General features: G+C 63.8%; 50 protein-coding genes and 1 tRNA gene (2 of these 51 running past the window's edge). 24 read left to right on the forward strand and 27 right to left on the reverse strand.

Annotation, left to right across the window (positions count from 1 at the left end; genetic code table 11):
- Positions 1-304, forward strand: the 3' end of a protein-coding gene (locus tag BUA36_RS19525) for a TonB-dependent receptor plug domain-containing protein (RefSeq protein WP_072786988.1). 2,156 nt of this gene lie to the left of the window's left edge; the window shows 304 of its 2,460 coding nt (coding positions 2,157-2,460); the start codon falls outside the window, past its left edge; the stop codon is at positions 302-304.
- Positions 305-388: 84 nt separating this feature from the next.
- Positions 389-1,288: an alpha/beta hydrolase family protein gene (locus BUA36_RS19530; protein WP_229255759.1), complete on the forward strand. Its 900-nt coding sequence runs from the start codon at positions 389-391 to the stop codon at positions 1,286-1,288.
- A gap of 16 nt (positions 1,289-1,304) precedes the next feature.
- Here the strand turns inward: BUA36_RS19530 and BUA36_RS19535 are convergent, their stop codons facing one another.
- Positions 1,305-1,673: a nucleotide pyrophosphohydrolase gene (locus BUA36_RS19535; protein ID WP_371851463.1), complete on the reverse strand. Its 369-nt coding sequence runs from the start codon at positions 1,671-1,673 to the stop codon at positions 1,305-1,307.
- Positions 1,674-1,762: 89 nt separating this feature from the next.
- Between BUA36_RS19535 and BUA36_RS19540 the strand changes: the two genes are divergently transcribed.
- A complete protein-coding gene (locus BUA36_RS19540) occupies positions 1,763-2,629 on the forward strand; it encodes a head GIN domain-containing protein (RefSeq protein ID WP_072786990.1) in 867 nt (288 codons plus the stop codon).
- Positions 2,630-2,639: 10 nt separating this feature from the next.
- Here the strand turns inward: BUA36_RS19540 and BUA36_RS19545 are convergent, their stop codons facing one another.
- The 3 genes from BUA36_RS19545 to BUA36_RS19555 all read right to left on the reverse strand — a co-directional run bounded on the left by BUA36_RS19545 (position 2,640) and on the right by BUA36_RS19555 (position 7,167).
- A complete protein-coding gene (locus tag BUA36_RS19545; protein WP_072786991.1) occupies positions 2,640-4,139 on the reverse strand; it encodes a methyl-accepting chemotaxis protein in 1,500 nt (499 codons plus the stop codon).
- Between the two features lie 25 nt (positions 4,140-4,164).
- Positions 4,165-6,438 (reverse strand): putative bifunctional diguanylate cyclase/phosphodiesterase, encoded by a 2,274-nt coding sequence (locus BUA36_RS19550; RefSeq protein WP_229255760.1) that lies wholly within the window; start codon positions 6,436-6,438, stop codon positions 4,165-4,167.
- Positions 6,439-6,534: 96 nt separating this feature from the next.
- Positions 6,535-7,167, reverse strand: coding sequence for a GIN domain-containing protein (locus BUA36_RS19555; protein WP_072786993.1), 633 nt, complete (start codon positions 7,165-7,167; stop codon positions 6,535-6,537).
- Positions 7,168-7,336: 169 nt separating this feature from the next.
- Between BUA36_RS19555 and BUA36_RS19560 the strand changes: the two genes are divergently transcribed.
- Positions 7,337-8,611 (forward strand): MFS transporter, encoded by a 1,275-nt coding sequence (locus BUA36_RS19560; RefSeq protein WP_072786994.1) that lies wholly within the window; start codon positions 7,337-7,339, stop codon positions 8,609-8,611.
- Positions 8,612-8,664: 53 nt separating this feature from the next.
- Here the strand turns inward: BUA36_RS19560 and BUA36_RS19565 are convergent, their stop codons facing one another.
- Positions 8,665-8,952 (reverse strand): PsiF family protein, encoded by a 288-nt coding sequence (locus BUA36_RS19565; protein WP_072786995.1) that lies wholly within the window; start codon positions 8,950-8,952, stop codon positions 8,665-8,667.
- 141 nt (positions 8,953-9,093) lie between these two features.
- On the opposite strand from BUA36_RS19565, the gene BUA36_RS19570 reads away from it, so the two are divergent.
- A complete protein-coding gene (locus BUA36_RS19570) occupies positions 9,094-9,624 on the forward strand; it encodes a superoxide dismutase family protein (protein ID WP_072786996.1) in 531 nt (176 codons plus the stop codon).
- A gap of 7 nt (positions 9,625-9,631) precedes the next feature.
- Here the strand turns inward: BUA36_RS19570 and BUA36_RS19575 are convergent, their stop codons facing one another.
- Complete coding sequence (locus BUA36_RS19575; RefSeq protein ID WP_072786997.1) at positions 9,632-10,372, reverse strand: SDR family oxidoreductase; 741 nt, start codon at positions 10,370-10,372, stop codon at positions 9,632-9,634.
- Between the two features lie 105 nt (positions 10,373-10,477).
- Here BUA36_RS19575 and BUA36_RS19580 point away from each other — a divergent pair, with 105 nt between their 5' ends.
- Both BUA36_RS19580 and BUA36_RS19585 read left to right on the forward strand, forming a co-directional pair.
- Positions 10,478-11,371 (forward strand): LysR family transcriptional regulator, encoded by an 894-nt coding sequence (locus tag BUA36_RS19580; protein ID WP_072786998.1) that lies wholly within the window; start codon positions 10,478-10,480, stop codon positions 11,369-11,371.
- Between the two features lie 130 nt (positions 11,372-11,501).
- Positions 11,502-12,041, forward strand: a complete 540-nt coding sequence (locus BUA36_RS19585; RefSeq protein ID WP_072786999.1) for a hypothetical protein — start codon at positions 11,502-11,504, stop codon at positions 12,039-12,041.
- On the opposite strand, the gene BUA36_RS19590 is transcribed toward BUA36_RS19585, so the two are convergent.
- From BUA36_RS19590 to BUA36_RS19610, 5 genes are all read right to left on the reverse strand, one after another.
- Positions 12,038-13,552 (reverse strand): tryptophan halogenase family protein, encoded by a 1,515-nt coding sequence (locus BUA36_RS19590; protein ID WP_072787000.1) that lies wholly within the window; start codon positions 13,550-13,552, stop codon positions 12,038-12,040. The two genes, BUA36_RS19585 and BUA36_RS19590, sit on opposite strands and share 4 nt — an antisense overlap.
- Positions 13,553-13,563: 11 nt before the next feature.
- Positions 13,564-14,568 (reverse strand): cupin-like domain-containing protein, encoded by a 1,005-nt coding sequence (locus BUA36_RS19595; RefSeq protein ID WP_072787001.1) that lies wholly within the window; start codon positions 14,566-14,568, stop codon positions 13,564-13,566.
- Positions 14,561-15,265 (reverse strand): SapC family protein, encoded by a 705-nt coding sequence (locus tag BUA36_RS19600; RefSeq protein WP_072787002.1) that lies wholly within the window; start codon positions 15,263-15,265, stop codon positions 14,561-14,563. The genes BUA36_RS19595 and BUA36_RS19600 overlap by 8 nt, the downstream gene beginning before the upstream one ends.
- Before the next feature lie 13 nt (positions 15,266-15,278).
- Entirely contained in the window at positions 15,279-16,817 is a 1,539-nt protein-coding gene (locus BUA36_RS19605) for a tryptophan halogenase family protein (protein ID WP_072787003.1), read from the reverse strand.
- Between the two features lie 92 nt (positions 16,818-16,909).
- Entirely contained in the window at positions 16,910-19,870 is a 2,961-nt protein-coding gene (locus tag BUA36_RS19610) for a TonB-dependent receptor (protein WP_072787004.1), read from the reverse strand.
- A 263-nt stretch (positions 19,871-20,133) separates the two neighbouring features.
- On the opposite strand from BUA36_RS19610, the gene BUA36_RS19615 reads away from it, so the two are divergent.
- Both BUA36_RS19615 and BUA36_RS19620 read left to right on the forward strand, forming a co-directional pair.
- Positions 20,134-20,940, forward strand: coding sequence for a polysaccharide deacetylase family protein (locus tag BUA36_RS19615; protein WP_072787005.1), 807 nt, complete (start codon positions 20,134-20,136; stop codon positions 20,938-20,940).
- Positions 20,927-21,985, forward strand: coding sequence for a LacI family DNA-binding transcriptional regulator (locus BUA36_RS19620; RefSeq protein ID WP_072787006.1), 1,059 nt, complete (start codon positions 20,927-20,929; stop codon positions 21,983-21,985). The genes BUA36_RS19615 and BUA36_RS19620 overlap by 14 nt, the downstream gene beginning before the upstream one ends.
- Positions 21,986-22,021: 36 nt before the next feature.
- Here BUA36_RS19620 and BUA36_RS19625 read toward each other — a convergent pair whose 3' ends face one another.
- The 3 genes from BUA36_RS19625 to BUA36_RS19635 are packed head-to-tail and all read right to left on the reverse strand — an operon-like array spanning position 22,022 to position 23,133.
- Positions 22,022-22,246, reverse strand: a complete 225-nt coding sequence (locus BUA36_RS19625) for a hypothetical protein (protein WP_072787007.1) — start codon at positions 22,244-22,246, stop codon at positions 22,022-22,024.
- Positions 22,243-22,659, reverse strand: coding sequence for a VOC family protein (locus tag BUA36_RS19630; RefSeq protein WP_072787008.1), 417 nt, complete (start codon positions 22,657-22,659; stop codon positions 22,243-22,245). Before BUA36_RS19630 ends, BUA36_RS19625 begins: the two co-directional genes overlap by 4 nt.
- 21 nt (positions 22,660-22,680) lie before the next feature.
- Entirely contained in the window at positions 22,681-23,133 is a 453-nt protein-coding gene (locus tag BUA36_RS19635; RefSeq protein WP_072787009.1) for a helix-turn-helix transcriptional regulator, read from the reverse strand.
- A 188-nt stretch (positions 23,134-23,321) separates the two neighbouring features.
- Between BUA36_RS19635 and BUA36_RS19640 the strand changes: the two genes are divergently transcribed.
- Complete coding sequence (locus BUA36_RS19640; protein WP_139260640.1) at positions 23,322-23,864, forward strand: hypothetical protein; 543 nt, start codon at positions 23,322-23,324, stop codon at positions 23,862-23,864.
- Positions 23,865-23,987: 123 nt separating this feature from the next.
- Here the strand turns inward: BUA36_RS19640 and BUA36_RS19645 are convergent.
- Positions 23,988-24,063 (reverse strand) — tRNA-Phe (locus BUA36_RS19645).
- A 123-nt stretch (positions 24,064-24,186) separates the two neighbouring features.
- On the opposite strand from BUA36_RS19645, the gene BUA36_RS19650 reads away from it, so the two are divergent.
- The gene (locus tag BUA36_RS19650; protein WP_072787011.1) at positions 24,187-25,590 is read left to right on the forward strand and encodes a M20/M25/M40 family metallo-hydrolase; all 1,404 of its coding nucleotides are present in this window, start codon (positions 24,187-24,189) and stop codon (positions 25,588-25,590) included.
- 96 nt (positions 25,591-25,686) lie between these two features.
- On the opposite strand, the gene BUA36_RS19655 is transcribed toward BUA36_RS19650, so the two are convergent.
- The 3 genes from BUA36_RS19655 to BUA36_RS19665 all read right to left on the reverse strand — a co-directional run bounded on the left by BUA36_RS19655 (position 25,687) and on the right by BUA36_RS19665 (position 30,821).
- Entirely contained in the window at positions 25,687-26,979 is a 1,293-nt protein-coding gene (locus BUA36_RS19655; protein ID WP_072787012.1) for an alpha-amylase family glycosyl hydrolase, read from the reverse strand.
- Positions 26,976-29,348 (reverse strand): S9 family peptidase, encoded by a 2,373-nt coding sequence (locus BUA36_RS19660; RefSeq protein ID WP_072787013.1) that lies wholly within the window; start codon positions 29,346-29,348, stop codon positions 26,976-26,978. Before BUA36_RS19660 ends, BUA36_RS19655 begins: the two co-directional genes overlap by 4 nt.
- A gap of 72 nt (positions 29,349-29,420) precedes the next feature.
- Positions 29,421-30,821 carry an MFS transporter gene (locus tag BUA36_RS19665; protein ID WP_072787014.1) on the reverse strand — a complete coding sequence of 467 codons (1,401 nt, stop codon included), beginning with the start codon at positions 30,819-30,821 and terminating at the stop codon, positions 29,421-29,423.
- A 197-nt stretch (positions 30,822-31,018) separates the two neighbouring features.
- Here BUA36_RS19665 and BUA36_RS19670 point away from each other — a divergent pair, with 197 nt between their 5' ends.
- A complete protein-coding gene (locus BUA36_RS19670; RefSeq protein ID WP_072787015.1) occupies positions 31,019-32,503 on the forward strand; it encodes a M20 family peptidase in 1,485 nt (494 codons plus the stop codon).
- On the opposite strand, the gene BUA36_RS19675 is transcribed toward BUA36_RS19670, so the two are convergent.
- The 3 genes from BUA36_RS19675 to BUA36_RS19685 form a co-directional block, all read right to left on the reverse strand.
- Positions 32,482-33,045, reverse strand: coding sequence for a hypothetical protein (locus BUA36_RS19675; RefSeq protein WP_072787016.1), 564 nt, complete (start codon positions 33,043-33,045; stop codon positions 32,482-32,484). The genes BUA36_RS19670 and BUA36_RS19675 overlap by 22 nt on opposite strands.
- Before the next feature lie 417 nt (positions 33,046-33,462).
- Positions 33,463-34,173, reverse strand: a complete 711-nt coding sequence (locus BUA36_RS19680; RefSeq protein ID WP_072787017.1) for an SDR family oxidoreductase — start codon at positions 34,171-34,173, stop codon at positions 33,463-33,465.
- An 82-nt stretch (positions 34,174-34,255) separates the two neighbouring features.
- Positions 34,256-34,834, reverse strand: coding sequence for a TetR/AcrR family transcriptional regulator (locus BUA36_RS19685; RefSeq protein WP_072787018.1), 579 nt, complete (start codon positions 34,832-34,834; stop codon positions 34,256-34,258).
- A 93-nt stretch (positions 34,835-34,927) separates the two neighbouring features.
- Here BUA36_RS19685 and BUA36_RS19690 point away from each other — a divergent pair, with 93 nt between their 5' ends.
- The 5 genes from BUA36_RS19690 to BUA36_RS31550 all read left to right on the forward strand — a co-directional run bounded on the left by BUA36_RS19690 (position 34,928) and on the right by BUA36_RS31550 (position 44,860).
- Positions 34,928-35,659 (forward strand): substrate-binding periplasmic protein, encoded by a 732-nt coding sequence (locus BUA36_RS19690; protein ID WP_072787019.1) that lies wholly within the window; start codon positions 34,928-34,930, stop codon positions 35,657-35,659.
- A gap of 100 nt (positions 35,660-35,759) precedes the next feature.
- On the forward strand, positions 35,760-37,817 hold the full coding sequence (locus BUA36_RS19695; RefSeq protein ID WP_072787020.1) for a S9 family peptidase: 2,058 nt from the start codon (positions 35,760-35,762) through the stop codon (positions 37,815-37,817).
- A gap of 54 nt (positions 37,818-37,871) precedes the next feature.
- On the forward strand, positions 37,872-40,502 hold the full coding sequence (gene pepN / locus BUA36_RS19700) for an aminopeptidase N (protein ID WP_072787021.1): 2,631 nt from the start codon (positions 37,872-37,874) through the stop codon (positions 40,500-40,502).
- Positions 40,503-40,920: 418 nt separating this feature from the next.
- Positions 40,921-41,685, forward strand: coding sequence for an NF038120 family PEP-CTERM protein (locus BUA36_RS31035; RefSeq protein WP_229255761.1), 765 nt, complete (start codon positions 40,921-40,923; stop codon positions 41,683-41,685).
- Positions 41,686-41,701: 16 nt separating this feature from the next.
- The gene (locus tag BUA36_RS31550; RefSeq protein ID WP_072787022.1) at positions 41,702-44,860 is read left to right on the forward strand and encodes a S8 family serine peptidase; all 3,159 of its coding nucleotides are present in this window, start codon (positions 41,702-41,704) and stop codon (positions 44,858-44,860) included.
- A 52-nt stretch (positions 44,861-44,912) separates the two neighbouring features.
- On the opposite strand, the gene BUA36_RS19715 is transcribed toward BUA36_RS31550, so the two are convergent.
- The 3 genes from BUA36_RS19715 to BUA36_RS19725 all read right to left on the reverse strand — a co-directional run bounded on the left by BUA36_RS19715 (position 44,913) and on the right by BUA36_RS19725 (position 47,555).
- Positions 44,913-45,329 (reverse strand): hypothetical protein, encoded by a 417-nt coding sequence (locus tag BUA36_RS19715; protein WP_072787023.1) that lies wholly within the window; start codon positions 45,327-45,329, stop codon positions 44,913-44,915.
- Positions 45,330-45,358: 29 nt separating this feature from the next.
- Entirely contained in the window at positions 45,359-46,345 is a 987-nt protein-coding gene (locus BUA36_RS19720; protein WP_229255762.1) for a hypothetical protein, read from the reverse strand.
- 61 nt (positions 46,346-46,406) lie between these two features.
- Positions 46,407-47,555, reverse strand: a complete 1,149-nt coding sequence (locus BUA36_RS19725) for a TIGR04552 family protein (protein ID WP_072787024.1) — start codon at positions 47,553-47,555, stop codon at positions 46,407-46,409.
- A 178-nt stretch (positions 47,556-47,733) separates the two neighbouring features.
- Here BUA36_RS19725 and BUA36_RS19730 point away from each other — a divergent pair, with 178 nt between their 5' ends.
- From BUA36_RS19730 to BUA36_RS19760, 7 genes are all read left to right on the forward strand, one after another.
- The gene (locus BUA36_RS19730; protein ID WP_072787025.1) at positions 47,734-48,078 is read left to right on the forward strand and encodes an STAS domain-containing protein; all 345 of its coding nucleotides are present in this window, start codon (positions 47,734-47,736) and stop codon (positions 48,076-48,078) included.
- A complete protein-coding gene (locus BUA36_RS19735) occupies positions 48,075-48,509 on the forward strand; it encodes an ATP-binding protein (protein ID WP_084560246.1) in 435 nt (144 codons plus the stop codon). Before BUA36_RS19730 ends, BUA36_RS19735 begins: the two co-directional genes overlap by 4 nt.
- Positions 48,506-49,798 carry a PP2C family protein-serine/threonine phosphatase gene (locus BUA36_RS19740; RefSeq protein ID WP_072787026.1) on the forward strand — a complete coding sequence of 431 codons (1,293 nt, stop codon included), beginning with the start codon at positions 48,506-48,508 and terminating at the stop codon, positions 49,796-49,798. The genes BUA36_RS19735 and BUA36_RS19740 overlap by 4 nt, the downstream gene beginning before the upstream one ends.
- Positions 49,799-49,863: 65 nt before the next feature.
- The gene (locus tag BUA36_RS19745) at positions 49,864-50,811 is read left to right on the forward strand and encodes a glycosyltransferase (protein ID WP_072787027.1); all 948 of its coding nucleotides are present in this window, start codon (positions 49,864-49,866) and stop codon (positions 50,809-50,811) included.
- A complete protein-coding gene (locus tag BUA36_RS19750) occupies positions 50,804-51,190 on the forward strand; it encodes a GtrA family protein (protein ID WP_072787028.1) in 387 nt (128 codons plus the stop codon). The genes BUA36_RS19745 and BUA36_RS19750 overlap by 8 nt, the downstream gene beginning before the upstream one ends.
- Positions 51,191-51,197: 7 nt before the next feature.
- A complete protein-coding gene (locus BUA36_RS19755; protein WP_072787029.1) occupies positions 51,198-53,006 on the forward strand; it encodes a hypothetical protein in 1,809 nt (602 codons plus the stop codon).
- A 69-nt stretch (positions 53,007-53,075) separates the two neighbouring features.
- A complete protein-coding gene (locus tag BUA36_RS19760) occupies positions 53,076-54,518 on the forward strand; it encodes a GntP family permease (protein ID WP_072787030.1) in 1,443 nt (480 codons plus the stop codon).
- Here the strand turns inward: BUA36_RS19760 and BUA36_RS19765 are convergent.
- The 3 genes from BUA36_RS19765 to BUA36_RS19775 all read right to left on the reverse strand — a co-directional run.
- Complete coding sequence (locus BUA36_RS19765; protein ID WP_072787031.1) at positions 54,460-55,263, reverse strand: DNA-formamidopyrimidine glycosylase family protein; 804 nt, start codon at positions 55,261-55,263, stop codon at positions 54,460-54,462. The two genes, BUA36_RS19760 and BUA36_RS19765, sit on opposite strands and share 59 nt — an antisense overlap.
- A gap of 61 nt (positions 55,264-55,324) precedes the next feature.
- Entirely contained in the window at positions 55,325-56,038 is a 714-nt protein-coding gene (locus BUA36_RS19770) for a site-2 protease family protein (RefSeq protein WP_072787032.1), read from the reverse strand.
- Between the two features lie 4 nt (positions 56,039-56,042).
- A protein-coding gene (locus BUA36_RS19775) for a DUF2167 domain-containing protein (protein WP_072787033.1) crosses the window boundary here: on the reverse strand, positions 56,043-56,656 show its 3' portion. Its footprint extends 307 nt past the window's final position; the window shows 614 of its 921 coding nt (coding positions 308-921); its start codon lies off the right edge, out of view; the stop codon is at positions 56,043-56,045.

Consider the following 56,656-nt stretch of genomic DNA (forward strand, 5'->3'; position numbering starts at 1 on the left):
GCGCGAGGCGATTTATGGCAAGTCGTCGGAGTACGGCAGTGAAGATGGTTCGGTGTACCACAAGACGGAGATTGCGGCCAAGGGCATCACCGACCTGGAAGTGGGCTACAAGATCAGCACGGCGTGGTCGGTGGCGGTGGGCGCGAACAATCTGTTCAACACCTATCCCAACGGTGTGAATCCGGCGCTGCTGGCCGACCAGCGGGCGGCGGGCGACAACGCGGCGGTCAACATCCTGCCATCGTTCTCGCCGTTCGGCATCAACGGCAGCTACTACTACGCGCGCGCCAACTACAAGTTCTAAGCGGGGGTTTAGTTCTTTGGGCCGTCCTCCCGGGCGGCCTTTTTTTTGGTGTAGCATGGCGGCTCGAAAATCAGGAGTACGGACATGCTGGAAAAAATGCGCAGCAGATTGCAGGCGGCGGTGGAGGGCAGTGCCGGCGGCGTGGTGACGACGCCGATGACCTTGGAGGATTATCTGGCGCTCAACGGTCCGGCGCCGGCGCAGCAGGTGGCGTATGGCGCTGCGCCATCGCAGTTTGCGCAGCTGTTCCTGCCGGTGGGCGCGGGGCCGTTTCCGCTGGTGGTGCTGATCCACGGCGGTTGCTGGACCCAGGCGTTTGGCGGCATCACGCAGATGCGCAGCATGGCCGGCAGCCTGGTGGAACAGGGCATCGCGGTGTGGAATGTGGAATACCGCCGCTACGATGAGGAGGGCGGCGGCTACCCGGGCATGTACCAGGATGTGGCGACGGCGCTGGATTTGCTGCGCACCCTCGCGCCGCAGCACCAGCTGGATCTGGCGCGCGTGGTGCTGGTGGGGCATTCGGCGGGCGGGCATCTGGCGCAGTGGGCGGCGTCGCGCGCGCGGCTGCCGCGCAGCAGTCCGCTGTATGTGGCCGATCCGCTGCCGGTGCCGGTGGTGATCAGCCTTGGCGGCCTGGCCGACCTGCGCCACGAGGAGGCGCTGATCAAGACCAGCTGTGAGCGCGACATGGTGCAGCTGGCCGGTGTGGCCAGCGCGGCGCGGCCGGATATTTTCAGCGATACTTCGCCGGCCGAGATGCTGCCGGCCGGTATCCGCACGGTGCTGATCCACGGTGAACTCGATACCGTCTCGCCGCCGCGCGTGGGCCAGGATTATGCGCGCCGCGCGCAGGCGGCCGGCGATGCGGCGCAGCTGCTGGTGCTGCCGGGCGCCAGCCACTATGACGAGGTGGCGGCGACGTCGCCGTCATGGACCATCGTGTCGGCGCAGATCCGCCAGGCGCTGGGGCTGGCGCAGTAAGTGCGCGCCGGCGGCGTCAGAGCTTGCGGCCGACCGGGTACTTGATGGCGTTGAGGACCATCTTGTCGACGGCGGCGGCGTGCAGGTCGACGTCCATCTTGTCGGCCAGCTGCACCAGGTAGAGCAGCACGTCGGCCAGCTCGTGGCGGATCGCGGCGCGCTGGGCGTCGCTGATTTCGTCGGCGGTGCCGGTGGCCAGCCACTGGAAGTGTTCGGCCACTTCGGCCACTTCCACGGAGAGCGCCATGGCCAGGTTTTTGGGCGTGTGGTACGGCGCCCAGTCGCGTTCACGGGCGAACTGGCGGGTACGGTCACGGAGGTCGTTGAGGTCGGAGCGGGCATCGGTCATGGCCAATATGGTAACACCGCCGTTTGTGCGTTTCATCCCCTGTTTTTGACCGTTTGTCGCACGGCCGCCCTTGCGCGCATGGGAATGACTATAGTGGCGACACTATCACTTCAAGGATTTCCACCATGCGCCGTACTATCTTTGCTCTTGCTGCCCTTTCCATCCTCGCCGGCTGCGCCGTGATTGTCGTGCCGGACGGCGACGGCGGCATGCAGTACAAATCCGCGTTTGGCAGCAATGCGGTGGACGGCAATGGCCAGCAGGCGACGGAAAGCCGCGAGGTCAGCACGCTCGATGGCATTGATGTGAATGGCCCGATGCAGGTGGAGATCCGTGTCGGCCAGGCGCCGTCGCTGCAGGTGGAAGGCGACAGCAACATCCTGCCGCTGCTGCGCACCGATGCCAGCAGCGGCACGCTGCGCATCTGGATCGATGGCAGCGTGCGTACCAGCCATCCGCTGCGCATCACCTACACCACGCCGGAGCTGCGCCAGGTCAGCGCCAATGGTTCGGGCAATATGCACATCAGCGGCCTGCATGGCGGTCCGCTGAGCCTGTCCCTGAACGGCTCGCGGGCGGTGCGCCTGGACGGCAATGTGAGCCGGCTGGACGCGCGCCTGAACGGCTCGGGCGGCCTTAATGCGGGCGGCCTGGAAAGCGGCAGCACAGTAGCGCGCCTGAGCGGTTCGGGCCAGCTGGCGCTGGGCCGCGTGAACGGTGAGCTGCTGAACCTGGAGGTGCAGGGTTCGGGCGGCGCCAGCGCCAGCGGCAATGTGCGCAGCATGACGGTGCGCCTGAATGGCTCCGGCAGCGCCGACCTGGCGGGCCTGACCAGCCAGAGCGCGGAGCTCAATACCAATGGCTCGGGCAGCATTTCAGCGGCGGTGACGCAGTCGCTGGTGGCGTCCGCCAATGGCTCGGGCAGCGTGACGGTGTATGGCAATCCGTCGCAGCGCAGCATCAGCGGCAAGCGCGTCAGCGTGGTGCAGTAAGCCCGCGCCGTCAGCGCACCTTGAAGAAGGCCATGGTGCTTTGCAGCTGCTCGGCCTGACCGCTCATTTCTTCGGCGGTGGCGGCCAGTTGCTCGGAGCTGGAGGCGTTCAGCTGGGTGGTCTGGCTCAGCTGGCTCATGGCGGCGTTGATCTGGCTGGCGCCGGTCGACTGTTCTTCCGAGGCGGCCGTGATTTCCTGCACCAGGTCGGAGGTGCGCTTGATGTTGGGCAGCATGGTGTCAAGCAGGGCGCCGGCCTTTTCAGCCAGGTTGACGCTGCCGGAGGCCACCTGTTCGATTTCCTGTGCCGCTACCTGGCTGCGCTCGGCCAGCTTGCGCACTTCGGCCGCCACCACGGCAAAGCCCTTGCCATGTTCGCCGGCGCGCGCCGCTTCGATCGCGGCGTTGAGCGCGAGCAGATTGGTCTGGTAGGCGATGTCGTCGATGATGCCGATTTTGCGGGCGATCTCGCGCATGGCGCTGACGGTGGAGCGCACCGCATCGCCGCCTTCGCCCGCTTCCTGCGCGGCCTTGCCGGCCATGCCGTCGGTGACTTTGGCGTTTTCCGTGTTTTGCGCGATCGAGGCGGACATCTGTTCGATGGCGGCGCTGGATTCTTCGGCGGCCGCCGCCTGTTCGCTGGCGCCCTGCGACAGCGATTGCGCGGTGGCGCTGACTTCTTCGGAGGCGCTGGCCAGCGCCTCGGCGCCGTCGTTGACTTCGGTGACCACGCGCGCCAGGTTGCCCAGCATGGTGTGCATGGCGGCCAGCAGGCTGCTGGTGTCGCCGGGCTTGAGCCGGACCTGCACCGTCAGGTCGCCGCTGGCGATGCGGTTGACGATGTCGGCCGCGTAGTCCGGTTCGCCGCCGAGCTGCCGCAGCAGCACGCGCGTGATGAGGCCGGCGATCAGCGCCACCACCAGCAGCGTAGCGACGGCAATCACGATGGCGTTGCGCACCGCCGTCTTCTTGGCGGCCACCGCGCTGTCGGCGCCTTGCTGGCCCAGTGCGACGTTGTAGTCAAAGTGTTCGTCGATGGCGCCCTGCAGCACCTGGATCGCCGGGCGCGCCTGCTCCAGCAGGACGCGCGCCTTGTCGTTGTGGTTGGCGCGCGATTCCACCAGCACTGCGGCGATCTGCGGCTGCACCTGGGTCCAGGCGTCGCGCTCTTTGGCGAGGATGGCCTTGTCCTTGTCGTCGGAAATCAGCGCCTCGTATTTCTTGAGGTTCTGGTCCACCAGCACGCGCATTTCGTCGATGCCCTTGTCGATCTCGGCGAGTTTTTTGTCGTCGGTATTGAGCACGTGCTGGTTGACGCGGATGCGCAGGCGCAGCACGCTGTCGCGCAGGCGGTCCAGCGTCACCACGCTGGGCACGGTGTTGACGGTGGAGTAGTTGGCGGCCTCGTACACCTGCTCCATCTGGTACTGGCTGACGCTGGCCAGCAGCACGATGCCGGTCAGTGCGCTGGCGGCCAGCAGGCCCATTTTTTGTGCGACGCTCAATCTCATGACAGTGCTCCCCTTGGTGGGTGGCTTATGCGGCGGCCACGGCCGTGTTGCGGTGTAACTGTTCAATCAGCGCGGCCACCGGCATCGGCCGCGCGTACAGATAGCCTTGCATGCAGTTGCAGTCGTGGGCGATCAGGAAGTCGGCCTGGGCCTGCGTCTCGACGCCTTCGGCCACCACGCGCAGCCCGAGGTGGGCGGCCATCGCCAGGATCGATTGCACCAGCGCCTTGCTGCTGGCGTCGTCGGGCGTGTCCATAATGAAGCTGCGGTCGATCTTGAGTTCGTACAGCGGCATTTTTTTGAGGTAGGCCATGCTCGAATAGCCGGTGCCGAAATCGTCGATCGAGAAGCGCAGCCCCAGTGCGGTCAGCTGGTGCATGCGGGCGATGGTGTCGTCCATCTTGTCGATCAGCAGGCCTTCGGTCACTTCCAGTACCAGCAGCTGGGCCGGCGCGCCGCTGTCGGCCAGCGCCTGCTGCACCTGCGCCACAAAGTCGCCCTGGCGGAACTGGGTGGGGCTGACGTTGACCGACAGCGGCATGGCCAGGCCGGCCGCCTGCAGCTGCAGCACGGCGGCGCAGGCCTGGCGCAGCGCCCACGCGCCCAGGTGGATGATGAGCCCGGATTCTTCCGCCACCGGGATGAACACCCCGGGCGGCACCATGCTGCCGTCGGCCAGCGGCCAGCGCATCAGCAGTTCGCCGCCCACTGCGCGGCCGTCGCGGTCGACCTGGGCCTGCACGTGCATCTGCAGTTCGCCGGCGGCCAGCGCGGCCACCAGGTCGCGTTCCAGCGTCAGGCGGCGTTCCACTTCGGCCTGCATCGCGCTTTCAAAGAAGGCGATGCCGTTGCGCCCGTCCGACTTGGCGCGGTACATGGCGGTGTCGGCTTCGCGCAGCAGGTCTTGCGCGCTCTGGCCGCCGGCGCCGCTGCGCGGCAGCATGGTGACGCCGATGCTGGCGGTGGAGTTGTAGGTCTGGCCTTCGATGCTGAAGTCCTGGCCGATGGTGGTGCGGATTTTTTCGGCCACCGTGAGGGCGGCGTGGCTGGCCTCGTGCAGCGTGTGCGACAGGTGGCCCAGCAGCACCACGAATTCGTCGCCGCCGATGCGCGCCACGGTGTCGGCCTTGCGCATCAATTTGCTCAGGCGGTCGGCGGCGTTGCACAGCAGGGCGTCGCCGATCGCGTGGCCGCGGGCGTCGTTGATGGTCTTGAAGCGGTCGAGGTCTATGAACATCACGGCGCTGTAGGTGGCGCCGCGCTCGGAGCTGGCCAGCAGCTTGTCGATGCGGTCCATCAGCAGGCGGCGGTTGGGCAGGCCGGTCAGCACGTCAAAGAAGGCCAGGCGGTGGATGTCGTCCTGCGATTTCTTGCGCTCGGTGATGTCGCGTTCGACGGCCACCCAGTGGGTGTTGACGCCGCCCTCGTCGGCAAACGGCACCAGTTCGGTTTCCACCCAGTAGGGCTCGCCGGCCTTGGTGTAGTTGAGCAGCTCGGCGCGCACGGTTTCGCTGCGCGCCATGGCGCGTTCGATGTCGGCCACCACCGCCTGTTCGGTGGCAGGGCCGCGCAGCATGCGCAGGTTCTGGCCCAGCACCTCGTCGCGCCGGTAGCCGGTGCGGCGCTCGAACGCGGGATTGACAAAGATGATGTGCTGCGACGGCGCGGCCGCGCCGGCCTGCTGGTCGACTTCGGCAATCAGCACCATGTCGTTGAGGCGCGCCAGCGCGGCCGAGGTCAGGCGCAGTTCGGCGTTGAGCGCGGACAGCCGGTCGAACGAGCGTTCCAGGTGCTGCAGCAGCACCGCGCATGACAGCGTCAGTACGGCGGTCATGAACATGAAGTTGATCGAGATGATGGCGGCCTTGAGGAAGCCGTAGTCGGGCAGGCCGGCCAGGTGCAGATTGACGTTATCGTCAAAGCCCAACACCATCACGGCCAGGCCGGCCAGCAGCAGCGTCCACAGCGCCGGGCGCAGGCCCAGCAGCAGCGCCGCCAGCACCGGCACCGCCAGCAGGTAGATCTGGCTGACCGGGCCGACCTTGAGCAGCAGCGCCACGCCGACCACCATGGCCACGGCCAGGAAGTTGACCACGCGCGCGGTGTAGCCGAGCCGGCGCCAGCGCCAGATCACGCCGATCCACACCAGGGCCAGCGTGTCGACGATCGCGATCGACCACATGCCTTCGCTGACGGCCAGCAGCACGCTGGGGATGGCGGTGACCATGCCCAGGATGAACACGACCAGCAGCAGCCTCGCAAAGATTTGCGCGCGCCAGTGCGCTATGTCGTTTGCCACAGCCACAGGGGACACCTCCAGGATGCGTTGCGGTTCTTATGTCACCGATACTACCCGCATTCGCACCGTGTGTCACCGGGGCAATTAGTTGCTGGATTAATCGCCGGCCTTGACGTTGCCGATGCCGGCCACCGACTTGTTGACGGTTTTCGGGTGGCCGTAGTAGGTCAGGCTGCCGATGCCCTTGGCCACCGCATTGAGCGTGTCGGTGGCGTGCACGCGGACGTCGCCGACGCCTTCAAACTGGACGTCGACGCGCTCGGCCAGGACTTGTTTGGCGTCCACTTCGCCCACCCCGCGCGCGAACAGGCGCAGGTATTTGACCTTGCCGCTGGCCGCCAGGTGGCCGGCGCCCTGGTAGCTGATGTCGAGGCGCTCGCTGTTGACGTTGTTGATGATGGCTTCGCCGGCGCCCTCGACCTTGACCCGGCTCAGCGCGGGCAGCGTGATGCTCAGGCGCGGTGCGCCCTTGGCGTTGCTGAGCAGCTTTTCCGGCAGCGAGATTTGCAGTTCGTTGTCGATGACTTCGGTCTTGAGCGCGGCCACGAAGCGCTCTTCGCCGCTGACCACCACCGACTGCGCCTGGCCCACGTCGACGTTCATGGAAAACGCCCCTTTGGCGTTGATGGCAATGAAGGACGGCAGCTTGCGGGTGGACTCGGCCGCCTGCGCGGCGGCGCTCGCGGCAAACAGGGCGGGGATCAGGACGGCAACAGCGGTACGGCGCATGATAATTCCTCGGTAAGGTTGGCAAATTCGACACATTAATTTTACTGAACTTGCCCGGGCCTGCCGAAGAGTTTGCGACGAATGGTGGATTTCCGGCGCTGTGTTGTTGGGCGGCGACTGTTTTCCACTATAGTGGTGGCCATCTGTGGTTTTTTTGCGCGAGGTGTGTATGCCGAAGTCCAGCCAGTTCGCTACCGTGATCCGCGTGGTCAGCGGTAATTTCATGGAGATGTTTGATTTCTTCCTGTTCGGCTTTTATGCCAATGCCATTGCGGCCGCATTCTTCCCGTCCGGCGACGAGCTGGCGTCGCTGATGCTGACCTTCATGACGTTTGGCGCCGGTTTCCTGATGCGCCCGCTGGGCGCCATCCTGCTGGGCGCCTATGTCGACCGCGTGGGCCGCCGCCAGGGGCTGATCGTCACGCTGGCGCTGATGGCCATGGGCACGCTGCTGATCGCCTGTGTGCCGGGCTATGCGACGCTTGGCTATCTGGCGCCGGCGCTGGTGCTGATCGGCCGTCTGCTGCAGGGCTTTTCGGCCGGCGTCGAGCTGGGCGGCGTCTCGGTGTATCTGTCGGAGATGGCGACGCCGGGCCACAAGGGTTTTTATGTAAGCTGGCAGTCGGCCAGCCAGCAGGTGGCGGTGGTGGTGGCGGCCGCGCTGGGCTTTGCGCTGAACCAGTGGCTGGCGCCGGCCGAGATCAGCGCCTGGGGCTGGCGCATCCCGTTCTTCATCGGCTGCCTGATCGTGCCGGTGCTGTTTGTCATCCGCCGCTCGCTGCAGGAGACCGAGGCGTTCATGGCCCGCAAGCACCGGCCGGAAGTGCGCGAGATTTTCCAGTCCATGCTGAACAACTGGGGGCTGGTGATCTGCGGCATGCTGCTGGTGGCCATGACCACCGTGTCGTTCTACCTCATCACCGTGTACACGCCGACCTTTGGCAAGAGCGTGCTGCACCTGAGCAGCGCCGACGCGCTGCTGGTGACGGCCGCGATCGGCGTCTCCAACTTCCTCTGGCTACCGGTCATGGGCGCGCTGTCGGACCGCGTGGGGCGGCGCCCGCTGCTGCTGTGCTTTACGGTGCTGACCATCCTGACCGCGTATCCGGCGCTGCACTGGCTGGTGCAGTCGCCAGGCTTTGCGCGCATGCTGGCCGTGGAGCTGTGGCTGTCCTTCCTGTACGCGAGCTACAACGGCGCGATGGTGGTGGCGCTCACCGAAGTCATGCCGGCCGAGGTCCGCACGGTGGGCTTCTCGCTGGCCTACAGCCTGGCCACGGCGCTGTTTGGCGGCTTTACGCCCGCCATCGCCACCGGCCTCATCGAGTACACCGGCGACAAGAGCGCGCCGGGCTGGTGGATGACAGTAGCTGCCGTGTGCGGCCTGTTTGCCACGCTGATGCTGTACCGGCGCCAGGACCGCCAGCAGCAGCACGCGGCCTAGGCGCAAAAAAAAACGCCATCCGGCGGATGGCGTTGGCCTGGCAGCGGCGGCGCTTACTTGTTGCTCAGGCATTCCTTCATGAAGGTTTTGCGTTCGTCGCCTTTTTTGCCGGTGGCATCGGCATTACATTTCTTCATTTTGTCCTGCTGCGTCAGCTTGGGCGCTTCGGCGGCCGGCTTGGCGCTCAGGCACTCCTTCATGAAGGCCTTGCGCTCATCGCCCTTTTTGCCGGCGGCGTCCGCATTACAGGTTTTCATCTTGTTTTGCTGGGCGGTCGGCTCGGCCGCCAGCACGGCGCCGCTCAGCGACAGGATCAGGCTGGCTACGAACAGTTTCTTCATGGGGCACTCCCTCGGTTGAACATGGGCTCACTATAGCCGACATTGCAACACAAAGGAAATGCCGGTTGAAACAAAACGAAACGCACGTTCCGTAAAAATAATGCAACAATAATGGCCTGCTTATTTTTTTGGAGACACCTCATGCACCGTCCTTCGATTTCCCGCCTGCTGGCGGTTTGTCTGGCCATGGCGGCCACTGGCCTGGCGCAAGCGGCCGCCACCACCGCTGAAGCGGAACTGAAACCGACCCAGGGCAACAACGTCAGCGGCACCGTGCGCTTTGCGCAGCAGGATGGCAAGCTGACCATCGACGCCGACGTCAAGGGCCTGACCCCGGGCGTGCACGGTTTCCACCTGCACGAGAAGGGCGATTGCAGCGCGCCGGACGGCACCAGCGCCGGCGGCCATTTCAACCCGGGCAGCCAGCAGCACGGCGATCCGGCCCACGCCATGCATCACGGCGGCGACTTCGGCAACCTCACGGCGGACGCCAGCGGCAACGCCAAGCTGCACCTGGTGGTGCCAACCAGCCAGATCTCGCTGGACGCGGGCGCGGCCGGCAATGTGGTGGGCCGTGGCCTCATCGTGCACGCGGATGCCGACGATTTCATGACCCAGCCAACCGGCAACTCCGGCAAGCGCCTCGCCTGCGGCGTGGTCGCTGCCAAGTAAGCCCCGCTTAAAACTCCTGCACCGTCGGGCGCAGCACGATTTCGTTGATATCGACGTCGGCTGGCTGCTCGATGGCGTAGGCGATCGCGCGCGCCACCGAATCCGCCGGGATCGCCAGTTTGTAGAACTCGTTGACGAACTGCGCGCTTTGCTGGTGCGAGCTGCCCAGCTTGAGCTCCGTGTCCACCGCGCCCGGTTCGATGGTGGTGGTGCGGATGCTGCCGCCCACCTCATGGCGCAGCCCCTCCGAAATCGCCCGCACCGCAAACTTGGTGCCGCTGTACACGGTGCCGCCCGGGCTGAATACTTTCAGGCCCGCCACCGAGGCGACGTTGATGAAATGGCCGCTGTTCTGCTTGCGGAACTGCGGCAGCGCGGCGGCAATCCCGTACAGCACGCCTTTGACGTTGATGTCGATCATGCGGTCCCACTCCTCCACCTTGACTTCGTCCAGCGGCGCAATCGCCATCAGGCCGGCGTTGTTGACCAGTACGTCGATACGGCCATATACGCTGACTGCCGTGTCGATCAGCGCCTGTACCTGCGCGCGGCTGGTGACGTCGGTGGCCACTACTTCCACCTTGCCGCCGGCGCTGCGGATGTCGGCGGCAATCTGTTCCAGCCGGTCGGTGCGGCGTGCCGCCAGTACCACGGCGGCGCCGCGCGCGGCCAGATGGCGCGCGGTCGCTTCGCCCAGACCGCTGCTGGCGCCGGTGATGACGACGACTTTGTTTTCGATGTTGTTCATGTGAGGCTCCTTGATGGTTGGTTGATGAGCCCAGTATAGGAAGTTCGATTATGGGAATAAATGGAAATGATATGATTTGAGAATTCCAATTTCAGGAATTCTTATATGCTCAATCGCTTGGAGATGTTGCGCATCTTTGTGGCTGCGGCGGAAGCGCGCAACTTCAAGGAGGCCGCCGCCCGGCTGGGGATCTCGCCGCAGGCGGTGACGCGCGCGGTGCAGGATCTGGAGGCGGCGCAGGGCGAGCTGCTATTCCACCGCAATACGCGCGGCGTGCAGATCACCACCTATGGCGAACATCTTGCCGCGCAGGCGCGCGACAGCGTGCAACGGCTCGATGCCTTGTTTCAGCCAGCAACGGAAGCGGCGCCGTCGCAGCCGGAAGGGCTGGTACGTTTGACGGCGCCGGTGGCGCTGGGCCGTCGCCTGATCTTGCCGGTGCTGCACCGCCTGGGCAATCAGCATCCGCTGCTGCGCTTTGACGTGCAGCTCAGCGACACGCATGCGGATGTCGTGGACGACCGCATCGATATCGGTGTGCGCTACGGCTCGCTGCATGACAGCCGCTACGTGGCGCGCCGCGTGGCGTCGCCGCCGTTCCGCACGGTGGGCACGCCGGAACTGGTGGCGCAATACGGCAAGCCGAAAACGCTGGAGCAGTTGCATGAGCTGCCGACGACCTCGCTGCGTGATCTGAGTACGGGCAGGCCATGGCCATGGTATTTTGCCGGCGGCCAGCACATCTCGCCGGTCAATCCACGCTTTTTGAGCAATGACTCGGAAGCGGAGTTTGAGGCCATCCTGGCGGGCCGCGGCTTCGGCCAGCTGCCGGGCTTCATGGCCGATGAACATATCGCCAGCGGCCGGCTGGTGCCGGTGCTGCAAAAACTGCAGCCCGACGCCTGGGACATCTACGTCTACCGCCCCCAGCGCGGCCCCGTGCCCGCGCGTATCCGGCTGGTGTTCGATGCGCTGGTGAGCAGCCTGGGTATGGGGTAGCTCGTACGCCTCCCTGTGGCGAGTCTTCTGTTTTTCCTTCTATTTTGTTCTGCTTTTTTCTGAAATCTTCTGCTTTGAACTTTTCAGGAGATTTCAGATCTAAATAGAGAAAAGCAGAAGGAGAAATCGAATGAAATCCACAATGACCCTGCAGGTAGACACCGATACCCTGCTGCAGCTGATCTCCGTCCTGAAAATACGCGGCGGCGCGCAGGACTTGTCGTCGGCGATCAATAGCGCCATCGTGCTTTGGCTGCGCGAGCAAAGCCAGCTCGCGGCCGGTTGTGATCCCGCCAGCGTCCGCGGCTACCAGTGGAAATCGCTCTTTCTGCCCGAAGGAACCGAGCTGCGCTCCTGGAGCTATGGCGAGCACAATTACGCACGCGTGGTCGGCGATGAAATCATCCACCGGGGCAAAGCGGTAACGCCCAACCAGTTTGCGCAGTCGTTTGCGCGCAGCATGCGCAACGCCTGGGTGGATCTGTCGGTGCGCCGTCCCGAGGACAAGCAGTTCAGGATGGCGCGCCTGCTGCGCCAGGAGCTGGCCAGCCAGCCAGCGCCTGTGCCGGAGCGGCCGGCAGCACCGCGCAATGTGACGCCCGGCGCAGAATGGAGCTTGCCTGAGCGCCGGAAATTCCGCTTCCGCCTTGAAGACGTCGTGTTTGATTAAGCCGCCTTGGCCCCGGCGTCGGCGCGGCCGCAGTAGCGTTCCACATAGGCCTGGTGCGTCGGCAGCTGCACCACGGTGCGGTCGATCCGGCCCTTGATGCCGCCGAGGAAAGCCTTGAGCTCTTCATCGGCCATCAGGTCCGCCGTCTGGTGGTGCGACTTCGGCATGATGCCCTGGCCCAGCATCACCTGTATCCACGAGTTTTCCGCAAACAGCTCGTTCGGGATGCGGAACACGCGGCCGGTTTCCTTGAACAGGTCAATGCGGTGCTTGAGCGACTCCGGAATGCGCATCTCGCGCGCATCGATCCAGAACTGCGCATCCGTACGGTTGTTGACGTGGTAGTGCAGGATGATGAAATCGCGGATGTGGTCGATCTCGCGGTTGCACTGGGCGTTGTATTCGTCGATATCGGCCTGCTGGATGCCATCCGACGGGAACGACTGCATCAGGCGGATCACGCTGCGCTGGATCAGGTGGATGCTGGTCGACTCGATCGGCTCCAGGAAGCCGCTGGACAGGCCGATCGCCACCACATTGCCTTTCCAGGTATTGCGGCGCTGACACGGCTTGAACTTGATCACGCGCGGTTCAATCAGCGTCTTGCCTTCCACATTGGCCAGCAGTTGTTTGTGCGCCGTCTCCTCGTCCAGATGGCGGCTGGAATACACAATCCCGTTGCCGACGCGGTGCTGCAGCGGAATGCGCCACTGCCAGCCGGCCTGATGCGCCATCGAGCGCGTCAGTGGCACGGCGTCGCCCACCGAGCTGGTCTGCACCGCAATCGCGCGGTCGCAGAACAGCCATTGCGACCAGTCTTCCACATCTTCCTGCATGGCGTCGCCAATCAGCAGCGCGCGGAAGCCGGTGCAGTCGATGAACAGGTCGCCCTCAATCACCTGTCCCGAGGCCAGCGTCACCGAGCGCACATCGCCGTTGTCATGCTTGGCGTAGCTGACGATTTTGCCTTCGATGCGCTGCACGCCGCGTGGTTCGCTGAGGCGGCGCAGGTACTTGGCGTAGCGGCTCGCATCCAGGTGGTAGGCGTAGTTCATGCCGTTGTTGGGCAGGTGGGCAAAGCGGTTTTCCAGCGAGGCCTTGAGCTCCAGGCAGTAGTCGCCATAGTCGCTGGCCACGCCGCGCTCCACGCCCTTGTGCCAGAAGTGCTGGAAGCCTGCGGTCCAGTGGTCGATGCCGGTGGTGCCGAACGAGTGGATATAGTCTTGCTTGACGTCGCGCCAGCTTTCAAAGCTGATGCCCAGCTTGAAGGTGGCCTGGGTTTCGGCCATGAATTCCTGCTCGTTGATCTCCAGCACATTGTGGAAGTTCATGAGCGTCGGGATGGTGGCCTCGCCCACGCCCACCGTGCCGATTTCTTCCGACTCGATGAGTTTGATGTCGAGCAGCTTGCCCAGCACCTTGGAGATGCCAGCCGCCGCCATCCAGCCGGCCGTGCCGCCGCCGCAGATCACGACGCGCCGTACCGGCTGGCGATTGTTAGTGTCACGCATGGTTGTCTCCTTTAGCGGTTCAGTCTTTTGAGTAATTGCGTACGCAGGGCGCGGGCGCCGTCTTCCGTGAGCGGCGCCAGTGCGCCGCGTGCATTGGGCGGTATGTGGGCGGCCGTGTGTTCATCGGCTTCAAAGATGTAGTGACGGAAGATCTCCTGCCACGCCTTGCGCTGGGCCGGCGGCAAATCGCGCATGGTCAGGAACGCCGCCATCAATGCATTGGTCGGCGTGTCCATGAAGTCGGGCGACTGCCGCCACCAGTAGTTGATGAGCACATTGAACGGATCGAGTGCTTCAATGTGGTGCCACCACATGCTGGGGATGAACAGTGCGTCGCCCGGTCCCAGCTCGGCGGTCTGCGCATGCTTGAGCGCCTCGGCAAAGCGGGGGAATTGGTCGAAGTCGGGATCCAGGAAATCCACCAGGCTGATGGCCTGGCCGGCCGGCGTGAAGTCCACCGGCCCCACGTACAGATTGGCCAGCTGCTCGGGCGGGAACAGCGTAAAGCGCCGGTGGCCGGCCGCCACCACCGCCACATTGTCCGGCAGGTCGTAGTGGGCGGCGATGCGCGTGCGGTTGCCGATCCAGATGCTGGCCAGCGCGTCGCGCCGCCCCAGGTCGAGGTCATTGAACTGGCGGAAGCCGGGCAGGCAGGTGTCGATGGTGGTCGAGCCGACGTAGATGGTCGGCGCCGGGTGCATGGCGCTTTTGGCTTCGATCTCGTCCAGCACCCCGGTCAGCTTGGCGTGCACGGGCTGGAAGTTAAAGCCGCTCAAGTCGCTGTTGTAGAAGAAGCGGCCGGCCGCTTCCGGTCCGCCCAGCATGGCGCCGATGGTGGCGCCCTGGTAGTAGCGGCGCAGGTAGTCGCTGCCGGCGCGGTCGGATTCGCGCGCCGCGCGCACCATGGGCCAGCTCGACGCCAGTCCGCGCAGTACCAGCGGCGCGGTGGCGCTCAGGATGGCGTCAGTCAGGTCGGTCGGACCGAGGCCGCTGACTTCGCGGATGGCCTCAGTCATGGCGCGTGGCGTTCTTGCGGTCGATCAGCATGCGGAAGTTGGACAGCGATGCGATCACCAGGTAAATCGCCTGCAGGTGGCCGGCCTGGTGCAGCTTGACGATGGCTTCGCCGCTGAGCGCCTGCAGGCGGTCTTCGTTGATGGTGTAGAAGCCGACCAGGCGGTTCTGCGAACCGTCGTTGAGTTCCACGTCCAGCACAAAGCTTTCCAGCAGCGCGTGTTCGAGCAGCGCGGCAACCAGGCCCGGCGTGCCTTGCAGGCCGTGGTGGATGGCCAGCAGCATCGAGTTGGCCTGCTCCAGGAACTCGGTGCTGCCGCCGTGCGGCTTGAATACTTCGACGCCCTCGCTGCGGCTCACGCGCGGGTGCTCGAGATCGACATTCACCATGAGCTCTTCGCCGCTGACGCCGATCAGGAACGGCTGGCGGTCGTGCAGCAGCGGGATGTAGGGCGCGTCCCAGCGCTCGCCGCGCAGGAACAGGTTCTCGCCGTCCTCAAAGCCGAACAGCGCGATCGGCTCGAAGCCCAGGCCATCGGTGGTCTTGCGGAAGACGATGGGATAGCAGGCCTGGACGTCGCGGAATTCGGACGGGAAGGTCGGCACCGACATGAGCTGGTCGCCCAGCGCGGCGCCACGGCGGGTGATCACGCGCAGCTCGCGGTGTTCGAGGTTGTTGAGCAAAACTGGATGGGCCATGGGGTCTCTCGTTCTAGATTTTTTGCAAGCCGTGACGCTTGATGTGGTGGATCAGGGCGCGGTTGTCCGGCAGCGCGCCCAGCATTTTGCGCGCCAGACTGGCCGCTTCATGGAAATAGCCGTCCGCCATGGCCGCTTCCTGCGGTTTGGGCGCGCGGCTGAAATCGCTGCGGAAACCCATGCCGTACAGGATGTACTGGTAGCTGGCGGACGGGAACACTTCTTCGATGCGGTAGAAATCGCTGCGCGACGGCGCCCGGTGCTGCCACAGCGTCAGCAGCTCCTGCAGGCGCTCGGGCACCTTGGCCGGATCCGTGTTGTCGCGCCAGTAGGCGGTGTCGCGCCGCTGGCTCAGCACGTAATGCAGCTTGAGGAAGTCAATCACGCGTTCCCAGCGGTAGGTGAACGCCTCGTTGAAACGCTTGGCGACGATGTCCATGGCCGCGCGCGTGGCCGGCAGTTCTTCGCTGACCATGGCGGCCGACATCTCGACGATGGCCAGCGCCGACGCTTCCAGCGGCTCGATGAAGCCGGCCGACAGGCCGATCGCCACGCAGTTGCGGTGCCAGAATTTCTCCCGGTAGCCAGGGGTGAAACGCAGCTTGCGCGGCGTCGCAATGTCGGTCTGGCCGCTGGTGCGCGCGATGTAGGCGCGCAGCTCCGCCTCGGCCTGGTCGTCGCTGATGTAGCGGCTCGCATACACATGGCCGACACCGCGCCGGGTCGGCAGGCCGATGTCCCAGATCCAGCCGGCGCTTTGCGCGGTGGAGCAGGTGTGCGAGGCGATCGGATCATCGTCGGCCGGGTAGGGCACTTGCACCGCCAGTGCGGCGTCGTTGTACAGCACATGCTGCTGCGGGACCAGCGGCACGCCATAGTGCTGGCCCAGCAGCAGCGACTGCATGCCGGTGCAATCGATGAACAGCTCGGCCTCGATGGCGCCATGCTGCTGCGTGCGCAGCGCGGCAATGTCGCCGTTGTCATGCGACACCACGCTCAGCACATGGTCGGCGACGTAGTGCACGCCGAGCTTTTCCTGGCAGTGCTGGCGCAGGAACAGGCCGAACTTGCCGGCATCGAGGTGGTAGCCGTAGTTGGCCACGGCCGCATACTCGGGCGTCACCACCTGCTTGGGGGCGCGGCCCTGCACGCACAGCAGCGGCTGATAGCTGACCAGGTCGGCAAACGCGCGCTGCGGGTGCTGCGCCTGCCATTGCGCCGGCAAGTCCACTTCGCCATAGCCCTGCGGCAGCGAGAACGGATGGAAGTAGCTGTCGTCCGCGCTGCCATCCACCCAGCCGTTGAAGCGCGAGCCCTGCTTGAAGGCGGCGTCGCAAGCGCGGAACAAATCGGATTCGGCCACGCCGATGCGGCGCAGCGTATCGCGCATGCTGGGCCAGGTGCCTTCGCCGACGCCGATCGGCGCCACGTCCGGCGATTCGATCAGCGTGATGTGCAGCGCGGCGGGCGCGGCGCGGTGCTCTGCCGCGATCAGGCCGGCGGTCAGCCAGCCGGCGGAACCACCGCCTACGATCACGATACGTCTCAGCATACAGTCCCTTATTACGTAATGGCGTACGAAAATTCTAACCGAAAAAAGGCCGCTGTCCTCACAGCGGCCTCGCAGTCGCGTCGCTACAACGCTTAGAACTTGTAGCGCGCGCCGATCATGTAACGCGGCCCCCCTTGCGTCACCGATTCCAGCTGCTGCTGGGTGCGGCTATGCACGCGCTGGATCTGGTTGGTCACGTTGATGCCTTCCAGCTGGAAGCTCAGCTTCTCGTTGTAGGCATAGGTCAGGCTCACGTCCACCTGGCCATACGGTTCCACATATTGCGGGTTCGGTCCCGAACCGTCAAACGTCGACGACAGGAACTGGCCGCGCCAGTTGTAGGCCAGACGGCCGGTCCACTTCTTGTCCTCGTAGATGCCGATCACATTGTACGAGTTGGACAGGCCCACCAGCGCAAACTGCTCGCCCACCGCATTGTTGTCGTAACGCAGACCCGAGTGCACAAAGGTGTAGTTGGTCGACACGCCAAAGCCGCTTTCGCCGAACATGTGCTGCAGGTTGAGCTCGGCGCCGTTGAGGCTGGCCTTCTTCTGGTTGGAGAAGGAGGTGATCTGGAACTGCGCGACCGGATCGCTCGGCTGGCCGACGATGGTGCCGTTGACATCGCCGTTGACCCCTGGCGGCGTCACGCCTGGCGCGGTCGGGTGGTTCTTGAAGATGTAGTTACGGATGCAGGTGGTGTCGGTATTCGCGCAGGCGCTGGCAATCGCCTCGTTCCACAGCGCGCCGCCCACCGGCGTGTGCAGATTGAACGGCGTGGCAAACACGCGCGACTGGCCGGCGTAGTTCTCGAGGTTCTTCTTGAACAGGCCCAGCGACACGAAGTTCTGCTTGCCGTAGTACCACTCGTAGGACAGGTCGAAGTTTTTCGACTTGACCGGTTTCAGCGCCGGATTGCCGGCCGAACCGGTGCCGCCGTCGGTCCGCACCAGCGAGTTCAGCGTGGTGCCGCCCTGGATCTGGTCATAGCGCGGACGGCCAATCGTTTCGCCATAGCTGAAGCGCAGCTTCTGGTCCGAGGTCAGCTCGATGTCGGAGTCAAAGCTGGGCAGCAGGTTGTGGTAGCGGCCGGTCAGGGTAGTGAAGGTCGGATCGCCAAACGTGATCGGGAACTCGTTCTGCGACACCCAGCTGATCTTGGTGGCGGACGGCACCAGCGCGGTCGACACCACATCGGTCTTCTCGTAGCGCACGCCCACCGAGGTGTGGATCGGCAGCCTGGTATCCCAGTCGGTGTTGAACTGCAGGTACAGCGCCTTGGATTTCTCTTCGGTGCGCGCATCGTTGTCGAAGTAGTTCTTCGGCATGTACAGATTCGGCTGGCCGGACGCATTCGCCACCACCTGGCGCACCTGCGCGAAGTTGAAGGTGTAGAACTGGTTGAACAGGTTCGGATTGCCGCTGCCGTCGATCTTGTCGAAGTACTGGCGCAGCGTGTCAGGGTGCCACAGGCTGCTTGGGTAGTCGGAGGGCTTGGTGGCGCCGCCCCAGGTGTCGCGCTGGTTGTTGGAGAAGGCCGAGCGGTTGTCCACCTTGGTGTAGTTGAGGCCGAACTTGACTTCGGACGCTTCCAGCACTTTCCACGCGCCCTTGGCCTGCAGCTGCTCGACTTCGCCCTTCATATAGGAATTGGTGAATACCGAACCGGTGACCTGCTGCGGCTTGCCGACAAAGTCGGCGCCCTCGATGCTGAGGACCGGGAAGTCGTGGCTGAAGTCGGCCGTGGTGTTGCCGCGGCTGAAGCTGGCGGTGCCCAGCGTGTTGCTGGAACCGAACGGGCTGTCGGCGCCCGACACGGCGGTCGAGTGGTGGGCGTCGAGTTCCATGCGCAGCGTGCTCGATGGCTTCCACACGGCGTTAAAGCCCAGCGACTTGTTTTGCGTCTTGGTGGCAAAGTCGGCCGCGCCCATGGCGATGTCGCTGTTCGACACGAACTCCTTGTACACCAGCGGGCTCGAAGGCGAACCCGAGGTCCAGGCGCTGCTCGACGGACCAAAGTTGAACCAGGCCGAGATGTCGTTGCGCTTGGTCTGCAACTTGTTTTCCGAATAGGTGTAGTCGAGCGTGGTGACCAGCGTGTCGACCGGCTTGTACTGCAAGGTCAGCTGGGCATTGGTGCGCTGGCGTTTGACGCCGTTGAAGTTGTAGTTGAGGTTTTGCGGCACCGAGTACAGATTGCCGCCGGTCGGGCGGTTGGTGATGACGCACGCCGGGCAGTCGGTGCTCGGGCCTTGCGGGATCACGCCCCAGCTGTTTTCATCGCCGCGGAACGGGCCTTTCCAGCCATTCGACACGGCTGCATTGTTGAAGCCCAGGTTGCGTTCCTGGTAGCTGCCGGTCAGCGCCACGCCCAAGGTGTTGTTGGCAAAGGTGTTGGAGTAGATGCCCGACACTTCCGGCGTCAGCGAGCGGTTGGCCTGGATGTCGTGCGGCAGCTTGTCATTGGAGGTGTCATACACGCCCTTGGCGCCAATGCTGGCGTGCAGGCCCGGACGGTCGAACGGCCGCGCGGTCATGACATTGAGCGTGGCGCCGATGCCGCCGGTCGGGGTTTCCGCGCGGCTGGTCTTGTACACCTGGATCTGCGAGATCGCTTCCGACGCCAGGTTGGCGAAGTCGAAGGCGCGGCCGTTGAGGTCGCCCAGATTGGAGGTCGGCATCTGGCGGCCGTTGAGCAGCACCATGTTGAAGTCGGGGCCGACGCCGCGCACGGTGATCTTCTGGCCCTCGCCGATGTTGCGGTCGATCGACACGCCGGAAATGCGCTGCAGCGATTCGGCCAGGTTGGTGTCCGGGAATTTACCGATGTCTTCCGCCACAATGCCGTCGACGATGCCGTCGGAATTGCGTTTCAAATTCATCGACGAGAACAGCGATGCGCGCAGGCCAGTCACTACCACGCTCTGGACCTCCGCTGGCGCGTCGGCCGCCTTGGCCGGCGCCTCCTGCGCGTACGCCTGCGCGGCCGCAGCCGCGCAGGCGCTGGCTACCGCCAGACTCATCAGTGATTGCCGTGCTTTAGGATAATGCATGTTATCTCCTGTTTTTATATGAACAACTCCGCCTGCCTACTCTGCAAGGCTTGGAAAGCTTTCCAATCCTGTGATGAATATAGCATCGATCAAAAATCAAAGTCAATTCGCAGCGCAGCAGATTGCTAGTAAACCGCTAGCCAGGGGCGCCAAGTGAGGCAAATTGGCAACGTTTCCAATCGATTTCCACCAGCGCCGGGCGTTGACAGCGGCAGCGCGCGGGTGCGATCATCTGGTAACGTTTCCATGTGTGAGGCTTCCGGATGACACGACGCACCTGCTGGACCCTGGCAGCGTTGCTGCTGGCGCCAGCCGCGGCCACCGCCGCCGCCCCCTTTGTCTGGCCCCACGGCGTCCGCGCCGCAGTCAGCCTGGCCTACGACGACGCGCTCAAGTCGCAGCTCGACCAGGCCATCCCGACGCTGGACAAGTACGGCCTCAAAGGCAGTTTCTACCTGCAGCTGTCCAACCCGGCGGTCGACCAGCGCCTGGCCGACTGGCGCCGCGCGGCCGCCCACGGCCACGAGCTGGGCAACCACAGCCTGTTCCACCAGTGTGCGCGCAGCGCGCCCGGCCACGACTGGGTGCAGCCGCAGCGCGACCTCGACACCACCAGCGCCGCGCAGATGCAGGACCAGGTGCTGCTGGCCAACACCATGCTGTATGCCATTGACGGCCAGCGCGAGCGCACCTACACCGTGCCGTGCGGCGACGTGCTGGCGGCCGGCGTCAACTACCTGCCCGGCCTGCGTCAGGGCTTTGTCGCCATCAAGGTCGGCGGCGCCGCCGTCACCCCGGCGATGCAGACGCTGGACCCGTACGCCGTGGGCGTGTATGCGCCCGAAGGGCAGAGCGGGGCGCAGCTCATCGCGCTGGTGCAGCAGGCCGCCGCCCAGGGCACCATGGTCAACTTTACCTTCCACGGCGTCGGCGGCGACTATCTCACCACCAGCGCGCAAGCGCACGAAGAGCTGGTAAAGTACCTGGCGCAGCACCGCGACCTGTACTGGACTGACACCTTCCTCAACATCATGACTTACGTGAAAAGACAACACCGTGGCGACCATTAAAGACGTGGCCCGCCTGGCGGGCGTGGGACTGGGCACCGCCTCGCGCGTGGTCAGCGGCAAGGGCTCGGTCTCGCCGGCCACCTTGGCCAAGGTGCGCGCCGCGATTGACGAACTGGGCTTCCGGCCCTCGCACGCCGCGCGCACTCTGCTGTCCGGCAACAGCAAGATGATCGGCGTCTACATCCCTGTGCTGAGCGGCACCTTCTACACGCCGATTCTGCAGATCATCGACACCGAACTGCGCGCGGCCGGCCTGCACATGGTGGTGGCCTTCGGCGCCGGCCTGGGCGGCGCGCGCCAGCAGGCGATTGAAGGCGTGGCCTTCCTGGTCGAGCGCGGCTGCGACGGCCTGATCCTCATGACCAACGTGCTGCAGGAAGAAGACCTGAGCGCCATGGGACCGCGCCCCAAGCCCATGGTGGTGCTCAACCACCACTTCGACAGCATCGCCGCGCAATGCTTCACGGTCGACCACCAGGCGGGCGGCAAGATCGCCGCGCGCACCCTGCTGGACCACGGCCACCGCGACATCGCCATCGTGGCCGGTCCCGGCGGTCTGCCCGACAACGTGCTGCGCGTCACCGCGTTCAAGCAGGAGCTGGCCGCGGCCGGCGTCGATACCAGCGCCATGTGGATGGTGGAAAAAGACTTCTCGCCGGCGGGCGGCTGGTCGGCCGCCAAGGAACTGGTGGAATCGGGGCGCCGCTGCAGCGCCATGTTCTGCGCCAACGATGAAATGGCGGCCGGTGCATTGTCCTATTTCCAGGAAGCCGGCATCCGCGTGCCGCACGAGATTTCCGTGATCGGCTACGACGACACGCCCAGCGCCGAATTCTCCGCCCCGCGCCTGAGCACCGTCCACATGCCGTGGCGCGAAATGACGCAGAACGGCGTCAGCGACCTGCTCAACCGCTGCTACGACCTGCAGCGCCCCGTCACGCGCCGCTACCCCGTCACCATGACGCTGCGCGCCTCGCTGGCGCGGGTGAACCCGGACGGCCGCAGCGGTGGCAACCCGGCTGCAGAGGCCACGGCGCGGCGTTGATGGACTCGTCCACCATCGCCAGCGCAGTGCCGACGGTCAGCGTGTGCCTCGCGCGCCGCGCTGCCGGCCCGTGTAGGGCAGGGCAAACAGATACAGGCCCGACAGCAGCATCAGGAACAACGGCGGCAGTGGCGCGTAAGTGATCCACGGCGGCGGCTCGCCCGGCGCCGCGGCCCGCGCCACGAAGTTGGCGATCACCGTCAGCGTGAACAGCATCGACAGCCAGCGGTGGCTCTGGCGGATGGGGTGGGCCCAGCTCATTGCGTGTTGCTCCGCGCTGCCTCGATCATCTTCCAGCCATTGCCGGACGGGTCGCGGAAACCGGCATCGACCTTGCCGTAGCGCGCCACCGGCTCCTGCGTGAATTCGACGCCGGCCTTGCTCAGGCGCTCGTAGGCGGCGCGGCAATCATCAACCTGCAGCACCAGCGGCGGCATCGCCCCCTTGGCCACCAGCTCGTGCAGCGCCTGCGCGGTGGCGGCGTCATGCACGGGCGCGCCGGGACGGAACAGGCCCAGCTGGAACGATGGCTGTTCGGCCAGCTGTACCGTCAGCCAGCGGTAATCGCCGTTGCGCACATCGGTGTACACCACGAAACCAAGTTTCTCGTAAAACGCCAGCGCCTCATCCTGATCGCGCACATAGACACCAGCGACATCGACACGTTGATTCATATCCCCTCCGTTAAAGTGAGATCACAGTTTGCCAGTGGCTTTCTGGCGGCGCTTCTCCAAAACTGCGATATTGAGGTCAGGCCGCTCGGCGCCGCGCATCACGCATTCCGGGATATGGGCGGCCGCGTCCGGCGCCGGACGCGTCGTCACACGCAGCTCGCCAGGACTGGCGCCCGTGATATCGCGGAAAATGCGGCCGAACGTGCCCAGGCTGGTCCAGCCGGTTTGCAGGGCGATGTCGGTAATCGGCAGGTCGGTGTCACGCAGCAGCGCGCTGGCGCGCTCGATGCGGCGCGTGAGCAGATAGCGGTGCGGCGGCAGGCCGAACGCCTTCTTGAACTCGCGCGCAAAATAGGCCGGCGACACCGCGCTGACCTCGGCCAGGCGCCCGACCGGCCACTCCTCGTGGGGCGCGCGATCCATCCGGTCCTTCGCACGCAGCAGTCGCCGCAGCAGCAGAGGGCTCTGAGCCATCCCGTCCTCGCAAATCCGGCAAGCATAGCAAAAACGCCACCCGAGGGTGGCGTTTTTGCTATTTATTGTTGATGAACTGGCCGAGTGGCAGCGTCGCCATCGTGGCGTTTCCAGCTGTTGGGCGGGGCGGCTGGATTTTTCATTGTTTTCACTGTATATTTCGCTGTAATTCAATGAAAAGGGAAGATATGCCAGTACAATTTATTAACGATGCAGAAGGACGGCCATTATTCGTCGTCATCCCTTACGCTGAATATGCGCGTAGCAGCCTCTCTACTACAGAGTGCGAAATAGCTGCTTCGCCATCTTTGCTCAGTCCGGATGGACTGTTTATCCAATTGCCTCATGGCGGGCCGGGGGCGCAGATCGACTTGCGGCAGTTTGTGGATGCGTGGACGCGCCGTGGAACAATCTCGGTGCTCGCGGTCAGCAAGAGACGCCAAACCTATGCCAGTTTTGAAGGCGAAGCCCGGAATGGCCTTGACGCCATTGTGCGCCGTTGCTTCCTGCCGGATGACTCTCCCTACAAGAATACTATGCAAGCCACCACCGCTGTGGTCGACGCCTTCGTAGAAACAGGGATTTTCTCGCTGAGCATCGAGTCCATGCCCGGCTACTACCGTCCAGTACAGTGCATTCGAATCAATGAGGAAAATGCAGTGGCGTTTCTGCAGCAGCATGGCAGACCAACGCATCCGCTGGATGTGCATGACTTCGTGCTGCCATACTGATGCGCTAGCCGGTTGTGTTGGATGTTACCTCGGCGAGGGGCGCCGTCGTGCTTCGCATGAGGTTTTTTGAGCAGAAAGCAAAACGCCGATCTGCATGGATCGGCGTTTTGTTAAAGCTATTCTTGGTGGCCCGGGGCGGAATCGAACCACCGACACAAGGATTTTCAATCCTCTGCTCTACCAACTGAGCTACCAGGCCAAGGGCCGCAATTATAGCGGGCGGTTGCCGGATTTGGCAAGTCTCTGAATCCACTTTATTGACAGCCCTAGGGACCGGGTATAAATTTGGCCGTTTAGGCAATCTCATCCGGACAGGGGCGATATGAACAAGGCAACGTGGTGGTTGGCGGGTTTGGCGGTGGCAAGCGCTGCGCATGGCGCGGAATTGACGCCGGTGCAACAGCAGATGCGGTCCATCTACCAGGAACTGGTGGAGACCAATACCACCAACTCGATTGGCTCCTGCACGGTGGCGGCGCAAAAAATGGCCAAACGCCTCAAGGCGGGCGGTTTCAAGGACAGCGAACTGCAGGTCATCGTGCCGCCGGGTGGTCCGAAGAAAGGCAACCTGGTCGCGCGCCTGAAGGGCGACGGCAGCAAGAAGCCGCTGCTGCTGCTGGCCCACATCGACGTGGTGGAAGCCAACCGCGAGGACTGGGAGCGCGACCCGTTCAAGCTGGTCGAAGAAAACGGCATGTTCTACGCGCGCGGCGCCTCTGACGACAAGGCCATGGCGGCCTCCTTCGTCAACAATATGCTGCTGTACAAAAAAGAAAAGCTGCCGCTCAAGCGCGACATCATTCTGGCGCTGACTTGCGACGAAGAGATGGTGCCATCCAAATTTGATGGCGCCGAATACCTGGTCAACCATCACCGCGCGCTGATCGACGCCGAAATCGCCCTCAACGAAGGTGGCGGCGGCCTGCTGGACAAGGACGGCAAACCGGTACGCCATGGCATCCAGGCCGGCGAGAAGGTCTACCAGAGCTTCCAGCTGGAAGTCACCAATCCGGGCGGCCACAGCTCCGCGCCGCTCAAAGACAACGCGATTTATCACCTGGCCGATGGCCTGTCGCGCCTGGGACAGTTCGCCTTCCCGTTCAAGCTGTCGCCGGTGACGCGTGCATTCTACGAGCGCATGGCCAAGGTAGAAACCGGCCAGGTGGCGCAAGACATGCAAGCCATCCTGCAGGACCCGCCGGATCAGGCCGCGCTGGATCGCCTGTATGCGCTGAGCCCATCGCACAACTCCACCGTACGCACCACCTGCGTCGCCACCAAGGTGGATGCGGGACACGCCGACAATGCGCTGCCGCAGCGTGCGCGGGCCACCGTCAACTGCCGCATCCTGCCGGGCGAGCCGATCGCCGAGGTGCAGGCGACGCTGCAGCGCGTGGTAGCCGATGACAAAATCAAGATCACGCGCATTGGCGACGGTGTAGATGGCCCGATGCCGCCGATGACACCAACGCTGATGAAAGCGGTGGAAGCCATCAGCAATGACATGTGGCCGGGCGTGCCGGTGATTCCGACCATGTCGACCGGAGGTACCGATGGCCGCTTCCTCAACAACGCCGGCATCTGGACCTACGGCATCAGCGGCATGTTCCATGGTCCCGAAGGCAGCGGCGCCCACGGCTTGAACGAGCACATCCGCGTGAAGTCCCTGTACGACGGCCAGGAATACCTGTACCGCCTCGGCAAACGCCTCGCCACCGACCAATAAACAATCCGGGGTCAGTTCTTGCAATCCGACACGAGCTCTGCTGTAGTCACAACTACAGCAGAGCTCGTGTCGGATTGCAAGAACTGACCCCGGATTTTATTCAGGGACGATGATGCGCCAGCGCCAGGGTTTGAGGAAGGCGGGGCCTTCGTCGCCGGCCAGTCTGTATTTCTGTAGCTGGCCGGTAGTGTTGACGATCACGCGCACGTGGTTGGCGCCTTGCTGGCGCTTGAAGGCAAACAGTTTGTCGTTGCCGGTGTCGAGCAGCTGCACCGCGCCGCCGGCCGTGCCGTTCCACAGCGCCGGGTTCTGTTTCTTCAGCGCGTTGAGGCCGGCGAAGAACAGTTCCAGGTCGATGTTGTTCCACTCGATGGCGTCTTTTTCAAAGAACGCCAGCTTTTTGTCCAGCCGCGCTTCCTGGCCGTTGTAGGTCAGCGGGATGCCGGGCAGGGTGTAGCTCAGCACTGCCAGCGCGCCCCACGCGGGACCGTACAGTGCTTTGTCGGTGCCCTGCCAGGAGTTGATGTCGTGGTTGCTCGTGAACTGCAGGCGGTAGGCGTCGCGCGGGTAGGTTTTCGGCGGATTGCTGACATACGCGCGCAACTCGGCGGCGCCAGCTTCGCCCTTGCCGATCTTTTTCATGATGTCGTTGAGCGACCAGTCGTAGCTGGCGTCGAACGCGCGCTCGTGCAGGTCGGCGGCGTCGCTTTCTGCCAGCATGAACACGGGCTTGATCTTGTCCAGCTGCGCGCGGGCCTGGTCCCAGAATGCCGTCGGCACCATGCCTGCCACATCGGCGCGGAAGCCGTCCACACCGACGTCCTTGACCCAGAACGCCATGGCTGCCGTCATGGCGGGCCACAGGTCCTTGTTGCTGTAATCGAGGCCGATGACGTCGGTCCATTCCTCGGTCTCGCCCGCACCGTTCTTGAAGCTGACGGCGGCGATCTCGCCCTGGTCGTTCTTCTTGTACCACTCTGGATGCTGGCTTGCCCATGGATGGTCCCAGGCCGTGTGGTTGCCGACCCAGTCCAGGATCACGTGCATGCCCAGCGCGTGCGCCTGTTTGACCAGCTTGCGCGCATCATCGAGGCTGCCGAATTCCGGGTTGACGGCGCCGTAGTCTTTCACTGCGTAGTAGCTGCCCAGCGTGCCCTTGCGGTTTTTCTCGCCGATCGGGTGCAGCGGCATCAGCCAGATGATGTCGACTCCCATGGCTTTCAGGCGCGGCAGGCTGGCAGTGAAGGCGTTCAACGTGCCCTCCTTGCTGTACTGGCGCAGGTTGACTTCATACACGTTGGAACTGCGCGTCCACGCCGGATGTTTGGTCTCGGCGTGGGCGGCGGTGAACAAGGTCGCCAGTATCAGCGAGGCGGCAAGCTTTTTCATAACTCTCCTGTTGATTGTTTCAGGGTGCGTTCAAACAGCTGGTAGATGCGGCGGTATTCGTCGTACCACGCTTCCGGATGCACGAAGCCGTGGCGCTCCAGCGGATACGATGCCAGTTCCCAGTTGTCTTTTTTCAGCTCGATGAAGCGCTGGGCCATGCGCACCGAATCCTGGTAGAACACGTTGTCATCCACCATGCCGTGGGCGATCAGGATGTGGCCTTTGAGCTTGTCCGCATATTCAATCGGCGACGAGACTTTGTACGCTTCCGGGTCCAGCTCCGGCGAGTTCAGGATGTTGGCGGTGTATTCGTGGTTGTAGGTGGTCCAGTCGGTCACGGGACGCAGCGCCGCGCCAGCCTTGAACTGGTCCGGTGCGCGCAGCAGCGCCATGAAGGTCATGAAGCCGCCGTAGCTGCCGCCGTAGATGCCGACATTGGCGGCGTCGCCCTGGTGCTTGGCCACCATCCAGTTCAGGCCATCGACGTAGTCTTCCAGTTCCGGATGCCCCATCTGGCGGTAAATCGCGGTGCGCCAGTTGCGGCCATAGCCCAGCGAGGCGCGGTAGTCCATGTCCAGCACGATGTAGCCCTTCTGCACCAGCAGGTTGTGGAACATCTGCTCGCGGAAGTAGACCGGATAGCGCTTGGTCACGTTCTGCAGGTAGCCGGCGCCGTGCACGAACATCACGACCGGATATTTTTTACCCGCTTCCAGTGTGGCCGGGCGATACAGCTTGGCCCACACCGGATCGGCGCCGTGGGTCGATGGCACGGCGACGATTTCCGGCTGTATCCACTCGCGCGCCTTGAAGTCGGCGCTGCGGGTGTCGGTGAGCTGGGTGATGGCGCCGCCGCTGCTGCTGACGGTGCCGATCTGCGTCGGCATGTAGGCGGTGGAGTAGCGCACCAGCAGCTTGCGGCCGTCCGGCGACAGCGCGAAGCTTTCCACGCCGCCCAGCGCGGTCAGTTCTTTCAGCGCGCCGTCCTTGGTATTGGTGGAGCAGACTTCATACGTGCCTGGCAGTTTTGGGTTGCACATGAAGTAGGCGGTCTGGCCGTCCGACGACCAGGTGACGCTGGACTCTTCCCATTTGCCCGAGGTCAGCGCGCGCGCTTTGCCGTCGGCTGCCTGCAGATACAGGTGGGAGTAGCCGCTTTCTTCCGACTCGTACCACAGCGTGCTGTTGTCCGGCTGCCAGCCGAAGTCGTTGCCGCGGTTGTTGACCCAGGCGGCGTCGCTCAGGCGGTGCAGCGGTTTCAGTTTGGCGGCGGCCAGGTCGACGCCGGCGATCCAGCGGTCCTTGTTGTCGATGGCCTGGGCCATGACGGCGACGCGCTGGCCATTGGCGCTCCAGCGGATGGATTCTTCACGGCCTTCAAAACGCACGCCGCGATTGCCTTTCAGTGCATCGAGCTTTTGCGCGCTGCGCATGGCGGCCAGCGGGTCTTCCTTGATACCCGGCAGGTCGTCCAGCGACAGCTCGGTGACTTTGCGCGTGGCCACTTCCACCAGTTTCAGTTCATGCTTGAGCGGACCAGCTTCGCTCACGCGTTTGCGTTCGTCGTCGGTTTCTTCGTAGCCCGATTCGGTCACGTAGCGCGGCATTTTGCCGATGCGGCGCTTGTCGCCATCCTTGGTGGCCGTGACCACCAGCAGGTAGCGGCCGTCCGGCGACAGCGAGCTGGTTTCGATGGTGACCTTGTCGCCCAGGTAGACCGGCAGTGGCGCGCGGGTGGCGTCGGCGGCGCGTTCGGCGTTGCGCTGGTCGCGCGTTTCATCCTTTTCCTGCTTGATGCGGGCCAGCGTGGACATCAGGCGCAGTTGCATGTCGCGGCGGAAGTCGGCGTCCGGCGCGGCATCGGGATCTTTGGCGGTGCGCAGCAGGGCCACGGGCGAGACCAGGCGCTCGGCGCGGCTCCAGCTGAACCAGTCGCTGCCGACGCGGAACTGCACGTGGTTACCGTCGGCCGCGTATTGGGCGTCGGCAGCGGCCGTGGTGCCGCGCACGATTTGCGTCAGGACGCCGGTTTTCAGGTCGCGTTCAAACAGGTCGCCGTTGCGCAGCAGGATGGCGCGCGTGCGTTCGCGGTTGTAGACCGGATCGGCGCTATCGAGGTTGGCCAGCTGCTTGTCGTCCACCTGCCTGGCGGCGGCGCCGGCGATCTGCCAGGTGTCGCGCACGGCGGAACCGCTGCGTTTCTGCTTGAAGTAGATCTGGCGGCTGTCCCAGCCCCACCATGCGGATTCCACGGGGTTGCCGATCCAGTCCGGATTGGCCATGGCCTGGTCGAGGGTGATGGGCGTTGGTGCGGCGTTGGCGACGCTGGCCGCGATGGCGGTCGCTAGGAATGGCAATACAAAACGCATCGGTAGTTTCGCTTGTAGATGGAGTGAACGGGAGCGCCGGATCGCGGCACGTCCCAGATTCTAGCCCAAGCTTTAACTACGAGCCATCTTGTCGGTTTGGCCATGGCCGGCGCTCGGGCCGCCACGTCGTGGCGCGCGCCGCAGTGCCCACAGCAGGATGGCGCCCGCCGCCAGGTACAGCACGATCAGCGTGGCCAGCATGGCAGCGCTGTCGCCCCAGCGCAGCATGCGTTCGCTGAGTGCCGGTCCGACGGCGCCGCCCAGCAAGCCAACGCTGCCCACCAGCGCGATGCCGGTGGCCGCGCGCTGGCGATTCAGCATGCCGGTGAGGATGGCGATCAGCAGCGGCGACGCGGAGGCGATGCCCAGCGACGCCAGCGTCAGGCCGGCCAGCGACCAGGTGAGGCCATTGTCTGCGGCGATGGCCATGCCCAGTCCTCCGGCGGCCAGCACCATGCAGGCGATGAAGTGGCCGCGCCGCTCGCGCCGGCGGTCCGAGTCGTAGCCGATGAGGACCATGCCGACGACGCCGGCCAGATTCGGAATCGCGGCCAGCAGGCCAAGCTGCATATGGCTGCCCGCGCCCCAGCGCTGCAGCAGCGTCGGTGACCAGAACACCAGCGCGTAGCTGGCCGCCATCAGCAGCAGGTTGGCCACGGCCAGCAGGGCGATGGACGGCTCGCGTAGCAGCGACCAGATGGTGCTGGCGGCGGATGGCGCTTCGGCAGGCTGCTGATGGTGCTGCAGCGCCGCAGCGTCATTGAGTGCTTCCTCATCGCGTTCCAGGTCCTGTTCTATCATCTGCTGTTCAAAGCAGGACAGCCAGGGCGCATCTTCCGGCTTGTCGTCCAGGTAGAAGTAGGCGACCACGCCCAGCAGCACCGCCGGCAGCCCTTGCATCAGCAGCAGCCATTGCCAGCCATCCAGCGGTCCCAGGCCGCGCATGTACTGCAGCGTGGCGCCGCACAGCGGGCCGGCGACGACGCCAGCCAGCAGCGCCGCCGACGCAAACACCGCAATCACGCGCGCGCGCCGCGCCGAGGGATACCAGTAGGTCAGATACAGGATCACGCCGGGGAAGAAGCCCGCTTCAAACACGCCCAGTAAAAAGCGGATGATGTAGAACTCGACCGGTTCGCGCACGAAGGCGCTGGCGGCGGCGGTCACGCCCCAGCACAGCATGATCCGCAACAGGGTTTTGCGGGCGCCGATTTTTACCAGCAGCAGATTGCTGGGCAGCTCGAACAGGCAGTAGCCGATGAAGAACAGGCCGACGCCCCAGGCGTACACCTGTTCGCTGAAATCCAGGCTGGCGCCCATTTGCAGCTTGGCGTAGCTGACGTTGACGCGGTCCAGGTAGGCCACGCCGTAGCACAGCATGAGCAGCGGCAGCAGCCGCCAGCTGACTTTACGATAGATGGCGTCCATGCCGGCGGCGCCACGCAGATGAATGATCTTGGCGCCATGGTTCATGATGCGAGGGCCCTTTGTGCTATTTGTGTCACGGTGGCGAGATCGGTCTGCATATTGGCGATATTAGCTGCACGATATTGCATAAGCAAGCTTTAGAATCGTGCGCAATCTTTCAAAACAACAGTGCCAAAATCGGGTCCGCGTGATGCTGCATTGCGCACCAATCTGGCGCACTCTGACAGGTAAACAGGCTAACTATGATCAAACGTATCGGATGGACAGTGGTGTTGATGGCGGCCGTGCTGGTGGCGGTGGTGGCGTGGCATACCTGGCGCCTGCCGTCGCGCCAGATCGATGTGAAACCAGTTGCATCCCTGGCGCTGGAACGCGACGCGGTGGCGGCGCGGCTGGCCGGGGCGCTGAAATTCCGCACCATTTCCGAAGGCACGGCCGGCGATCCGCACGCGGAAGAATTCGAGCGCCTGCAGGCCTACCTGGCGCAAGCCTTCCCACGCTTGCATGCGACGCTGAAGCGTGAGCTGATCGGCCACAGCATGCTGTTCACCTGGCAGGGCAGCGACGCGGCGGCCCGGCCGATGCTGTGGGCGGCGCACCAGGATGTGGTGCCGATCGCGCCCGGCACCGAGAGCAGCTGGCAGCAGCCGCCGTTCGATGGCGTGGTCAAGGACGGTTTTGTCTGGGGCCGTGGTTCATGGGATGACAAGGGCAGCCTGGTGGCGCAGATGGAAGCCATTGAAACGCTGCTGGCCGCGGGCTATCAGCCGCGCGTCACCCTGTACCTGGCCTATGGCGCCGATGAGGAAATGGGCGGCGGCCAGGGCGCGGTGGAAATCGCCAAGCTGCTCAAGTCGCGCGGCGTGCATCTGGACTATGTGCTGGACGAGGGCATGCTGGTCACGGAGGGCATCATGAGCGGCATCAGCAAACCGGTGGCGCTGATTGGCGTCGCCGAGAAAGGCTATGCCAGCGTCAATCTGGCGGTCAGCATGGCGCCGGGCCACTCGTCGATGCCGCCGCAGAAAACCGCGATCGGCATGATGAGCGCGGCCCTGGCGGAGCTGGAGCGCAACCAGATGCCGGCCGAGATGACCGGCGTGGCGCGCGAGATGTTCGACACCATCGCGCCGGAAATGCAGGGCATGAACCGCGTGGTGCTGTCCAATCTGTGGCTGTTTGCGCCGGTAGTGCGCAAGCAGCTGGAACAATCGCCGGGCACCAATGCCGTCATGCGTACCACCACCGCGCTGACGGTGGTGCATGCCGGCAACAAGGACAATGTGCTGCCGGGCCGCGCCGATGCGGTGGTGAATTTCCGCGTGCGTCCCGGCGATACGGTGGGCGGCGTCATGGAGCATGTGCGTCAGACCGTCGACAACGAGGCGGTGCATGCCACGCTGGATGGCGGTTCGTCGGAGCCGTCGCCGGTGTCGCCCGTGAATTCGGCGCAGTATGCGCTGATTAACCGCACCATCCGCGAGGTGTTCAGCGATGCGGTAGTGGCGCCCGGCGTGGTGATCGGCGCCACTGATGCGCGCCATTACAAGGACGTGAGCGAGCATGTGTACCGCTTCTCGCCGGTACGCGCGGGCAAGGACGATCTGCCGCGTTTCCACGGCACCAACGAACGCCTTGGCGTGGACAACTACCTGGAAGCAGTGCGCTTTTACGTGCAGCTGGCTAAAAACGGCAGCGCGCCGAATCAGACCGGCGTCGCGCCATAGCCCATGTGGCCCTGGCGCGGCCGCAGTTCCGGCCGGGATGCCGCGTCGTCGTCATCCTGCGCCAGGAATTTGCTGCCGATCTCAAACCACTCTTCGCTGGAGATGACTTTCTGCGCCAGCGGCAGCAGTTCCTGCTCCTCCTTGTCGAGCCGTTTCAGCAGGTTCTGGCAATACAGGTCCACGGTCTTGCACAGGAACTTGCCTTGCGACGCGCTGCGGCGGGCGGCGCGGCGCAGGCAGCGGTAGACCGCGTTGAGCATGGCGCTACCGCGGCTGCTCAGGCACTCGAGGTCGTTCATGAGGGCGGTGCAATTGGAGTCGGCCGCACGCACGGCCGGCATCAGGCAGGCTTCCACCTTGCGCTGGTGGCGCGCTTCGGCAAAGCTGGCTAATTGTTTGAGCTGGGATTCAATGAACACAGGATCAATTTCCTGCGGACGGCGCGCAATCGACTGCACGTATTGCAGCAGACGCGAAATGAAGTGGCGTTCTTTTTTTTGTTCGATAGAAAGTGTCAACAAGACATAGGTGGCAGTAAGCATAGCGTTTCCCGTATTTCGTGTGACTTCGGCTGCGCGGTGGTCGTCGCATAGGAGCCAACGCGGTCCGAGGTGAAGCTGCTACCTTAGCGCGCTCGGCAGGCTCATACAACACCGAGTTACAATTGTTCACAACTGGTTGTGAGGCAATACAAAGCGAAGCATTACCGGCGAGGAAAACGAATTGGGTACACGTCAAGCCGGCCCGCAACGTGTACTTTTTCACCTGGCTGAGTAAGCGATTATGCCTTTTTTCCTTGATTGAAAATACGCGATTTATTGCGTTTGCGAGAAAAAATTTCTATCGGCGACGGCGCAGGATAGCCACAGCATCAATACTGCGTTGCCGCAAGTTCGGGGTCAGTGCCGACATTCGGACATGAGCTCGTGTCCGAATGTCGGCACTGACCCCGAACTGGGTTATGCGGCGCGTGGTGCGCCCAGGTAGAGGCTGCGCGGTGCAGCAAAGCCGGCTTTGACCTGGCGCGAGGTGTCGTCGGTCAGCACTTCATCCTGATTGGCTTCGAGCGCGGTGACGATGGCGTGGGCGATGTCGGCTGGCGCGGATTTGGGCGCCTCGATGCCGGCCGTCATGTCGGTGTCCATATAGCCCATGTGGGCGCCCAGCACGTGGGTGTTTTGCGCCGCCAGCTCGCCGCGCAGGCCGTTGGTGAGCGCCCACGCCGCCGCCTTGGAGGCGCTGTAGGTGCCGGTGCTTGGCAGGCTGGCCCAGCTCAGCGCGGACAGGATGTTGATGATGGCGCCGCCGCCATTGCGGCCCAGTACGGGCGCAAACGCGTGGCTCAGCGCCAGCGGGGCGAAGAAGTTGACTTCCAGCTCGTTGCGGGCGGCGCTCAGCGCGTCTGCCGTGGTCACGCCGCTGCCAGTCGAGATGCCGGCGTTGTTAATCAGGATGTTCAGGTCGGGAATCGCCTGCACCGCGGCGGCAATGTCAGCGGCATTGGTGACGTCCAGCCGGATCGGCGTGACGCCGGCGATGTCCACCGTGGCCGGGTTGCGGGCAGCGGCGTACACCTTGCGCGCGCCGGCCGCGACTGCGGCCTGCGCCAGCGCTTTGCCCAAACCACGGTTGGCGCCAGTAATGAGGACGACGGCATTGTTCAAGTTCATGATGTTTCCTTTCAGAGTTAAGTAAAAACTACAATATGACCGGTCGTCTTAAAACGGCCGAAAAAAAATCCGGCGCAATAAATCAGCGTAACAAATGCTGTAATACCACTTGGGCGAAGCGTTCCAGCGGCGCAATGCTGTGGTCAGCCTTGGCGCGCAGCACGGCGCCTTGCCACGCATCCGTTACAAAGCCGGCCAGTGTGGCGGCCGGCAGGGTATTGCTGATGTTGCCGTCCTGCTGGCCCTGCGCAATCACGTCCGCCATCAGCGCGGTGGATGCAGCATAGTTTTCCTGCATGGCGGCACGCATGGCCGGGATCTGGTTGGACAGCTCGGCGCTGAAATTGCCCATCAGGCAGCCGAAGTTATAGTCGTTGACCGTGTTGGCAGCGATCATGCGGGCATAAAACTGCTGTATCCGTGCCAGCGGCGGCAGCGTACTGTCGCTCAGGATGGCGGCGATCTGGGCCGCACCTTCCACATAACGCTGCAATACTTCCAGCCCCAGCGCTTCCTTGCTGGTGAAGTGGTTGTAGAACGAGCCCTTCGGTACACCGGCAGCGTCGGTAATGTCCTGGACGCTGGTGGCGTTGAACCCTTTGCTGTGCAGCAGGTTCAAGCTGGTGCTGACGATTTGCTCTTTGACGTTTGCTTTAGCCATGACGTAAATATGACCGGTCGTCTTAATTAAGTCAAGAACTTTTTGCGGCAGCGCGATAAGATGGTTGTTATCAACTTTGAAAGGAGGTCTGCCGTGCGCCAACTGCCAACGCTGCTGATGTCGCTGCTGCTGGGTTTTCCGTTGTTGACCCAGGCTGCGCCGCTGGAAGTGAAAATGTGTATTTTCGATCATCCGTTCCCGCCGATGACCAATCCGGACGGCTCTGGCCAGGCGCAGGACGTGTTGCGCCGTGCATCGAAACTGCAACCGGTGGTGATTCAGAATATCGTGGCGCCGCGCTTCCAGTGCATGGAGCAGCTGCGTACCGGCCAGGTGGACGCCATGCTGGCCGCGTTCATTGAAGACCGTACCTCCTACAGTGCGTTTCCGATGAAGGGATCGCAGCCCGACGCCAGCCGCGCCGTGGGCGATATCAACTTTAGCGTGTCGCGTCGGCGCGGCGGCGGCGTCGACTGGGATGGCAAGCAGTTCATCAACCTGGGCCAGCAGCCGGTGGGCACGCAGCCGGGCTTGCTGCATGTGTCGCTGCTGCGCCAGCTCAATGTGGTGATCGACGACAGCGCCAGCAGTCCGGAACAGGCATTTGCCATGCTGGCGCAGAACCGCGTGGCGGCGGTGGTCACGCAGCAGGGCGAGGGCGAGCAGATCATCGCCCGCAAATACAAGGGCGAACTGGAGATGCTGCCCACACCGCTGATCGCCACGCCGATGTACCTGATCGTCAATAAAATCTTCTACAACAAGAACCAGGCCCAGATCGACAGCTACTGGGATGCGATACGCCAGGTCCGCAATGGCAGGTAGCAGAACGTAACAGACCTACGCCCTTGTTCCGCTCTCTTGGTATGATGCACGGCACCCGGCCACAAGCCGGTATTTTTCTAATAACATCGGAGAGCACCGAATGAGATTTCCACTGCTGCTGCTGGGCGCCGTCATGGCATCCAGCGCTGTGGCCGCGCCGCGCGGCTTCACTGTAGAAGACATGGTCAAGATGGAGCGCGTGGGCAGCCCCGTGCTGTCGCCGGACGCCACCCGCGTGGTGTACACCGTGCGTTCCACCGATCTGGACAAGAACCGTGGCAATACCCAGATCTGGCTGCTGGACCTGCGTAATCCCAAAGCCGCGCCGGTGCGCCTGACCCAGGCGGGCGCCAGCAGCATGGATCCGGAATGGTCGCCGAATGGCGATGCGATTTACTTCCTGTCGGGCCGCTCCGGTTCGTCGCAGGTCTGGCGTCTGCCGCTGAGCGGCGGCGAGGCCAGCAAGGTCACCGACCTGCCGCTGGACGTGGACAACTTCCGCCTGTCGCCGCAGGGCGACCGCCTGCTGTTCAGCATGGCCGTGTTCCGCGACTGCGCCGACCTGGCTTGCAGCAAGCAGCGCCTGGACGAGCAGGCCAAGGTCAAGGCCAGCGGCAAGGTCTACGACAAGCTGTTCGTGCGTCACTGGGACACCTGGGCCGATGGCCGCAACAATGTGCTGTACTCGGCGCCGATCGACGCCAGCGGCAAGGTCAGCGCGCAGCCGGTGAACCTGAGCGGCAAGCTCGATGGCGACGTGCCATCGAAGCCGTTTGGCGATCACGACGAATATCACTTCAGCCCGGACGGCAAGAGCGTGGCCTTCTCGGCCCGCATCGCCGGCAAGACCGAGGCGTGGTCGACCAACTTTGACGTCTACACGGTGCCCGCCACCGGCGGCGAGCCGAAGAATCTGACCGAAGAGAACAAGGCCTGGGACACCAAGGCCATCTATTCGCCGGACGGCAAGACGCTGGCCTACGTGGCCATGGACAAGCCGACCTTTGAAGCGGACCGCTTCCACCTGGTGCTGATCGATGTCGCCAGCGGCAAGAAGCGTACCGTGGCCGATAGCTGGGACCGGTCGATTGCGGACTTCCGCTGGACCCCGGACAGCAAGGCCATCCTGGCCACCGCCGATGATATCGGCCAGCACCGCCTGTTCTCCATCGACGCCGCCAGCGGCAAGGTGACGGCGCTGACCGGCAAGGGCTATGTCAGCGGCTTCGATGTCGCGCGTGACACGGTGGTGATCGCGCAAGCCAATCTGGCATCCGGCGCGCAGCTGTACAAATTCAAGCTGGGTACTTCGGCTGAAAAAGCCGAGCAGCTGACCCGGCTCAATGAAGCCGCGCTGGCCGACGTCAAGTTCGGCGAGTACGAACAGTTCTCCTTCACCGGCGCCAATGGCGACACCGTGTATGGCCACGTGATGAAGCCATGGAACGCGCAGCCGGGCCAGAAATATCCGGTGGCCTTCCTGGTGCACGGCGGTCCGCAGGGCAGCTTCGGCAACTCGTGGAGCTACCGCTGGAACCCGCAGGTGTACGCGGGCGCTGGCTATGCGACCGTGTTCATCGACTTCCACGGCTCGACAGGCTACGGCCAGAAGTTCACCGATGCGATCAGCGGTGACTGGGGCGGCAAGCCGCTGGAAGACCTGCAAAAAGGCCTGGCTGCCGCAGCGCAGAAGTTCCCATGGCTGGACCGCGAGAACAGCTGCGCATTGGGCGCTTCGTACGGCGGCTTCATGATGAACTGGATCCAGGGTAACTGGTCCGATGGCTTCAAGTGCATCGTCAACCACGACGGCGTATTCGATACGCGCGGCATGGCTTATGCGACCGAAGAGATCTGGTTCACCGAGTGGGAAAATGGCGGTCCGTATTACGAAGTGCCTGAACTGCACGAGAAATTCAATCCGGCGCTGAAAGTGAAGAACTGGAAGACGCCGATGCTGGTGGTGCAGGGCGACCTGGACTTCCGCATCCCGACCGCACAGGGCCTGGGCACCTTCACGGCGCTGCAGCGCCGCGGCATCCCGAGCAAATTCCTGTTCTTCCCGGACGAGAACCACTGGGTGCTGAAGCCGGCCAACTCGGTACTGTGGCACCACACGGTGATCGACTGGCTCGATACCTACATCAAGAAGCAGTAAGCATTCCGCATAACGCCCGCAGTTGCGGGCGTTTTTACTTTCAGGGACACCTTCATGAAAAAATATCTGATCGCTGCGGCGGTGACGCTGGCGTGCGCCGGCGTGCATGCCGCCGCCGAGGCGCCGCGCGCCGAAAACGCTTATCTGTCGCAGCAGGACGCCGCCGCCCGCGCCGCGCGCGTGAGCAATGTCGATTACACGCTGGCGTTCGCGCTGACCGGCAAGGAAAGCTTCAGCGGCACCACCACGCTGAACTTTGATCTCAGCGACGCGTCGCAGCCGCTGACCATCGATCTGGACAAGGCCAGCATCAGCAGCATCACCGTCAACGGCAAGGCCGTCACGCCGCACTACAACCAGTGGTTCATCACGCTGGCGGCGCAGGACCTGGTGGCCGGCCGCAACACCGTCACCATCGCCTACACGCGCCTGCACAGCACCAACGGCGAAGGGCTGCACCGCATGGTCGATCCGGTTGATGGCCGGGTCTACACCTACTCGCATTTTGAACCGGCGGCCGCGCACCAGATGTTCCCGGTATTCGACCAGCCGGATCTGAAAGGCACGTATCAGGTGACCGTCACCACGCCGGTCGACTGGATCGTCTCGTCCACCACGCGCGAGACCGGCGTGCAGGACATCGAGGGCGGCAAGCGCTGGACCTTCCCGCGTTCGAAAAAACTGAGCCCGTATAACTTCTCGATGCACGCCGGCCCGTACAAGGTATGGGAAGACAATAGCGGCAAATATCCGATGCGTTTGTTTGCGCGCCAGTCGGTGGCAGCGCAGGTATCGCCGCAGGACTGGTTCAAGTACACCAGGCAGGGCCTGGCTTTCTTTGATGAGTACTTCGGCATTCCTTACCAGTTCGAGAAGTACGACCAGCTGCTGGTGCCGGACTTCCTGTACGGCGCGATGGAAAACGCCGGCGCCATCACTTTTGCGGAAGGCCGCTTCCTGCACAAGGAAGAAATGACGGCAGCGCAGAAGCAGTCGCTGGCCGGCGTCATCATGCACGAGATGGCGCACCAGTGGTTTGGCGACCTGGTGACCATGAAGTGGTGGAACGGCTTGTGGCTCAACGAGAGCTTCGCCTCCTTCATGGGCACGCTGGCGACGGCGGAAGCGACTGAATTTACCAATGCCTGGCAGGGCTTCTACTCGGGCGGCAAGCAGTCGGCCTATGTGCAGGACCAGCGCGTGACCACGCACGCGATTGAAACGCCGGTACCGTCGACCGCCAATGCCTTCGACAATATCGACGCCATCACGTATTCGAAAGGCGCCTCGACGCTCAAGCAGCTGCGCCATTTGCTGGGCGAGGAAGTGTTCCGCCAGGGCGTGCACAACTATCTGGTCAAGTACCAGTACCGCAATGCGACGCTGGATGATTTTATTGGCAGCCTGGGCCAGGCTGCCCAGCGCGATCTGAGCGGCTGGACCAGGGAATGGCTGTACCAGGCCGGCGTGAACACCATCGCGGCCGACTTCAGCTGCGCGGGCGGCAAGATCAGTGCTTTCACGCTGCGCCAGAGTGCAGCCAGCAAGGCGCTGCCGGCCCTGCGCGAGCAGCGTGTGCAGATCGGCCTGTTCCAGCTGGGGGCACAGGGCCTCGCGCTGAGCAAGAACGTGGCGGTGACCTACCAAGGCGCGGCAACTGCGGTGCCTGAGCTGAAAGGCGCGGTGTGCCCGGACCTGGTGTATCCGAATTATCAGGACTGGGGCTTTGCGCAAGTGCAGCTGGATAAGAAGTCGTTTACCACCGCACAGGCCAGCCTGAGCAAGGTGGACGATCCGCTGCTGCGTTCCATGCTGTGGCAAAGTCTGTGGGATGGCGTGCGCGCAGCCAAGCTGCCGCTCAACGAATTCCTGCAGACGGTACTGGTCAACGCGCCGACGGAACAGGACTACACGCTGCTCGGTGACGTGGTCGGCAAGCTGCACCTGTCGATGGACTATCTGAACGCGATGGGACCATCGGTCGCCGCCTACAAAGCCAAGGTCGGCGTGCAACTGGAGCGGATGGCGTTTGCCGCCACGCAGGCGGCCAGCGCGGACAAGAACTTCCAGCGCCGCTGGTTCGGCACCTATCTCGATGTGGCCAGCAGCCCGGCAGCGCTCAAGCAACTGGCTGACATCCTGGCGGGCAAGCTGGTGGTGCCCGGGTTGAACGTCAGCCAGGACGTGCGCTGGGACATCATCAATCGCCTGAACCGCTATGCCTATGCCGGCAGTGCGGAGCTGCTGGCGGCTGAACAGGACCGCGACAAAACCGACAGTGGCCAGCAGGCGGCGATTGCTGCCACCGTGGTGCGTCCGGACGCCAAGGTGAAAACCGAATGGCTGGCGGCGATTGCCGACCTGCAGACCAAGCTGCCGTTCTCCAAGGTACGCACGGCGATGAACAACCTCTATCCATCCGAGCAGGGCGCACTGAGCGAGCAAACCGCAGCGCAGCGTCTGGCCGGTCTGGCAGCGGTCGACAAGGCCGCCGGCCCGGTCTACATGCGGGCCTACGGTGCGGCCATGATACCGGCTACCTGTACGCCGGCCAGCGTCCAGCGCCTGGAAAGCGCGATTGTTAAATCCAAAGAATTGTCTACCGGCACTTCACGTTCTCTTCAGGTAATAAAACAGGAAGATGCACGTTGTATTGCCATAAAGAAAGCAATGACGATACATTAATTGGGAGGCATTTTTGCAACAACAGCCAGCCGGTCACGGCTGGCTTTTTTTATGCGCGCCATTCCTTGCATGTTATGCGAAAAAGACGCCAAATTGGCAGAAATTGCTTCTTTATAAGTAATATTTAATTCGATACATTAATTTTGAATATAGATGGCTTTTTGCACAATTACAACGGAAATACAATTATTTGAGCATGATTTTATGACAGCGTCATGACGTCACTTTCATAGTGGAGGCCGGATTAAATTTGGTTCCTAGGCAAGATAATTAAACAATAAACGTTAATGTTTCATTACTTGAACCTGGTGGTTTTGGCTATATTGATTGTTACTTTCTAAAAAAAGTAGACAAGGGCATTAGCCTGGCAATCGACTGGGCGGGCCATGGCTCCACACTCAACCAACAAGGCAAGAGAATGAACCACACCACAAAATTCCAGGCAGTCCCGTCTACGTCCGGGCTGAAAAAATTGGCTGCCGCCGCGATCGGCGCGATTGCGCTGATGGGTGCTGCCCCAGCCATGGCCGATACCATCAATTTCGAGTCTCTCGCGCCGAATGTTTTCGGTGGCACCGAGGTGTTTAGCGAAGCGGGCTACAACCTGACGGTGATCGATACCCCGGTGGCCGGTCCTGGCGGCACGGGCTTTGCCGGCGCCATCATCAACGGCCTGGATCCCAACTCGTGCGACATCGCTGCCTGCCCGGTGGGTAACTCCAGCCATTTCTACGTGGGCGTCAATGACGGCAGCCTGAATCTGGCGCGCGGCGACAACAAGGCGTTCACGCTGCAAAGCCTGGACTACGGTTTCGTGGCGCCGGTCGGCGGCCTGGCGAGCTACTCCTACGGCCAGGTGACGGTGGTTGGTCAAAAAGCCGGTGGCGGCACGGTGTCGGCCTCGTTTGATTTCCCGGCCCTGGTGGGCGGCAATTCGCCGTTCGCAACGGCCAGCCTGGCGTCGAAATTTGGCAATACCCTGTTCAGCAACGTCACCATCAGCTCCTGCATGTTCAGCGGCAACGACTGCGTGAATCCGGCCGGTAACCAGGCCCAGTTCGCACTGGACAACGTGGTCCTGGCCGCCGTGCCTGAGCCGGAAACCTACGCCATGATGGGCCTGGGTCTGGCCGCGATCGGCCTGGTGGCGCGCCGTCGCGCTCAAAAGCAAAACAACGTTTAAGCAAGGGTAGCTCTCCATGAAACTGAAACTTCGTCCCGTCTCCACCGCCGTCCTGCTGATGCTGTCGGCGCTGGCCACCACCGCGCACGCTGAAGAAGAGCGCCGTTCCTACATCGTGCAACTGGCCGACAAGCCGGTTGCCACCTATACCGGCCAGGTCGCCGGCCTGGCCGCGACCATGCCGGCCCAGGGCCAACGCCTGGATGTGAGCGCCTCCGATGTGCAGGCTTACATCAGCTACCTGGAAACCAAACAGAATGACGTCATCAGCACCATCGGCAACGCCGAAGTGACCCACAAGTACGACGTCGTGTTCAACGGCTTTGCAGCCCTGCTGACCGACGCCGAAGTGCGCGCGCTGAAGAAAAATGCCGGCGTGGCCGCCATTACCGCCGACTCCATCATGCAGCTGGACGACAGCTACGTGAACACCTTCATCGGCCTGGACAAGGCCGGCGGCCTGTGGGAACAGCTGGGCGGCAAGGGCGCGTCCGGTGAAGACATCATCATCGGTATCGTTGACGGTGGTATCTGGCCAGAGAACAACAGCTACGCCGACCGCGTCGACAGCGACGGCTATCCTAGCCATTCCGGCTCGACCCTGGCCTACGGTCCGCCGCCAGCCAGCTGGAAAGGCAGCTGCGACACCGGCGAAGGCTTTGGCCTCAACAATTGCAACAACAAGCTGATCGGCGCGCGCTACTACAAGCAACCATCGCAAGCGCTGCACTGGACCGAGTTCAACTCGGCCCGTGACTCGGTGGCAGGCGCAGAAGGTTCGGGCGGCCACGGCAGCCATACCTCCAGCACCGCCGGCGGCAATGACAAGGTGGCCACCGTCAGCGGCGGCGTCAGCCTGGGCCGCACCTCCGGCGTGGCGCCACGCGCCCGTATCGCTGCCTACAAGGTTTGCTGGACCGACGCCGCCACTGCCAAGAACGGTTGCGCGACGTCCAACAGCGTCTCGGCGATCAACCAGGCGGTCAAAGACGGCGTCAACGTCATCAACTTCTCGATCGGCCCAAGCTCGGGCGGTGGCGCGTTCAACGAAGCGACCGAACAAGCGTTCTACGGCGCCGCTGCAGCGGGCGTGTTCGTGGCAGCGTCGGCCGGTAACTCCGGCCCGACCTCGACCGCGCCTGCGCCAGTGGCCCACATCAGCCCATGGCTGACCACGGTCGGCAACTCGACCCACGACCGTATCTACGTGGGCGATGCCATCCTGGGCAACGGTGTCAGCGTGACCGGTGCATCGAGCAACGCCAACACCCCGTCGGCACCGCTGATCCTGTCCAAGGATGCCGGCCTGCCAGGCGCCAACCCAGCGCAGCTGGCCCAGTGCTTCGGCGGCGCGGATGGCCAGGCGGCCCTGCTGGACCCAAGCAAAGTCAGCGGTAAAGTGCTGGTCTGCGACCGCGGCAACAACGTGCTGGTCAACAAGAGCGCCAACGCCAAGACGGCCGGTGCGGTGGGTGTCATCATCGCCAACGTCGAAGGCGGCAACACCACCATCATCAACCAGGCGCACAGCGTTTCGACGGTGCACATCACCAAGGAAAACGGCAAGATCGTCAAGGACTACGTCGCCGCCAACCCATCGGCCAACAGCGCCCTGGGCAACCTGCGCGCCACCTTCGACCCGACCGTCAAGGCGCCGATCATGAACGGTTCGTCGTCGCGCGGTCCTAACGTCGCCAGCGCCAACATCCTGAAACCGGACGTGACCGCACCTGGCACCGACATCCTGGCTGCCGTGACGGCCGACCTGACCCGGGCGCAGCACGATGCCGTGGCGGCCGGCGGCGTGGCGCCAAGCGCGGACTGGGCGTTCTACACCGGTACCTCGATGGCGTCGCCACACGTGGCTGGCGTGGCTGCGCTGCTGAAACAGCGTCACCCTGACTGGACCCCGGCTGCCATCAAATCGGCGCTGATGACCACCGCCTACGACACCTACACCGACGGCCTGAACACCGGCGTGGCCTGGGACAGCACCGCCAAAAACACCGGCACGCTGCCATGGGCACAAGGCGCCGGCCACATCGCGCCAACCTCGGCGGCCGATCCTGGCCTGGTGTACGACATCGACCCCGTGGAATACGCACGCTTCCTGTGCGGCCAGGGCATGATCTACTCGCCGGCACAGTGCACCTCGTTCGGCGGCCCGATCACGGCACAGAACCTGAACCTGGCATCGCTGACCGTCGGTAACGTCCTGGGCGCCACCACGCTGACCCGTACCGTCACCAACGTCGGCACCACCACCGCTACCTATAACGCCACGGCGGCTGTGCCTGGCTACACGGTCGTGGTGTCGCCATCGCAGCTGGTACTGGCGCCAGGCGCCAAAGGCACCTTCACGGTCAAAGCGACCCGTACCGATGCGCCTATCGATACCTGGGTCTACGGCAAGCTGACCTGGAACGATGGTTCGCACACCGTACGTAGCCCGCTGACCCTGCGTGGCAGCGCACTGGCGGCGCCAGCCTCGGTGTCCAGCGAAGCGACCTCGGGCAGCAAAACCCTCACCGTGGGTACCGGTTTCGCCGGCGCCATGAGCGTGGCGAAAGGCGGCCTGATTGCACCGTCGCAGGAAACCCGCACCATTGTGCAGGCCTCCAGCCCATCGACCGCCAACGCGCAGTGCACCGGCACCGCCGGCACCGGCATCAACGTGCACACGGTCACCATCCCGGCCGGCACCATTGCCGCACGCTTCTCGCTGTTTGATGCGGATACCCAGGGCGCAACCCCTGGCCTGAGCGACCTCGACCTGGTTGTCGCCAAAGGTGCGACCGTCGTCGGCACCAGCGGCGGCGACAGCGCCAACGAGTCGGTACAACTGCTGAACCCAGCAGCTGGCGACTACAAGGTGTGCGTGGTGGGTTATGCACCAAAAGGCGGCTCGGCAACCTACGCGCTGTCGACCTGGCTGGTACAACCAAGCTCGACCGGTGGCAACTTCAAGGTCATCGCACCGAGCTCGGCCACCATCGGCGGCACTGCCAGCGTCGGTCTGAGCTGGTCTGGCCTGCCAACCGGCAAACGCTATGTGGGCGCGCTCAACTTCCTGCTGGGCGGCGTCAAGCAAGGCACCACGGTGATCGATGTGGACACCACCGATCCGCTGCCACTGTTCCAGAACTCCCGCGCGAAAGACCAGCTGGCGTTCTGATCAGAGTAACGTGATCCGATCAACCCCGCGGGCAGTACGCCGCGGGGTTTTTTTATTGGCTGTTGGGTGGATTGAGCAGGGGACGGGAATTGAGTACGCACTGGCCGGCGTTGCAGCTGGCGCCTGGATCGCTGATGACGGAGCAGGTCGACATCATGTGTTCGCGCGCATCATCGGCGCGGCGCGCGGCCGCATGCTGTTCGACCAGCGCCTTGAGCTGGCTGCCGTCGCTGTTTTTGCTGGACCAGGCGATATAGTTTTCCGGTCCGCCGCAGGCCTTGGCGCCCACGCCCAGCGTATGGCACTGGCTGCTGTTATCGCAACTCAGATTGGTATTGGCGGACTGGATTTTTTGCCACAGCGAGACGGTGGTGTCCGGCGCGGGCGGCTGGGCTACGGCGCACGCGGTGAGGACGAACAGGCTGGCTGTGGCCAGGCGCAGGGAGCGGAGGCGGAATAGGGTTTTCATGGTTGCATCATGGTCCAAGGGCAGGTGGATTACAAGGGTTCGCGCAGCCGCGCTTTGCGGGCCACGCCGTCCGGGCCGAACAGGATGGTGAATTCTGCCGGCGCCTGTTCGGGCCGCGCTGCAGGATAAGTGTAACGCCACATTTCATAACCGCTGTCGAACCTCACCGTGTGGGCCGGACCGAGCCGGGCGCGCATCTGCGCCGCGCTGGCATGGTCGGCGGCGATGGCGGTGTCGTCGGGCGATGGCGGGCCGTCCATGTCTTCAAAGCTGAGCAGGGTGTCATCGGACCAGTTGCGGTCCCACAGCGGCGCGTAATAGCTGCGGTCCAGCAGCACCTGGCAGTCGCAATAGGGCAGCGTGGCGGCGCTTTGCGTGCCGCCGGCGTACAGCGCCTGGAAAGGCAACGTGGCCTGACGTTCGCCGTCGCGCAGGGTGACGGCAAACACGGGGCGGTCCGAGAAGAACAGATAATTGCCATCGGCGGTGTTGCAGACGCGGCTGGCGTCGGTGAACAGCTCGCCCAGCCAGGCGAAGAGCTTCGCATGGTTCGACAGCAGGCCGGCCTCGACCCCGACCAGGCATTCCAGCCGCAGGTCGCCCAGGCGGCGCATACCTTCCGGCACGCCGGGACTGCGCACCTGCGCGCGCCAGGTCAGCGTGCTGGTTTTGCGGCTGGCGATCAGCGCCGCGTCTTCCTTGAGCGCCTGGGCGTTGCGCTCCAGCGTGAACGTGTGGTCGCCAGCAATGCTGACGGGAAGCGCGATAGTGTCGCCCACCACGCGCATGGTCAGTCCATCGAGCTGGGTGGTGGGCAGGCGGGGCAGCAACTGGAAGCGCAGGCTGGCCTGCGGCGCCAGCGCATGGTGGCGCTCAAAGCTATCCATGCCGGCGATCATCTTGCGGTAGGACTTGTCGACCGGATCACGCGTGGCGGACACGGTGACGCTGGGGGCGTTCTGCGCGACGGCGCCCCCGATTGCGGTCAGCAGTGAAATTGCCAGTGCCAGCTTCAAACGCGCCTCCTGCAAGCAGAGCCTCCATGGTAAAGCCTGCTGCCGGAGGGCGGCGCACCATTCAGGCGTCGCTGTGCTGCTCCAGCCAGCGGATCAGGCCGCGCCCAAACACGCGTGTGCGGGCGGTATCGACCTGGCGCTTTTTATAGGCTTCGTGGCTGGCCGGTCCGGTCAGGCTGCGTTCATAGCTGGCCTGGTCCATGAGCTGGATCTCGTACTCAAAAAAGAAGCCGACGTCGTAGTCCTGCTCGGGCGCGGCATCCAGCTGCTGCACGTGGATCATCTTGCGCGCCGTGACCTGCACGCTGTTGAAGCCGACGCCGCTGTGCGGATTGTCGCAGCGCGTCTGCGGCTGGGCGATGTCCTCCAGTTCCGCATCCATGGCGCGCAGCAGATCGATCGGGTACTCCTTGCTATGTTCGAGCTGCGCGCGGTATTTGCAGAACACCTGCTTGGCGGCGTCGATGTCGAGCAGGGTATTGCGCGTGCGTTCCGCGTCGACATTGGTCACCGACAGCAGATGGGCGCGCTGCAAGGTGCGCAAGGCCAGCAGGCATTCGCTGCGCGTGGCGAATACCAGCCGCACGCCCAGATAATCAAAGATGTCGGCGGCCAGGTAGGCGGCTTTCTGCAGCAGCTTGAGCAGGATGCTGTTGCGGCCCTTGTTGTCCTTGCGGTCGTAATGCAGCAGCGGCAGGCAGATGTCGCCGTCGGTCAGATAGTATTGCTCGCCATCGCGCTTGATGACTTCGTCGAGCGCGCCAAACACCTGCGCGCGGATGGCATGGAAGTGGCGCAGCTTGAGGTTGTTGTCGATGTAAAAAATGCCGTGCATGACCTTGAGTACGGCGCAGGCCCACATGCGGCGCGCGTCCACCTGCTGGCCGCGCAGCGAGGCATACACGAGCAATTGCAGCGGATCGTCGGGAGCGCTGACCTCGGGCGGGATCAGGTGTTGCTGCGACGGCGAAAGGAAGGTGCTGCTGATGAAGTCCACCGCCTCGCGGTGCGCGCGCCGTATCAGTTCCTGGGCGGCGGGCTGCTCGAGGTCAAAGCCGTATTCGCGCACGAACTGGCGCGCATCGTGCAGGTTGCGCAGGGCCAGTTCGCCGAGGTCGATGGCCGAAACGCCATTGGCGATGGCGTTCAGATAGCTCCAGTTGAGCGATAGCTTGTCACGGCTCCGGAGCGAGGCTCGGAGTTCAGTCATGTCGTCTCCCTACCGCATTGCTTTTATTTTAATATCGTTTCCGTCTGTAACCTCCAGCGTACCATGACTCATGGCGCACGATAGCGGCTGTCACGGAATGGTCACAATGGACGCGTATGCTGGTGCGCTTGCGCGCCCGGTGCGCGTCACCCTTGTTGCCTTCAGCACAGGAACCATAATGAGTATTGCGTACACCGACGTTAACGACACCCTGCGCCGCGTTTCCCTCTCGGGCCGCCTCGATATCGCCGGCACCGATGCCATCGCCCTGCAGTTTGCGGCGTTGACCGCGTCGGCCCGGCAGCGTGCCGTGGTCGACCTGAGCGCCGTGGACTTTCTGGCCTCGATCGGCATTCGCGCCATCGTCGCCAATGCCCGCGCCATGCAGCAGCGCGGTTCGCGCATGGTGTTGTTTGTTGGTGAAAATGGCCCGGTCGCCAAGACCCTGTCCACCACCGGCATCGATGTGGTGATCCCGATGTTCAACGACCTGGCGCAGGCGGAACAGGCAGCCCTGGCTTGAACGTCACGCTGAATCACGCCGTGCTGATGGTGGCGGCGCAAGCCGCGGAACTGCGCCGCGCGGCCGCCTGGCTGCACAGCGAGGCCGGCGCACGTGCGGTGCCGGAGGAGGATATCGCCCGCCTCGATATGTGTCTGCACGAGGCGATGGCAAATATCCTCGACCATAGCGGGCTGGCGGCGCCGGCGCAGATCGCACTGCGGCTGCAGGTGCAGGCGCAGGCGCGAAGTGCCGTGCTGACCATTGCCGACGGCGGCGCCCCTTACGATCCCACCCAGGCGGCGACGCCCGAGCGCCCGCGCACGCTGGAAGACACGCTGCCGGGCGGCCTGGGCGTGGTGATGCTGCGCGGTCATTCGGACCAGCTGGATTATGCTTACCGCGATGGCCAGAACTGCCTCAGTGTCACGGTGCGCTGGCGCGCGGCATGAGCACGTCCGGCATCACGCGGCGGCCGTTCCGCCGCAGTGGCGAACGGCGCCACGGACTGGATCATCTGCTTGGTCAGCACCGTCATGAAAACCGCCACGTCGAACGCCGGCGCGAGGGTATGGACTGGATCGGCCTGTTCCGCCAGGCCAGCGCGGATGCGGTGGAAGCGGCGCTGGCGGAAGCCGATGTGCTGGAGCTGGCGGCCGGTGCGCCGCTGCTCAGCTACGGCGAAACCAACCACAATGTGTACATCCTGCTGTCCGGACGGCTGGACGTGCATCTCGATGGCGACAGCGGTTCCGAGCGCGGGATCTCGGTGGCGCCGGGGGAGCTGATCGGCGAATTGTCCGCCATCGATGGCGAGCCCGTGTCGGCGCTGGTGATTGCGCACGCGCCGTCGCAGGTGCTGCAATTGTCGCGCGACCTGTTCTGGCAGAAGCTCATGACGCTGCCGGGCGTCGCCAGCAATCTGATGACCACGCTGACCGGCCGCATGCGCCGCTCCAACGAAGCCGCGCTCAAGGCGCAGCGCGCCGCGCTGGAGTTGCAGCACCTGCGTAAGGAGCTCGATATCGCGCGCCAGCTGCAACTGAGCATGCTGCCGCTGCAGCGGCCCCTGTTCCCGGAACGCAGCGACCTGCATGCCTGCGGTCTGATGGAACCGGCTTCGCACGTGGGCGGCGATTTGTTCGATGCCTTCTTCATCGACGATCACCTGCTGTTCATCTGTATCGGCGATGTCTCCGGCCACGGCGTGGCGGCGGCGCTGTTCATGGCGCGTACGATAGGCCTGCTGCGCGTGCTGGCCATGAGCATCACGGAACCGGAACAGCTGCTGGCCACGCTCAACGACCGCCTGTGCGCAGGCAATGACACCAATCTGTTCGTCACCATGTTCTGCGGCTTCCTCGACGTGAACACGGGTGTGCTGCGCTACTCGAACGGCGGCCATTGTCCGCCCATGGTGCTGGCGGGCGGTGTCGCCAGCCTGCTGCCGATACCGAAAGGGGTGCTGGTGGGCGCGTTTCCGGGCTTGGCGTTCAGCGGCATGGACACCGTGCTGGCGCCCGGCGATACGCTGCTGTGCTACACCGATGGCGTCACCGAAGCGGCCAATGAAGATGGCGTGGAATTTTCCGAACAGCGCTGCCTGGAGCTGCTGGCGCACTGGGAGGATGCGCCGCTGCCGGTGGCGCTGGACCTGCTGCGGCTGACCGTCAGCACCTTCACCGGCCAGCCGGTGCTGGATGACGACTGCACCCTGCTGGCCATCCGCCGCCCGGCGTGATCTGTGCCCTGTTGGCCTTAATTTTATTATAATGGCGGCTTTGTTGCTGATTTTCAACTTCCGCCATGATCCTCCCCAGCACCACACGCATTGCCATTCTGGTGCCTTGTTATAACGAGGCGGTGACGATTGCCGCCATCGTGCGCGACTTCCAGGCCTGCCTGCCGCAGGCGCAAGTCTACGTGTTCGACAATAACTCCAGCGACGACACGGCCCGTATCGCGCGCGAGGCCGGCGCCATCGTGCGCAACGTGCCGGAGCAGGGCAAAGGCAGCGTGGTGCGCCGCATGTTTGCCGATATCGAGGCGGATGCCTACATCATGGTGGACGGCGACGACACGTACGACGCCAGCGTGGCGCCGCAACTGGTGGCGCGCCTGCTGCAGGACGGGCTGGATATGGTGGTCGGCAACCGCGTCAGCACCGAGCAGGCAGCCTACCGTCCCGGCCACCGCTTCGGCAACGCCATGCTCACGGGGTGTGTCTCGTTCCTGTTTGGCCGTACCTTCACCGACATCCTGTCCGGCTACCGCGTGTTTTCGCGCCGCTACGTCAAATCGTTTGCGGCGCATTCGGCCGGTTTTGAAATCGAGACCGAGCTCACGGTGCATTCGCTGGAACTGCGCATGCCGGTGGCGGAAGTGGCCACGGTGTATAAATCGCGGCCGGAAGGCTCGGTCAGCAAGCTCAATACTTACCGTGACGGCGTGCGTATCCTCTCCACCATTTTGCGCCTGTTCAAGTCCGAGCGGCCGCTGGCGTTCTTCTCGCTGTTTGCCGTCGTCAGCATGCTGTTGTCGGTGATCCTGGCCGAACCCTTGGTGCAGACTTATCTGCACACCGGCCTGGTGCCGCGCCTGCCGACCGCCGTGCTGTGCGCCGCGCTGATGCTGTTTGGCGTAATCCTGCTGGTGTGCGGCATCATTCTGGATGCCGTGACCAAGGGCCGTATCGAGCAGAAGCGCTTTGCCTATCTGGCCCATCCGGCCCCGGCCTTGCCAGTGCATGAGTAAGCTTGCCGCCCAGTTGCTGCGCTTTGCCGTGACCGGCGTGATCGGCTTCGGCGCCGATGTGGCGGTGCTGTATTGCGCGCTGGCCCTGGGCAGCGGTCCCTATCTTGGCCGCCTGCTGTCCTTCCTGGCGGCGGTGTACGTCACCTGGCGCATCAACCGCCGCTACACCTTTACGTCGTCCGGCTCGCCGTGGCGCGAATGGTGGCGCTATCTGGGCGCCATGTCTGGCGGCGCGCTGCTGAACCTGGGCGCGTACACGCTGACCCTGTGGCTGCTGCCGCCGGCCGCATGGCTGCCTGCGCTGGGCGTGGCGGTCGGCTCGCTGGCTGGCATGGCGCTCAACTTCCTGAGCGCCAAATTCTTCGTTTTCAAATCCTGAGTCCTTCATGAAATTTCCCCGCTTTGCTTTTCTGGACCATCCGCGTGCCGGCCTGATTGCCGCCGTGCTGGTGCCGCTGCTGTTTGGTCTGCTGTCGATGGCATTTGGCCAGGACACCAACTGGGATTTGCGTAACTACCACCTGTACAACGGCTATGCGCTGATGCATGGCCGCATCGGCTTCGACATCGCGCCGGCGGCATTCCAGACCTACTTCATTCCGACGCTCGATGTGCTGTACTACGTGCTGAATCACGGCCTGTCGCCGCGCCTGGCCGGCTTTGTGCTGGGCTGGCTGCATGGCCTGAACTTCGTGCTGCTGGCCGCGATTGCGCGCCAGCTGCTGGGCAACCCGCGGCTGGCCTTGCTGCTGGCCGGGATGGGCATGCTGGGTGCGGGCTTCCTCAGCGAGTTGGGCAATACCATGGGCGACAATCTGTCGGCGCTGCCGTTGCTGGGCGCGCTGTACCTGATCCTGCGCCACTGGGATGGCTGGTCGCTGTGGCAGGCGCGCAGCGTGTGGATGCTGGCAGCGGCGGGCGCGCTGAGCGGCCTCAGCGCGGGGTTGAAACTGACCAATGCAACCTATGCGGTCGCGCTCTGTCTGGCCCTGCTGGGCGTGACGCTGCCGTGGTGGCAGCGCCTGCGCCTGTCGCTGGTGTTTGGCCTGGGCGTGCTGGCGGGACTCATGGCCAGCGCCGGCTGGTGGTTCCTCAAGATGTGGCAGACCTTCGGCAATCCGCTGTTCCCGCAATTTAACAGCATCTTCCGCAGCCCGCTGGCGCCATTGAATGGCGTGCTGGATACCCACTTCCGTCCGCTCAATATGACGGAAAACCTGCTGTGGCCGTTTATTTTTGCACGCGATGCACACCGCGTTTCGGAGCTGACGCTCAAGCTCATGATCTGGCCTGTGCTGTATGTCGTGGTCCTGGCGTTTACGGTGCATTGGCTGTGGCGCCGTGCGCGCGCAGGCGCCGCGGCGCCGGCCACGCCGCTGTTGTCTGCGCGGGCCGCGTTTGTGCTGCTGTTCTTTGCGATTGCCTACCTGGTCTGGATGCGGATGTTCAGCATCTACCGTTACCTGATCCCGCTGGAACTGCTGGCGCCATTGCTGCTGTGGCTGGTCTGGCAAGCGGTATGGCCCACGGCGCGGCGCCTGGCGGGTGCGGTGCTGGCAGTGCTGGCGCTGATGGTGTTGCAGGCGTCGACCTGGGGCCACGCGGGCTGGACGGAAAAGGGCTACAGCGCCGAGGTGCCGGCGTTTGCCACGCCCGCATCCAGCATCGTTTTCCTGGCGCACTGGGACCCGCCGACGGGCTGGATGTCCACCTTCTTCCCGCAGCCGGTGCAGGTGGTGTCGATCGGCACCGGTTTCCCGGAATCGCCGGCGTGGCGCGCGCGCATCGATGCCGCGATGGCGGCGCGTCCTGGCCCGCACTATGTGCTGCTGAACAGCGCCAAAAACGAAAAGGACAGCACGCGCCTGCACAAGCTAGCCGCCGTGCAATGGCTGGGCCTGACCGATGATGTGGCCGGCTGCAACCGTCTGGAACAGCTCATGCACCGCGTACGCTTCCAGGTCGAATTGCGCCGCTTGCCGAGCGGCGGCTGCACCTTTGACCTGCTGCCGCAGCACCGCATGGACCTGGCTGCTGTGAATCGCGATCTCGTGGCGGCCGCCAGCAACCATGTGCGGTCTTACGGCCTGGAACTGGATGCTGCCAGCTGCACAACTTATCCTGCGGCGATAGGTGATGAGCCTTACCCTTACCAGTTGTGCCGCGTGAAAATATTGCCCAAGCGAGCACGGTAAAGATAAAGTGGCTGCGCGCCACTTATCTTTACTACAATAGTGGCACTTTCACCCAGAACTGGAGCTGGCATGTCCTTCCTGATTGTTCTTGCTGCGTTAGTGTTCCTCATGCTGGCCGCCTACCGCGGCTATAGCGTCATCCTGTTTGCCCCGATTGCCGCGCTGGGCGCGGTGCTGCTGACCGATCCCGGCGCCGTGGCGCCGGTTTTCAGCGGCATTTTCATGGACAAGATGGTGGGCTTCGTCAAACTGTATTTCCCGGTGTTCCTGCTGGGCGCCGTGTTTGGCAAGCTGATCGAGCTGTCGGGTTTTTCCGAATCGATTGTGGTGGCGGCGATCAAATACATCGGCCGCTCGCGCGCCAACGCCGTCATTGTGCTGGTGTGCGCGCTGCTGACGTATGGCGGCGTGTCGCTGTTTGTGGTGGTGTTTGCCGTGTACCCGTTTGCGGCCGAGCTGTACCGGCAGAGCAATATCCCCAAGCGCCTGATGCCGGGCGCGATTGCGCTGGGCGCGTTCTCGTTCACCATGGATACCTTGCCGGGCACGCCGCAGATCCAGAACATCATTCCAACCACCTTCTTCAAGACCACTGGCTGGGCCGCGCCGTCGCTGGGCGTGATCGGCTCGATTGCGACGCTGATTGCCGGCCTGGCCTTCCTCGAATGGCGCCGCCGCAGCGCGATGGCGAAAGGCGAGGGCTATGAAGCTGCCGTGCAAGCGGCCGCCTCGGCGCCAGCCGCTGCCCCTGCCGCTACCGGCACAGCACCATCCGCCGCCACCCGCAGCGGCCTGCCGCATCCCCTGCTGTCACTGGCGCCGCTGGTGCTGGTGGGCGTTGCCAACTTCGCGCTGACCAAAATGATTCCCACCTGGTATGGCGACAACTATGCGCTGACCGCCGACGCCTTGCCTGGCCTGCACGCACCGGTCAGCCTGACCATCAAGTCGGTGGTCGGCATCTGGGCGGTGGAAGGTGCGCTGTTGCTGGGCATCCTGCTGACCATTGCCACCGCGTTCAAGCGCATCAACGTCAGCTTTGCCGAAGGCACCAAGGCTGCGGTGGGCGGCGCGCTGCTGGCGGCCATGAACACTGCGTCGGAATACGGCTTTGGCGGCGTGATCGCGGCGCTGCCGGGCTTTCTGTCGGTGAGCCAGGCGCTGCGCAGCGTGCCGGACCCGCTGGTGAATGCGGCAGTGTCCGTCACCTCGCTGGCCGGCATTACCGGTTCCGCGTCGGGCGGCATGAGCATCGCGCTGGCGGCCATGTCGGACCAGTTCATCAAGGCGGCTGACGCGGCGCACATTCCGCTTGAAGTGATGCACCGCGTGGTGGCCATGGCCAGCGGCGGCATGGACACCCTGCCGCATAACGGCGCCGTCATCACGCTGCTGGCGGTGACCGGACTGACGCACCGCCAGTCTTACCGCGACATCTTCGGCATCACCATCATCAAGACGCTGGCGGTGTTCTTTGTGATCGCTGTCTACTATCTGACCGGACTGGTGTAAGCAGCGCGGCGGGATACTGCTTCTGGCAGCGCGTACAGAAAAAACTGCGGCGATTGGTCTTGCCCAGGTGCGCCTTGTGGAACGGGATGTCGCAGCGCGGGCAGATGCGTTTGGTGTGCGCCAGCCAGTGCTGCTTGAGCACCAGGGCGCGCTTCCACTTGAGGAAGTCAAAACTGTATGCGCGTGCCTGGGCCACCAGCTCGCGCAGCTTGGCCGCCGGTAGCGCGCCCACCCTGGACAGCGGATGGACGCGGATGCGGAACAGCACTTCGTTCTTGATGATGTTGCCCACGCCGGAGAAAATCTCCTGGTCGAGCAGGGCGTCGCAGACCAGCATGTCCGGCGCGGCGCGCAGCTTTTTCAGTGCCTGCGCCGGATTCCATTGGTCGTTCATGACGTCCGCGCTCCAGTCGTACTGGGCGTCCAGGTCGGCGTCGATGGTCTTGACGGAGCAGGTGTAGAAATTGAATTCCTCGCCATCGTCAAAGCCGAGGCTCAGGCGCGGCTGCGCATCCTTGCGCTCATTGATGCGGTAGGTGCCGAACATCAGCAAATGGATGCGCAGCGCCAGGGGCGGCAGCTGTATCAGGAAATGCTTGCCCCAGCTGCGCAGCGCCACAATCGGCTGGCCAACAAGGGCGTCGAAATCGATACCCTTGCTGTTGCCGCTGGCGTGCGTGATGGTGCGGCCGGCAAAGCCTGCGGCCTGTTCACGCAAAATAACGATGGATGGTCCTTCCGGCATGGCCTGCCTCCCGAACTTGCAGGCCTCCAGTGTGGGCGCGCGGCAGCGCCCGCACTGTACGTTACTTCACCGAGCCGTCCAGCATCTCGTGAATGCTGTAGCTCATCATGGCCAGGAACGCCACCAGGCACAGATACAGCACGCCGTAGTTGATGCGGGTATCGCGCGGCACCGTGTAGTAGTCGGCGCCTTTGGCCGGATCGCCCCAGATGGCTTCCTTGAGCTGCGGATAAGCCAGTACCGCAATCAGTATCAGCATCGGGCTGGGATGGTAGAAGAACAGGCCTGCCAGCAGCGGCACGCCGGCCAGCCACACCTTCGGTGAAATGATGGCGGTGATGCGGCCGCCGTCCAGCGGTGAAATGGGAATCAGGTTGAACAGGTTCAGCATGCAGCCGGAATAGGCCAGGGCCAGCAGCAGGTTGCTGTCGCTATTGCGCGCGAAGTAGTAGCAGAGCATCGCACCGGCCGTCCCGGCCAGCGGTCCGGCAAAGCCGATATAGGCTTCGGTCTCGACGTCGTGCGGGACTTCCTTGAGCGCGATCCAGGCGCCGACGAACGGGATGAAGGTGGGCGCACCGACCTCCAGCCCACGGCGGCGCGCGGCGACGTAGTGCCCCATCTCGTGGACGAAGATCAGTCCCACAAAGCCGGCCGCATAGCGCCAACCAAATACCCAGCTATACACCACCATTGAAATCAGCATGGTGCCGCAGGTGGTCAGCAGCTTGCCCATCTTGCCCGCAGCAAGCAGCCAGACAATCAGCTTGCCCATGGCTTTATTCCGGCTTGCTCAGGTCGACCGCTGCGGCCTTTTCTTCGCGCTTGCGGCCAAACAGTTTGTAGAGCCAGCTGCCGACAGCGGCGACGCCAATCAGGATGAATTTTTTCAGGGCCAGCAGCACGGCAAAAATCTTGCCGAAGAAGCCCAGCTTGGCCGCAACGCCGCCAGCCACCAGCGCGGCAAGGCCATATTCCGCCACCTTGTCGGTGCTGGCGTTGAAGTCGGTGTAGCGGTTGCCCGGCGTGAATTCGGTGAAGCCGGTGACCTTCTTCATTTCGGTCTTGATCTGCGCAATCTGCTCCATGCCGGAGACGGCGTTCAGCACCAGCACGCCCTCGCGGCCCAGTACGCGGATGTTGTAGTTCAAGCCGTTGTCCTTGTCGCCGTCAGTATGCAGCTCCTTGGCCCAGTACAGCTTGTGCTGCCCCTTGTCATAGCTGGGCTGCTCGGCCCAACCCACCAGCGTCATCGGCGCATAACCCTGTTCCTTGCGGGTCTTGTTGTTCTCGACCATGGCTTCCTGGATTTCTTTGAGCAGGTCGGTGTAGTTGATCTTGTCGGCGTCGTCGTCCTTGACATGGCCGTCCTTGTCATAGGTGACGATCACGC

This window comes from Duganella sacchari (genome assembly GCF_900143065.1).
GTDB lineage: Bacteria > Pseudomonadota > Gammaproteobacteria > Burkholderiales > Burkholderiaceae_D > Rugamonas > Rugamonas sacchari.

What these genes read in the sequence shown, in the direction of transcription:
- BUA36_RS19530 (WP_229255759.1), top strand. Translation starts at nt 389, where the DNA reads ATGCTGGAAAAAATGCGCAGCAGATTGCAGGCGGCGGTGGAGGGCAGT.
- BUA36_RS19535 (WP_371851463.1), bottom strand. Translation starts at nt 1,673, where the DNA reads ATGAAACGCACAAACGGCGGTGTTACCATATTGGCCATGACCGATGCC.
- BUA36_RS19540 (WP_072786990.1), top strand. Translation starts at nt 1,763, where the DNA reads ATGCGCCGTACTATCTTTGCTCTTGCTGCCCTTTCCATCCTCGCCGGC.
- BUA36_RS19545 (WP_072786991.1), bottom strand. Translation starts at nt 4,139, where the DNA reads ATGAGATTGAGCGTCGCACAAAAAATGGGCCTGCTGGCCGCCAGCGCA.
- BUA36_RS19555 (WP_072786993.1), bottom strand. Translation starts at nt 7,167, where the DNA reads ATGCGCCGTACCGCTGTTGCCGTCCTGATCCCCGCCCTGTTTGCCGCG.
- BUA36_RS19560 (WP_072786994.1), top strand. Translation starts at nt 7,337, where the DNA reads ATGCCGAAGTCCAGCCAGTTCGCTACCGTGATCCGCGTGGTCAGCGGT.
- BUA36_RS19565 (WP_072786995.1), bottom strand. Translation starts at nt 8,952, where the DNA reads ATGAAGAAACTGTTCGTAGCCAGCCTGATCCTGTCGCTGAGCGGCGCC.
- BUA36_RS19570 (WP_072786996.1), top strand. Translation starts at nt 9,094, where the DNA reads ATGCACCGTCCTTCGATTTCCCGCCTGCTGGCGGTTTGTCTGGCCATG.
- BUA36_RS19575 (WP_072786997.1), bottom strand. Translation starts at nt 10,372, where the DNA reads ATGAACAACATCGAAAACAAAGTCGTCGTCATCACCGGCGCCAGCAGC.
- BUA36_RS19580 (WP_072786998.1), top strand. Translation starts at nt 10,478, where the DNA reads ATGCTCAATCGCTTGGAGATGTTGCGCATCTTTGTGGCTGCGGCGGAA.
- BUA36_RS19585 (WP_072786999.1), top strand. Translation starts at nt 11,502, where the DNA reads ATGAAATCCACAATGACCCTGCAGGTAGACACCGATACCCTGCTGCAG.
- BUA36_RS19590 (WP_072787000.1), bottom strand. Translation starts at nt 13,552, where the DNA reads ATGCGTGACACTAACAATCGCCAGCCGGTACGGCGCGTCGTGATCTGC.
- BUA36_RS19595 (WP_072787001.1), bottom strand. Translation starts at nt 14,568, where the DNA reads ATGACTGAGGCCATCCGCGAAGTCAGCGGCCTCGGTCCGACCGACCTG.
- BUA36_RS19600 (WP_072787002.1), bottom strand. Translation starts at nt 15,265, where the DNA reads ATGGCCCATCCAGTTTTGCTCAACAACCTCGAACACCGCGAGCTGCGC.
- BUA36_RS19605 (WP_072787003.1), bottom strand. Translation starts at nt 16,817, where the DNA reads ATGCTGAGACGTATCGTGATCGTAGGCGGTGGTTCCGCCGGCTGGCTG.
- BUA36_RS19610 (WP_072787004.1), bottom strand. Translation starts at nt 19,870, where the DNA reads ATGCATTATCCTAAAGCACGGCAATCACTGATGAGTCTGGCGGTAGCC.
- BUA36_RS19615 (WP_072787005.1), top strand. Translation starts at nt 20,134, where the DNA reads ATGACACGACGCACCTGCTGGACCCTGGCAGCGTTGCTGCTGGCGCCA.
- BUA36_RS19625 (WP_072787007.1), bottom strand. Translation starts at nt 22,246, where the DNA reads ATGAGCTGGGCCCACCCCATCCGCCAGAGCCACCGCTGGCTGTCGATG.
- BUA36_RS19630 (WP_072787008.1), bottom strand. Translation starts at nt 22,659, where the DNA reads ATGAATCAACGTGTCGATGTCGCTGGTGTCTATGTGCGCGATCAGGAT.
- BUA36_RS19635 (WP_072787009.1), bottom strand. Translation starts at nt 23,133, where the DNA reads ATGGCTCAGAGCCCTCTGCTGCTGCGGCGACTGCTGCGTGCGAAGGAC.
- BUA36_RS19640 (WP_139260640.1), top strand. Translation starts at nt 23,322, where the DNA reads ATGCCAGTACAATTTATTAACGATGCAGAAGGACGGCCATTATTCGTC.
- BUA36_RS19650 (WP_072787011.1), top strand. Translation starts at nt 24,187, where the DNA reads ATGAACAAGGCAACGTGGTGGTTGGCGGGTTTGGCGGTGGCAAGCGCT.
- BUA36_RS19655 (WP_072787012.1), bottom strand. Translation starts at nt 26,979, where the DNA reads ATGAAAAAGCTTGCCGCCTCGCTGATACTGGCGACCTTGTTCACCGCC.
- BUA36_RS19660 (WP_072787013.1), bottom strand. Translation starts at nt 29,348, where the DNA reads ATGCGTTTTGTATTGCCATTCCTAGCGACCGCCATCGCGGCCAGCGTC.
- BUA36_RS19665 (WP_072787014.1), bottom strand. Translation starts at nt 30,821, where the DNA reads ATGAACCATGGCGCCAAGATCATTCATCTGCGTGGCGCCGCCGGCATG.
- BUA36_RS19670 (WP_072787015.1), top strand. Translation starts at nt 31,019, where the DNA reads ATGATCAAACGTATCGGATGGACAGTGGTGTTGATGGCGGCCGTGCTG.
- BUA36_RS19675 (WP_072787016.1), bottom strand. Translation starts at nt 33,045, where the DNA reads ATGCTTACTGCCACCTATGTCTTGTTGACACTTTCTATCGAACAAAAA.
- BUA36_RS19680 (WP_072787017.1), bottom strand. Translation starts at nt 34,173, where the DNA reads ATGAACTTGAACAATGCCGTCGTCCTCATTACTGGCGCCAACCGTGGT.
- BUA36_RS19685 (WP_072787018.1), bottom strand. Translation starts at nt 34,834, where the DNA reads ATGGCTAAAGCAAACGTCAAAGAGCAAATCGTCAGCACCAGCTTGAAC.
- BUA36_RS19695 (WP_072787020.1), top strand. Translation starts at nt 35,760, where the DNA reads ATGAGATTTCCACTGCTGCTGCTGGGCGCCGTCATGGCATCCAGCGCT.
- pepN (WP_072787021.1), top strand. Translation starts at nt 37,872, where the DNA reads ATGAAAAAATATCTGATCGCTGCGGCGGTGACGCTGGCGTGCGCCGGC.
- BUA36_RS31035 (WP_229255761.1), top strand. Translation starts at nt 40,921, where the DNA reads ATGAACCACACCACAAAATTCCAGGCAGTCCCGTCTACGTCCGGGCTG.
- BUA36_RS31550 (WP_072787022.1), top strand. Translation starts at nt 41,702, where the DNA reads ATGAAACTGAAACTTCGTCCCGTCTCCACCGCCGTCCTGCTGATGCTG.
- BUA36_RS19715 (WP_072787023.1), bottom strand. Translation starts at nt 45,329, where the DNA reads ATGAAAACCCTATTCCGCCTCCGCTCCCTGCGCCTGGCCACAGCCAGC.
- BUA36_RS19725 (WP_072787024.1), bottom strand. Translation starts at nt 47,555, where the DNA reads ATGACTGAACTCCGAGCCTCGCTCCGGAGCCGTGACAAGCTATCGCTC.
- BUA36_RS19730 (WP_072787025.1), top strand. Translation starts at nt 47,734, where the DNA reads ATGAGTATTGCGTACACCGACGTTAACGACACCCTGCGCCGCGTTTCC.
- BUA36_RS19740 (WP_072787026.1), top strand. Translation starts at nt 48,506, where the DNA reads ATGAGCACGTCCGGCATCACGCGGCGGCCGTTCCGCCGCAGTGGCGAA.
- BUA36_RS19745 (WP_072787027.1), top strand. Translation starts at nt 49,864, where the DNA reads ATGATCCTCCCCAGCACCACACGCATTGCCATTCTGGTGCCTTGTTAT.
- BUA36_RS19750 (WP_072787028.1), top strand. Translation starts at nt 50,804, where the DNA reads ATGAGTAAGCTTGCCGCCCAGTTGCTGCGCTTTGCCGTGACCGGCGTG.
- BUA36_RS19755 (WP_072787029.1), top strand. Translation starts at nt 51,198, where the DNA reads ATGAAATTTCCCCGCTTTGCTTTTCTGGACCATCCGCGTGCCGGCCTG.
- BUA36_RS19760 (WP_072787030.1), top strand. Translation starts at nt 53,076, where the DNA reads ATGTCCTTCCTGATTGTTCTTGCTGCGTTAGTGTTCCTCATGCTGGCC.
- BUA36_RS19765 (WP_072787031.1), bottom strand. Translation starts at nt 55,263, where the DNA reads ATGCCGGAAGGACCATCCATCGTTATTTTGCGTGAACAGGCCGCAGGC.
- BUA36_RS19770 (WP_072787032.1), bottom strand. Translation starts at nt 56,038, where the DNA reads ATGGGCAAGCTGATTGTCTGGCTGCTTGCTGCGGGCAAGATGGGCAAG.